Genomic DNA, 55,768 nt, shown 5'->3' with positions numbered 1-55,768 from the left:
CATGTCCTTGGTATGGAAATAGCCCCACGGCCCTTCGGCCCGACAGTCGCGCAGGAAATCCTCACGGGTGGCGGCGTCGCAATCAACAGCATTGAGGCGCGTCGCCGACAGGCCTGCCTTTTGCAGCTCCTGCTCCATCAAACGCGCCCGCCCTGTGGCGCGTTCCAAGCCTATGAGGAAGATTGGGATGGTCATCAGATCGATTGCTTCTTTCGGCCTTGCGCGGCAATGCTTTTCAGCTTGGTTTTAGCCGCGATGGGGCGGGCCCGAGGCCAGCCCCACTTGAACAAGCTTAACCCTTGACCGCTTTCACGATCTTTTCGGCACCGTCTTTCAGGTTGTCCGCCGCGATCACGTCGAGGCCAGAGGTGTTGATGATCTCTTTGCCTTTTTCGACATTCGTGCCTTCCAGACGCACGACCAGCGGAACCTTCAGGCCGACCTCTTTCACCGCGGCCACGACACCCTCGGCGATCACGTCACAGCGCATGATGCCGCCGAAGATGTTGACCAGAATGCCTTTGACCTGCGGGTCCGAGGTGATGATCTTAAACGCTTCGGTCACCTTCTCTTTGGTGGCGCCGCCACCCACGTCGAGGAAGTTGGCAGGCTCGGCACCATAAAGCTTGATGATGTCCATCGTGGCCATGGCCAGACCGGCACCGTTGACCATACAGCCGATCTCACCATCCAGCGCGATGTAGTTCAGGTCGTATTTCGACGCTTCCAGTTCCTTGGGGTCTTCCTCGGTCGTGTCTCGAAGTTCGGCAATATCCGGGTGGCGGTAGACCGCGTTGCCGTCAAAGCCGACCTTGGCGTCCAGCACCTTGAGATCGCCGCTGTCGGAAACGATCAGCGGGTTGATCTCCAGCATCTCCATGTCCTTCTCGACGAAGGCTTGATAGAGCTGGCTCATCAGTTTGACGCATTGCTTGACTTGCGGGCCTTCCAGACCCAGCGAGAAGGCGATGCGGCGACCGTGATACGGCATGTAACCGGTGGCCGGATCGACCGAGAAGGACAGGATTTTCTCGGGCGTTGCGGCGGCCACTTCTTCGATGTCCATGCCGCCCTCGGTCGAACAGACGAAGGAAATGCGGCTGGTTTGGCGATCTACCAACAGGGCCAGGTACAGTTCCCGTTCAATGCCCGAGCCTGCTTCGATATAGATGCGGTTGACTTGCTTGCCTGCCGGACCGGTCTGATGCGTGACCAGTGTACGGCCCAGCATCTTTTTGGCTTCTTCAGCGGCTTCTTCAACCGATTTGGTCAGACGAACACCGCCTTTTTCACCGGCGTCGGCCTCTTTGAACGAACCCTTGCCGCGACCACCCGCGTGGATCTGTGCTTTGACAACCCAGAGCGGGCCGTCCAGCTCACCTGCTGCGGTTTTGGCTTCTTCGGCGCGCAACACGGCGCGACCATCGGACACCGGTGCGCCATAGCTGCGAAGGAGGGCTTTGGCCTGATATTCGTGAATGTTCATCGAAACTGTCCCGTCTGACTGCGTTTAATCGTTATAGGGGTGTCTAGCGGGCAAGTTTAAAGGGTTTTTTGATGCTCGATAGGTTTTTAGCGAAGATTTTCAACATTTGTGATCACGGGATTTTAGGGTGTGATCACAAAATTTCTGATGTGGCAAAACGATTCGAAAAAACTGCGCAGCGTCAGAAAATCACATTCGAAAAAAGGGATTTGCGGCGTTTGCGCCAACATTCGCGACCGGGACATGCGCGGACCAAAAGAAAACCGGCCCTGAAACGGGCCGGTCTGTTATTCGGAGTTCAGGGCTGTTTTACGCCAGCGAGCTGTCGATGCCCTTGCACGCGTCGATCAGACCCTTCACGGCGTTCACCGAGTTGTCGAACCCTGCCTGCTCGTCTTCGTTCAGCTTGATGTCAACGATACGCTCGACGCCGCCTGCGCCGATCACGGTCGGAACACCGACATAGAGCCCGTCTACACCCAGTTCGCCGTTGCAGTAGGCCGCGCAGGGCAGAACGCGCCTCTGGTCTTTCAGATAGGCTTCGGCCATTTCGATCGCCGACGTTGCAGGCGCGTAATAGGCCGAACCGGTTTTCAGCAGGCCAACGATTTCGGCGCCGCCGTCACGGGTGCGCTGCACGATGGCGTCCAGTTTCTCTTGCGTGGTCCAGCCCATCTCGACCAGATCAGGCAGCGGAATGCCGGCAACGGTCGAGTAACGGACCGACGGCACCATGGTGTCGCCGTGGCCGCCCAGAACGAAGGCGGTGACGTCGCGCATCGAGACGTTGAACTCTTCCGACAGGAAGTGTGCAAAGCGCGCCGAGTCAAGCACCCCTGCCATGCCGCAGACCTTGTTGTGCGGCAGGCCCGAGAATTCGCGCAAGGCCCAGACCATCGCGTCCAGCGGGTTGGTGATGCAGATAACGAACGCTTCGGGTGCGTGGGCTGCGATGCCTTCACCAACCGACTTCATGACTTTCAGGTTGATGCCCAGCAGATCATCGCGGCTCATGCCCGGTTTGCGGGCCACGCCTGCGGTCACGATGCAAACATCCGCGCCAGCGATATCGGCATAGTCGCTGGTGCCTTTCATCGAGGCGTCGAACCCTTCCGAAGGGCCGGATTCAGCGATGTCGAGCGCCTTACCCTGAGGCAGCCCGTCTGCGATGTCAAACAGGACAACGTCACCCAGTTCTTTGACAGCTGCGAGATGTGCGAGCGTGCCGCCGATGTTCCCCGCGCCGATCAGCGCAATCTTGGGTCTGGCCATTTGGAATTTCTCCATATCCGGTCGGTATTGAAATCGCGGTTGTGCTAGTCGTTAAAACGTCAATAGGCAAGAGTTCTGCGACGTGGCATACAACCGCATACTGTTTGCAGGCCCTGCTTTGATTGCGCTAAACGGCCTTTGAGACAAGCCAAAACCGGGACTGTCGCATGTTCGAATTGAACTTGATGTTTTTTGCCGTGGCGATCCCTGCCGTGATCTTTGCCGGTATTTCAAAGGGCGGTTTCGGTTCCGGCGTGGCCTTTGCCTCGTCGTCGATTCTGGCCTTGATCCTGACGCCCGGGCAGGCTTTGGCCCTGATGCTGCCGATCTTGATGGTGATCGACGTGGCCACGTTAGGTCCCTATTGGAGGCGGTGGAGCTGGCCGGATTCCCGTCTGCTGATCCTTGGCGCCGTGCCCGGTGTGGCGATGGGTGCGTGGCTTTATCGTGCAACAGATGATGATCTGTTGCGTCTGCTGATTGGTGGCATCTCGGTCGGGTTCGTAATCTGGCACATCGCGCAGTCGAAAGGGTGGGTGCGCGGGTTTGCCAGGCGACTGCCGCCGTCTTCCGGTTTGTTTGCCGGGCTGGTCGCGGGTTTCACAAGTTTCGTCAGCCATGCCGGTGGCCCCCCGGCAGCGGTCTATCTATTGTCGCAACGCCTGACGAAAACGAAATTTCAAGCCAGTACGGTACTGGTTTTCTGGGTGATCAATATCGCGAAATTCATACCTTATGCTTATCTGGGTATGTTCACATGGCAGACGTTATGGGCGGATTTGCTGCTGGCACCCTTTGCGATCCTGGGGGCATGGCTGGGCGTCCGGGCACATTTCATGTTGTCCGAACGCCTGTTCTTCGGGCTTGCCTATGTGCTGCTGACACTCACCGGCAGCAAGCTGATCTGGGACGCGCTTACCTGATCAGGCATTGGGTCGCAGCGCCTCGGCCACCTCTTCAAAAGCCTGACCAGAAGCCACAAGGCAGGTGATCCCGTTGGGCAACGTCACCGTGATCGTCCAGCTGCCGGTTTCGTTCGAGGCAAAAAGCTCCATGACGGCGCCTTTCCGGGCCAGTCCCAAACCCCTGCGCGTTTCGCCATAGGCCTCGTGCAACCGTTCCAGTACAGCTTCTCTGGGCGCACAGTTTTGACCCTGAGCATGCACATGTTGCGCGGCCAGGACCATGATCCCAAGCCCCATCGTCATCTTGAACACCGTCTTTCGCATCCCGTACCCCTTTTTGATTCCAACTGCCGATCAGGGTGGGTGGCAAGGGACGAAATCCGGTTAAGGGAACGCACGTTGCGTCGGGTTTGCTGCGGTGCGGCGATTTTGTGCTTGAACTTTCCTGCAAAAAATGTCCCATTCCGCGCAACTTTATTTCAATAGGAGTGGTCCATGGATCCTCGTCTGCGCCCCTATCGTTCGGTTCTCTACATTCCTGGCTCGAGGGACCGGGCCCTGGACAAGGCCCGTTCTTTGCCTGTGGATGCGATCATCTTCGATCTGGAAGATGCAGTTGCAGCGGACGAAAAAGAAAACGCTCGCGAAACGCTGAAAGGGGCCTTGGCCGCTGGGGGCTATGGTGCGCGGGTCAAGATCGTCCGGATCAATGGGCTGGACACCGAATGGGGGCGTGCCGATGCCGAGGCGGTGCGCGACATGGATGCCGATGTTGTCCTGTTGCCCAAGGTGAATTCGGCGGCTGACGTGGATGCTCTGGCGGCGATCACCGGAGAATTGCCGATCTGGGCCATGATGGAAACGCCGCGCGGAATGCTGAACGCTGCCGAGATCGCCGCGCATCCGCTGATGGCCGGGTTCGTGATGGGCACAAACGATCTGGCCAAAGAGCTGCAAACTCGCTTTCGTCCCGATCGCCTGCCGATGATGACTTCGCTGGGTCTGTGCCTGTTGGCCGCCAAGGCCGAAGGGCTGATCATCATCGATGGCGTGTACAACGCATTCAAGGATGCCGAGGGTCTAACCGCCGAGTGTGCGCAGGGTCGCGACATGGGCTTTGATGGCAAAACACTGATCCATCCGGCCCAGGTCGATGTGGCCAACACAGCATTCGCACCATCAGATGACGAGATCGATCTGGCCCGTCGCCAAATTTCGGCATTCGAAGAGACCGAAGCGCAAGGGCAGGGTGTTGCCGTCGTGGATGGCAAGATCGTTGAAAACCTGCACGTTGCAACGGCCCGTGAAATTCTGGCAAAAGCAGAGGCGATTTCAGCTTTGCAAGCGGGGTAAGCCAGCATGGGCTTTGTTCTTCTGATTTTAGGCGTGGCGCTGTGGTGGGCCGCACATCTGTTCAAACGTGTGGCGCCTGAACGCCGAGCCGCGATGGGCGACGGGGGCAAGGGGGTGGTTGCCCTGGCGCTGGTCGCGTCGATCCTGCTGATGGTGTTCGGCTATCGCATGACCGACTTCATCTATGTCTGGGCACCGCCGACCTTTCTGATTCACGTCAATAATCTGTTGGTTCTGATCGCGATCTTCATGATGAGCCCCGCGGGCACCAAAGGCCGGGTGCTGAACAAGTTTCGCCATCCGATGCTGGGTGGTTTCAAGCTGTGGGCCTTTGCGCATTTGCTGGTGAACGGAGATCTGGCCTCGATCATCCTGTTCGGCGGTCTTCTGGCATGGGCCGTGGTCGAAGTTGTTGTGATCAACAAGGCCGAACCCGACTGGACGCCCGGTGAATCGGGAACCTTTGGCAAGGATGCGATGTTCTTTGTGGCGTCGATCGTGCTGCTGGGGATTATCGGATATATCCACGGCCTGGTCGGTCCGTCTCCGTTTGGCACATGAGGACCTGACCCATGGCGAAACTCTATCGTTTGTTGACCGAAAAAGACACGTCAGCCTTCTGCCACAAGGTGTCAGATGCGCTGGCAAAGGGATGGGAGCTGCACGGCGACCCGTCCTATGCCTTTGACTCAGCCAACAATGTAATGCGGTGTGCGCAGGCTGTGACCAAAGAGGTCGAAGCCGACTATTCCCCCGACATGAAACTGGGACAGCAGTAATGGTAAAAACAAATCCGGGCCGATTTTTCGAGGATTATTCCGTTGGGCAGGTGTTGCAACACGCCGTGCCGCGCACGGTGACCGAGGGCGAACGCGGCTTGTATCACGCGCTTTATCCCGCGCGTCACGCGCTGTATTCCTCGGACGAATTTGCCCGGGATTGCGGTTTACCGGAAAGTCCGCTTGATGATCTGGCGGCGTTTCATCTGGTGTTCGGCAAAACGGTTCCGGATGTCTCTTTGAACGCGGTTGCCAATCTTGGCTATGGCGAAGGCCGCTGGCTGAAACCCGTCTATGCCGGTGATACCCTGCGATCTGTATCCGAGGTTATTGGCGTCAAACAGAATTCCAACGGGAAAACAGGTGTCGTCTGGGTCCGCACCCGTGGTTTGAACCAATTGGACGAAGTCGTCATCGAATATGTCCGTTGGGTGATGGTGCGCAAGGCAGACGTGAATGCGCCAGCGCCCGAAACGGTTGTTCCCGAATTGAAGAAGGCCTTGACGCCCCAGGATCTGATCGTGCCCGAAGGTCTGGATTTCTCGAATTACGATTTCGCTTTGGCCGGTGAAGCGCATCGTTGGGGCGATTATGAAATCGGAGAGAAAATCGACCACGTGGACGGCGTCACCGTGGAAGAGGCCGAACACATGCTGGCCACGCGATTGTGGCAGAACACCGCCAAGGTGCATTTCGACCTGACGTTCCGCCCGGAAGGCAGGTTGATCTATGGCGGGCACGTGATCTCGATGGCGCGGACATTGTCGTTCAATGGGCTTGCGAACGCGCAGATGATTGTCGGCCTGAATGGCGGCGCGCATGCCAACCCGTGTTTCGCGGGCGACACGATCAAGGCCTGGTCCGAAGTTCTGGATAAGGCAGAAACCGGTGTTCCCGGCGTGGGTGCGATCCGCCTGCGTCTGGTGGCGACAAAGGGTGGCGATCCGTTCGTTTTGAAGAATGACGAGGGCCGGTATTTGCCGGATGTGCTTCTGGACCTCGACTATTGGGCGCTCATGCCGCAATAGGCGTGCTGACGGTAATGTGAGCCATTCGCGTGCAAGCCGTGCTAGGCTTGCAACATGCATATTCTGCGCGCGATATTGACCAGCGTTTGTCTGGCGCCGGCGGCTCAGGCCTGCGATCTGGCGCTGGCCCTGGCGGTTGACGTTTCCGGCTCTGTCGACGCCAGCGAGTTTCGTATCCAGATGGACGGGCTGGCCGCTGGTCTGCGTGACCCGATCGTGTCCGAGGCATTGGTTCGTGGTCAGGCGCAGTTGATGCTGGTGCAATGGACCGGGTCGTCGCGCCAGCAGGTCACGATCCCCTGGACCCGAGTTGACAGTTTCGCGGCGCTGGATCGTTTTGCCGATCAGGTTGCCGAAGATCCACGCATCTGGCGGAACTTCTCGACAGCGATTGGCGAGGCGCTGCACACGACGCTGGACGCATTTGAGTCCGTTTCCGATTGCAAACGGCGACTGATCGATCTGTCCGGGGACGGCGTATCCAATGAAGGCGTCGAACCGACGCAAGTTCACGCGGCTTTGCGCAACCGCGGCATTGTCGTCAATGCGTTGGCCATCGAAGAAAGTGAACCGGACCTGACGGCCTATTTCTTTGAGAATGTCATCGTGGGTGAAGGCGCTTTTGTCGTTTCGGCCTCGGGCTTCGCGGACTACCCAGAGCGAATTCGCAAGAAACTGCTGCGCGAAGTGACGCAGCAAACGGCGGGCCTGAAATGACGGTCAGGAGATTCGTGATCACATGCCTTTGGTCTTGAAATCGCTAACATTGATGAAGGGGAATGTTAAATGTGATCACGACAATATTTTGTGTGATCACATACCGGAATAATCCGTCAAATTGCGCTGAATTTAGTGGTTTTTGCACCCGCAGCACGTGACAGTGTCGCAAAAAACAGTAAAACGTTCGGTAGCCAACCGAAAAGGAGCCGCCATGGCCGATGTAAATCGGGGCAACCGCCCACTTTCGCCGCACCTGTCGATCTATCGTCCACAGCTGACGTCGGTCACATCCATCCTGACACGCATCACTGGAAACGCGCTTCTGCTGGCGGCGCTGCTGATCGTCTGGTGGTTTCTGGCCGCAGCAACGTCGCCCGAGGCCTTCGCCGTTGCGAACGGAGTGATTACTTCGGTGCTTGGCGATCTGGTGATGGCTCTGTCCGTATGGGGTCTTTGGTATCACACGCTGGCCGGTGTACGGCACCTGATCTGGGACAATGCGATTGGGCTGGACCTTCCCACAGCGACAAAGCTGGGCTGGGCCGTTGTCATCGGATCGGTCGTGCTGACCCTTCTGACCCTTGTCATCGTCGCGTGATTGGAGGCTTGACATGCGTTATCTGACCGACCGCAAACGCGCCGCTGGCCTCGGCTCGGCGAAATCCGGCACCGCTCATTTCTGGGCGATGAAAGTCAGCTCGGTGGCTCTGCTGATCCTTGTGCCTTTGTTTGTTTTCACCTTCGGCCCGGTTCTGGGTCAGCCGTTTGACGTGGTACTTGAATACTACTCGCGGCCCTTCCCGGCCATCGTGGCAGCACTGACGCTGGCGGTTGGCTTCAAACACTTCGCAGACGGTGCGCAGGTGATGCTTGAGGACTATGTTCACGGCACGCTTGAGAAGGTCCTGATCATTCTGGTGACCTGCCTGTCCTACGGTGCGGCCGCGGCCGGCATCTTCGCCATCGCGCGCATTGCCCTTTAATTCCCGGAGCTGAAAGAAATGGCTGCATACGAATACGAAACGCATGAATATGACGTGGTCGTTGTCGGCGCCGGTGGGGCCGGTCTGCGGGCAACATTGGGTATGGCGGAACAAGGCCTGCGTACGGCCTGCGTGACCAAGGTTTTCCCAACCCGTTCTCATACCGTGGCCGCGCAGGGTGGCATTGCCGCGTCGCTATCGAATATGGGCCCCGACCATTGGCAATGGCACATGTACGATACCGTCAAGGGCTCGGACTGGTTGGGCGATACCGACGCGATGGAGTACCTCGCCCGCGAGGCGCCAAAGGCGGTCTACGAGCTGGAGCACTATGGCGTTCCGTTCAGCCGGACAGAAGAGGGTAAGATCTATCAGCGCCCCTTCGGTGGACACACCACTGAATTCGGAGAAGGTCCTGCGGTACAGCGCACCTGCGCAGCCGCCGACCGGACCGGCCATGCGATCCTGCATACTCTGTACGGGCAGTCGCTGAAGAACAACGCCGAGTTCTATGTCGAGTATTTCGCCATCGACCTGATCATGTCCGAAGACGGTCAGTGTCAGGGTGTCGTCTGCTGGAAGCTGGACGATGGCACCATGCATGTCTTCAACGCCAAGATGGTGGTGCTGGCTACGGGTGGCTACGGCCGTGCCTATTTCAGTGCGACCTCGGCCCATACCTGCACCGGTGATGGCGGCGGCATGGTGGCCCGTGCTGGGCTGGCCTTGCAGGATATGGAATTCGTTCAGTTCCACCCCACCGGCATCTACGGTTCGGGCTGTCTGATCACCGAAGGCGCGCGCGGCGAGGGCGGGTACCTGACAAACTCGGAAGGTGAACGGTTCATGGAGCGCTATGCGCCCCAGTACAAGGACCTCGCACCGCGCGATTACGTTTCGCGCTCGATGACCATGGAAATCCGCGAGGGACGTGGCGTAGGGGCCGAAGGGGATCACATTCACCTGAACCTCAGCCACTTGCCTGCCGAGGCTCTGGCAGAGCGCCTGCCCGGTATCTCGGAAAGCGCCAAGATTTTTGCGGGTGTGGATGTCACCAAGGAACCGATCCCGGTTCTGCCCACCGTGCATTACAACATGGGCGGTATCCCCACGAACTATTGGGGTGAGGTTCTGAACCCGACTGCCGAGGATCCGACTGCGGTCGTTCCCGGTTTGATGGCCGTTGGCGAAGCCGGTTGTGCCTCGGTCCACGGTGCGAACCGACTGGGGTCGAACTCGCTGATTGACCTTGTGGTCTTTGGCAGGGCGGCAGCGATCCGGGCTGGCAAGGTTGTCGACGCCGAATCCCCCAACCCGGTTCTGAACCAGGCGTCGGTCGACAGGGCGTTTGACCGTTTTGATGCGGTGCGTAACGCCAGCGGTTCAATCCCAACCGCCGATCTTCGGCTTGAGATGCAAAAGACCATGCAGGCGGACGCGGCCGTGTTCCGAACCGCCAAGACCATGGCCGAAGGCGTCGAGAAGATGACGGCGATTGCCGCAAAGATGGACGACCTGAAGGTCACAGACCGTTCGTTGGTCTGGAACAGCGATCTGATGGAAACCCTTGAACTGACCAACCTGATGCCAAACGCGCTTGCCACCATCGTCGGCGCCGAGGCCCGCAAGGAATCCCGAGGGGCCCACGCGCATGAGGACTTCAGCGAGCGTGATGACGAAAACTGGCGTGTTCACACGGTCAGCCGGGTTGAGGGCAGCAAGGTTGAGCTCAGCTATCGTCCGGTCATCGTTGATCCGCTGACGACCGAGGACCAAGGCGGTATCAGCTTGCAGAAAATCGCGCCCAAAGCGCGGACGTTCTAAAGGCTGGTCAGGAACAGGGGCGAGATGGCAGAGTTTTCTTCGACCGATTATTGGCAACGCCGATATGAGCGCGGCAAGACCTCGGGAGCGGGGTCTTACGGGCGTCTTGCCGTCTACAAAGCGAATTTCATCAACACGATGGTCGAGATGGAAGGCGTGGACTCGGTTGTAGAATTGGGATCGGGCGACGGAAATCAGGCGCAATTGTTTGATATCCCGAAATATACCGGTCTTGATGTCTCGGACCTCTGCGTTCGTCGCTGCAACGAAGTTTTTCGATCCCGCCCTAATTGGGTGTTCAAAAACGCCGATTCCGAGGTTAAGCCGCATGACGTTTCTCTTTCGCTGGATGTCATTTATCATCTGACCGAAGACAGCGTTTTCGAGAACTACATGCGGCGGTTGTTCGGGCTGGCAAAGCGTTTTGTCGTTATCTATTCGTCTGATTTTGACCAGAACCCTTCCAACCAGCATGTGCGCCATCGCCCGTATTCCCTGTGGGTTGAAGAATTCATGCCCGGCTGGCAGCTCTATTGTGAAGAAGAGAACCCGTTTGCCGTCAAAGGGCATGCGCATGCCTCAAAGAACAGCTTTGCCGCGTTCAAAGTGTTCGAGCGGAGTTGAACGTGTGACTGGCGCAAGCACCATATCGACCTGGGAAGCCAAACAAGCCGCTTTTGATCCTGTCACATGCCGGAAGGGCGTTCAAAAAAGCGCAAGTCATGGTGAAATTCCAGGCGCATCGCGGCAGATGCTTTGCTGGTGCTTGCAATGACGGTCGAGAAACTCCAATCCGGGCAAAGCGATCCCAAGATCATCCTGATCGGCTTGAACCGCTGTGCGACGACCTCGTTTCACAAGCTGTTTCAGAACAGCGGGATTCCTTCGGTGCATTGGGAAGATGAACAGGGTCTAAACCTTGCACATCGCATGGTAACCAATATTGCCATGGGGCGCAGACCGCTGGATGGGTTTGGTGCCGTTCGGGCCTTCACCGATATCGCCTTTGTCAATTCGCGCTTCATGCTGGACGGCGCGCGGTTCTTTCGAGAACTGCACGCGGCTTACCCCGACGCCTATTTCTTGCTGAACACGCGCAATCGCGATGACTGGATCGCATCACGTGCCAACCATTCCGGCGGTAGGTACCTAGAGCGATGCTGCAAGGCCAATGGACAGACGGCCGACGAGATAAAACGGGGCTGGGCGCATATGTATGACGTGCACCATTCCGAGGTCGAAGCTTTCTTTGACGACAACCCGCGCTTTCTGCGCTTTGATATCGACCGGGACGATCCGCAAAGCTTTGCGGATTGGCTTTCGCCGGATTTCGACGTGAACATCGCCCATTGGGGGCATTATAACCGAGGGGCGTCTGAATGCGCCCGGACAGGCTGAAAGGCGGCCTTGTGCTGAATGGAGAATTGACATGGTTCAACTGACCCTGCCCAAGAATTCCCGGATTACCACCGGCAAGACCTGGCCAAAGCCGGACGGCGCCACGAATGTGCGCAAGTTCCAGATCTATCGTTGGAACCCCGATGACGGGCAGAACCCGCGTGTCGACACCTATTTCGTTGATATGGATACGTGCGGTCCGATGGTGCTGGACGCGCTGATCAAGATCAAAAACGAGATCGATCCGACGTTGACGTTTCGCCGGTCTTGCCGCGAAGGCATCTGTGGATCTTGCGCAATGAACATCGACGGGATCAACACGCTGGCCTGTATCTATGGCATGGATGAGATCAAGGGCGATGTGAAAATCTATCCGCTGCCGCATATGCCGGTGGTCAAGGACCTGATCCCTGATCTGACTCATTTCTATGCCCAGCATGCGTCCATCATGCCGTGGCTGGAAACCAAGACTAATCGCCCTGCGAAAGAATGGAAACAGTCCATCGAAGATCGCAAGAAGCTGGACGGTCTTTATGAATGCGTAATGTGCGCCAGCTGCTCGACCTCATGCCCCAGCTACTGGTGGAATGGCGACCGCTATCTTGGCCCCGCGGCTTTGCTGCACGCCTATCGCTGGATCATCGACAGCCGGGATGAAGCCACTGGTGAACGTCTGGATGAGCTGGAAGATCCGTTCAAGCTCTACCGCTGTCACACCATCATGAACTGCGCCAAGACCTGCCCGAAAGGTCTGAACCCGGCCAAGGCGATTGCCGAGATCAAGAAGATGATGGTCGAGCGCGCGGTCTAAACACAGGCCCGATTTGCGATTTTCGCATGTCCATCTTGCATAAATAGGCGATGCAGCCCCGGCTGCATTGCCTTATTTTTTGGGCAGGGAGGAGTGATGAGCTTTAGTCAGGATCACTCCAATGAGCAAAGACACATCCAAACGGAAAACCGACGCCCAAGACGCGCTGGAACTGCTTGAACAGGCATGGGCCTATTACACGCCCGAACCTGCGAAGGCTGACAAGGAACCAGAGCTTTTCGAATACGCAAACGCAGCCTGATACAGGCGGCAAGGCTTGCAAACTGACGGTTTATCGGCAAAGCAGAGGGATGCCTGTTCTTCTGCTTCTTCTGGCGGCCGGCGTGTTTGCCTATTTCCTCTGGCGCTCGCGCCATTCCGGGCTGACACGTGATTGCAGGTGGCGGCAGGACAAGAGCCACGGCATCTGGCGGTGCAGCTTCTGCGGTGCCGAAATAACTGCACTGGACCAACCATTGCGGTGCTTGAAGGCGCGTGACCCCTGAAAGATAGGGCTTTCCGAGGGCTGAATAATGCGCCACTCTGCCCGGCATGACCGTTTCAGAAAACACTCTACAACCGCCCGAAAATGCCGAAGCCCGTCGCGCGGTCGCCCCTGTCATCTGTTACCCGAACGAGGCATTGCCGCGACCGGATGTACCTTGGATGAAGTCCCTTCGCGCACGCGCAAGCAAAACGGGCGAAGTGCTGGTGCCGCCACGCGATGCGCGTTGTTTTGAAGTGCCTGCCGGCCATTTCTTTCGCATCACTTCCGTCGAGGGGCCGCAGGTTGGCGATCTGAACCTCTGGAACCGAAACGACCTTTCGGAACGCTTCTATTCCGGAAAAACCCGGGCGCTGCATGGCACGCATCTGACCACCGGAGAGCGGATGTGGTCCAGTTTTCCTCATCTACGCCCGATGGCCACGATTATTGCGGATACGCTGGAGTGGTACGGGATCGATTCCTATGGGGGGTCGGTTCATGACGTCATCGGTACGCGATGCGATCCGTATACGGGCAACCTTTTGTCCGGTACGCAATACCACCATTGTTGCCATTCCAACCTGACACGCGCGCTTGCGGATCACCTCAATATTCCGCTGGCCGAAGCCGAACCCGCGGTGCACGACGTATTGAACGTCTTCATGTGTACCGGTTTCACCCGCGACACGGGTCAGTACTTCATGAAAGCCTCACCCGTGCGCCCCGGAGATTTTCTGGAATTTTTTGCCGAGATTGATTTGCTGGGCAACCTCAGCGCCTGCCCGGGCGGGGATTGTTCTTCGGAACATTCCTCGGACACGGCTGCATGCCACCCCTTGCTGGTGGAGGTGTTCGCTCCTGCCAGTGGTGATTTGAAGGGGTGGGATAGCCCTGCGAGCAATGGTTATGATCGCTCGCACGGGCGTTAGCAACGGCAGGCGCCCGTTTCCTCGTGCCTGCCCACCATCAGCTGTTGGGGAACGCAGCCTGAAGCGCGATTTCCACCATTTCACCAAAGCTGCTTTCACGTTCTGACGATGGCAGAGCATCTCCGGTCAACAGGTGGTCGGAAACAGTCAGAACGGCCAGAGCGCGGCACTTGTGGCGCGCCGCCAGGATATAGAGTTCGGCCGCTTCCATCTCGACCCCCAGAATGCCGTGACGCACCATCTGTTCATTGAGATCTGGACGCTCGTCATAAAAGACATCTGACGAGTAAATTCCACCAACATGGGTCGGCGTTCCCTTGGCGGCAGCCGCGGTGGCGGCAGCTTGCAGCAGCCCCCAATCGGCGCAGGGTGCAAAGTTGAGCTCTTTCATGATGCCGCGCGACGGCGTGCTCAGCGTGGTTGATGTCATGGCCAGAATAACGTCACGAATTTTGACGCTGTCCTGCATCCCCCCGCAGGATCCGATGCGGATCAGGGTTTTCGCATCGTAATCGCGGATCAACTCGTTTACATAAATGGAAAGAGACGGCATTCCCATGCCGCTTCCCTGAATTGTTACGGGGTTTCCCTTCCAGTTTCCGGTAAAGCCGAGCATTCCCCGAACGTTATTGACCTGTTTGACATCGTCCAAAAACGTTTCGGCCGCCCATTTCGCCCGGTAGGGATCACCGGGCAAAAGAACGGTTTCAGCTATTTCGCCTTTTTCGGCGCCAATATGAATTGTCATTTTCAAAAACGCTCAGATTAGATTTCCAGATCAGAAATATCCACGCCTGCGGTCAGCGCGTCATGCACCCATTGAGGCTTGCGGCCGCGACCGGTCCAAGTTTGATCTGGGTTTTCCGGGTTGCGGTATTTAGCCTTTGTTTTTGTTGGCTTAACGCTGCGCGACGCTTCTCCGGACAGCTCAGACAAAGAGAAGCCGAATTCTGCCGCAGCCTTTTCTGCGGCTTTCAAAGCTTCCTGACGTTCGCGTTTTTCTGCCCTGACCAAAGCTTTTTCAATGTCATTGCGCAAAGCCAAAAGGTCTTTGCGTGGCATATTCTCAAGATTGATCCCCATCATTCTTCTCCATCAGATAATAATTACGGTGCACATGAGCGCGCACCGTAATTCCAAATATCAGCTTATTCCATCCCGAATTTTTCAGAGACGGAAACAGGAGAAAAAGTGCCTTTAAGCTAATTTACTCTGCCGCGAGGTTCCGAGGATCCGCCAGAGTAACGATATCGCCCATTATCGAATTGAGTTCGAAGTTTTTCGGGGTGTAGACCTTGGCCACACCCATGGATTTCAGTTTTTCGGCATCTTCGTCCGGAATAATGCCACCCACCACGACTGGGATATGAGACAACCCCGCCTGCCGCAGACGTTCCATGACGTCTTTGACCAGTGGCAGGTGGCTGCCAGACAGGATCGACAATCCAATGACATGCGCATCATCTTCGCTGGCGGCCGCGACGATTTCTTCTGGTGTCAGGCGAATGCCCTCATAGCTGATGTCCATACCGCAATCGCGGGCACGGAAGGCGATCTGTTCGGCACCGTTGGAATGGCCGTCCAGTCCGGGTTTGCCTACAAGGAACTTCAGACGCCGGCCCAGCTTGTCGCTGACGGCATCAACAGCGGCACGCAGGTCGTCCAGCCCTTCGGTCTTGTTCGAAACAGACCCGGAAACACCGGTTGGGCCGCGATAGGTTCCATAGACTTTGCGCATCTCTTCGGCCCATTCGCCCGTCGTCGCGCCGGCCTTTGCGGCGGCAATGGACGGTTCCATGATGTTTGCCCCGGTCTGAGCCGCTTCGCGCAGCGCGGCCAAGGCCGCGGTTACGGCCGCTTCGTCCCGTTCTGCGCGCCACGTATTTAGGCGGTCGATCTGTTCTTGTTCCACGGCAGGATCAACAACCATGATGCCACCGTCTTCGGTTTGAAGCGGTGATGCCTCGCCTTCGATCCATTTGTTCACACCGACAACAACGGTTTCGTTGCGCTCGATCCGGTTCAGGCGTTCAGCGTTGGAATCTACCAGTCGGGACTTCATGTATTCGATCGAAGCGACCGCGCCGCCCATCGAATCCAGGTTGGCCAGTTCGGCCCGCGCGCCTTCTTTCAGCTCTTCGACCTTGGCATCGACAGCAGGGTTGCCATCGAACAGGTCGTCGTATTCCAGCAGATCGGTTTCGTAGGCCAGGATCTGCTGCATCCGCATCGACCACTGCTGGTCCCACGGGCGCGGCAGACCCAGCGCCTCGTTCCAGGCGGGCAACTGCACCGCTCGGGCTCGGGCATTCTTCGACAGGGTTACGGCCAGCATCTCGATCAGGATGCGATAGACGTTGTTTTCGGGCTGCTGCTCGGTCAGACCCAGAGAGTTCACCTGCACGCCATAGCGGAATCGACGGAATTTCGGATTTTCAACGCCATAGCGTTGTTGCAGGATCTCATCCCAAAGATCCACGAAGGCACGCATTTTGCACATTTCGGTGACAAAGCGGATGCCAGCATTTACAAAGAAGGAAATCCGACCGCAGAGCGCCGGGAAATCCTCGGCAGGTACACGTGGGCGCAATTCGTCCAGCACGGCGATGGCAGTGGCTAGGGCATAGGCCAGTTCCTGCTCTGGCGTCGCACCCGCCTCTTGCAGGTGATACGAGCACACGTTCATCGGGTTCCATTTCGGAACATTGGTATAGCAATACTCGGCTACGTCCGCGATCATCTTGAGCGACGGTTTGGGCGGGCAAACATAAGTGCCGCGGCTCAGGTATTCCTTGATCAGGTCGTTTTGAACCGTGCCCTGTAGTTTGGATACATCCGCGCCTTGCTCTTCCGCGACGGCGATATAAAGCGCCAAAAGCCATGGCGCAGTGGCGTTGATCGTCATCGAGGTGTTCATCTGCTCAAGCGGGATCTGGTCGAACAGAACCCGCATGTCGCCCAGATGACAGACCGGCACACCGACCTTGCCGACTTCACCGCGGGCCAAAGTGTGGTCGCTGTCATAGCCTGTTTGCGTGGGCAGATCGAAGGCCACGGACAGGCCGGTTTGGCCTTTCGCAAGATTCCCCCGATAAAGCGCGTTCGAGGCTTTGGCCGTGGAATGACCGGCATAGGTTCGGATGAGCCAGGGGCGATCTTTCTGCGTCTGCGTCATAGCGGGGCCTCGCGTTTCAGTGGGCAATAAAATTTCGTCTTGAGGTTCTAAAGCGCAATTTTCGGGACATGTCAATTCGCTGCGTTGCGGCATGCCGCAATTGTTCAGATTGTGGGCAGCTGTGATTGGTGGCAATCTGCCGCCATGACGCAAACCGTGGAACTTCCGCTTTGGCTTTTCGTGCTGATCGTGGTCTTTGCCATGGTCACTTTTGCATCGCATTTCCTGTTTCCGTCCGTCCGCTGGTTTTTCCGTCGCAGGTTGGAACGCGCGGTGGCGCGCCTGAACCAGCGCCTTCAACGCCCAATCCAGCCCTTCAAGTTGGCGCGTCGACACGACATGATCCAGCGCTTGATTTATGATCCGCAGGTCGGCCAGGCGGTTCAGCAACATGCCCGTGAAACCGGCATGCCCGAGGCCGTCGCCTCGGAGCAGGCACGTCGTTATGCCCGAGAGATCGTTCCGTCATTTTCGGCCTTCGCCTATTTCAGCTTTGCGATCCGGTTGGCCCGCTTGCTGAGCAACACATTCTACGAGGTACGGCTTAGCTACCAGGACGAAGAATCCGTCAGGAACATTGACCCCGAAGCTACGGTTGTCTTTGTCATGAACCACCGGAGCAACATGGATTACGTTTTGGTCACGTATCTTGCAGCCCGACATTCTGCACTGTCTTATGCTGTAGGAGAGTGGGCCCGGGTCTGGCCGCTCAGCCGATTGATCCGGGCGATGGGGGCGTATTTTATCCGGCGCAAGTCCGGCAGCGAACTCTATCGTCAGGTTCTGTCCACCTATGTGCGCCACGCAACCGAAGCCGGCGTAACTCAAGCCATGTTTCCAGAAGGCGGGCTGAGCCTGACCGGGGCCATTGCGCGCCCCAAGCTTGGACTGCTCAAATACATTATGGATGGAACGTCGCCACAGGGGCGCGATGTGGTGTTTGTCCCGGTTGCCCTGAATTACGACCGTGTGTTGGAAGATACCATCCTGACCCGCGCGGCACTTGGAACAGAGCGGCGGTTTCGCGCGCGGATCGGCGTCATCACGCGCTGGATAGTGAAACAGATCTGGCGTCGTTTGATCGGCCGATACAAGCGGTTCGGTCTGGCGTCCGTCCGATACGGCAGGCCGATCTCTCTGAGAGAATTCCGGGCCAAGGGCAGCGACGACATGATGACGGATTTGGCCCGGGCGCTGATGCAACGTATCCAGCATGCTATTCCGCTTGTGCCGGCACCAGCGGCCTGTTTGCTGGTGCGCGACAAGGGCCCGATGTCCGAAGAAGACGTGCTGTCACAAATCCGACAGATGATGGAGCGCGATGATCCGCAGACCAAGGACAATTCGCAGGCCATATCAAATGCTTTGGATCAACTGGTTGAACGCCGGATTCTGAACCGACAGGGGAACATGCTGTCCGTATCAGGTCAGCGCGGCGATCTTCTGGACTATTACGCCGCATCCGTCCCGGCGGATTCAGGTGACCGAATTTCTGCGTCCGCAAAATAACTTTCTGCAGCCGCTGGGTCATAAAATTACAATATGGCGCCAAAAACGGTTGCAATATTACTCAGCGCCCAATATTCCAGTCTGTGAAGCGCGCGATTCTGCGTCGCGGCAAAGGCACTGAACAGAGGAGGCCGGCATGGCTTTGGACACCGAAAGTGGTATCGCGTCGTACGAGGCACCTGAAAAAGATCTGTATGAAATGGGTGAAATCCCGCCCATGGGATATGTCCCAAAGCAAATGTACGCTTGGGCCATCCGCAAAGAACGTCATGGTGAGCCGAACACCGCCATGCAGCAGGAAGTTGTGGATGTTCCGACCCTGGACAGCAACGAAGTGCTGGTTCTGGTTATGGCCGCAGGGGTCAACTACAACGGCGTCTGGGCCGCTCTGGGGCAGCCGATCAGCCCGTTTGACGGCCACAAAGCACCCTACCACATCGCGGGTTCGGATGCGTCGGGCATCGTTTGGGCCGTTGGCGACAAGGTGAAGCGCTGGAAAGTTGGCGATGAGGTTGTGATCCACTGCAACCAGGACGACGGCGACGACGAGGAATGCAACGGCGGTGATCCGATGTATTCGCCCAGCCAGCGGATCTGGGGCTATGAAACACCGGATGGCTCGTTCAGCCAGTTCACCCGCGTGCAGGCACAGCAGCTTATGCCGCGCCCCAAGCATCTGACATGGGAAGAAGCGGCGTGCTACACCCTGACGCTGGCAACCGCGTACCGGATGCTGTTTGGCCACGAACCGCACGATCTGAAACCGGGTCAGAATGTCCTGGTCTGGGGTGCGTCGGGCGGTCTAGGGTCCTACGCGATCCAATTGATCAACACCGCAGGCGCAAATGCGATCGGTGTGATTTCAGACGAAAGCAAGCGTGATTTCGTTATGGGTCTGGGCGCCAAAGGCGTTCTGAACCGTCGTGACTTCAACTGCTGGGGTCAATTGCCCACGGTCAACACACCGGAATATGCCGAATGGTTCAAAGAGGCCCGCAAATTCGGCAAGGCGATCTGGGACATCACCGGCAAAGGCAACAATGTCGATATGGTGTTCGAACACCCGGGTGAAAGCACTTTCCCAGTGTCGACCTTCGTTGTGAAAAAAGGCGGTATGGTCGTGATTTGCGCCGGAACATCGGGTTTCAACTGTACATTCGATGTGCGCTACATGTGGATGCACCAGAAGCGTTTGCAGGGCTCGCACTTTGCTCATCTCAAGCAGGCGGCAGCCGCGAACAAGCTGATGGTCGAGCGCCGCCTTGACCCCTGCATGTCCGAAGTGTTCACGTGGAATGACCTGCCCGAGGCCCATATGAAAATGCTTCGGAACGAGCACAAGCCGGGCAATATGTCCGTTCTTGTTCAGGCGCCGCGTACGGGTCTGCGTACCCTCGAGGAAGTCCTGGACGCAGGCTAACAACCCGCCAGGGTTGTAGAAAAAAAACGCCCGCGAATCACCTTGCTGGTTCGCGGGTGTTTTGCGTTTTTCGGGCCTCTGACGATCTTTCAAATGCTTGCATTTTTGCCCATCGCTATTTTTGGGGAGTAGAAACCGGCGAATAGGCTGAAAAAGATCATACATGTTATGGTTGTGTTAACCCTTCGTTAACTGTTTCAGAGAGACCCTGATGGCGCAAAATGAGTGGATATTGGACGTATTGTCGGATCTCAATGCTTTCGCCGTTGCGAATGGTTTGAGCGCGCTTGCAGAGCAGCTTGATGACACAAGACTGATCGCGGCTGCCGAGATTGCGTCCTTGAAGAACGAGGTACAGGCGCCCGCGGATGGCAACGAAGGTCGATTTGGGTCAAATCCTTCAGGATTTGGAAAACACCAACACGCTTGAAGAACTCAGCGCCGTAGCTGAGCGTTTGCGGGACGCGTTGAAGGTCGAGCACCTGACGTATCACTGGGTTGACGGTGCCGGAGATCAATACGGCTACACCACCTATTCAGACGCCTGGGATGAGCGCTACAGGGAAAAAAACTATCACCGTATCGACCCTGTGATCTTGGGGTGTTTCCAGCGGTTTCATCCGGTTGACTGGAAGTCGTTGGATTGGTCCGGCAAGGTGGCAAAGGCCTTCCTTCTGGATGCGCAAAACCATGGCGTTGGAAATCAGGGGTATTCCATCCCAATTCGGGGTCCAAATGGTCAGTTCGCACTGTTCACGGTCAACCACAGTTGTGATGATCAAACCTGGAAGAACTTTGTCTCGGCTTACGGGCGTGATTTGATTCTTGTTGCGCATTACATAAATCGCAAGGCGCTGGAGTTTGAAAAAGACAGGCAGCCGGACTGCCCGCGCAGCTTGTCGCCAAGGGAAATCGACGCGATCACACTTTTGGCGTTGGGATACAGCCGCGCCCAAGTGGCCCATTCCCTGACGATTTCCGAGCATACGTTGCGCGTTTACATTGAAAGCGCGCGCTCAAAGCTGGGCGCACATAACACAACCCACGCAATCGCCACGGCACTCAGCCGGGGATTAATAGTGGTTTAAGAGGCGAACGGCCTCCACACGCAAAATTAACCACGACTCTGTACTCCCTTCGTTCCTGCACAGGACGACAAGGGGAACAAGTCATGTTGCGTTATCTATATGCCGATGAGTTACACAGATTTCCGACTCTGGCAGAGGGGATGTTCAAAGATCGTGCGGATCAGTTCAAGACCAGGTTGGGGTGGGATGTCCACGTCAACGAGAAGGGCGAAGAACGGGACGAATACGATGATCTCAATCCGCTTTATGTCATCTGGGAAGAGCCGGATGGCAGCCACGGAGGGTCGATGCGTGTATTGCCTACGACCGGTCGGGTGATGATCAATGAGGTTTTTGGTCATCTGAATGGCGGCAAGCCGATTTGCAGCCCCCTGATCTGGGAAGTCACCCGGTTCTGCCTGTCCCGAACAGCCAGCCCGCATACTGCCGGCGCCATCATGTTGAGCGGCGGTGAAATGATGGAAGGTTTCGGCCTGACGCATATCGCCGGCGTATTCGATGCAAGGATGATCAGAATCTATCGCCTGATCGGGTCCTCGCCCGAGGTTCTGGGAACCCAGGGCAGCGGGCGCGATCAGATTTCAGTCGGATTGTGGCCCTATTCCGCGGACGACTGCAACCGGGTGGCCGAGCGTGCGGGCATCCCGCGCGACCTGTCTCGGATGTGGTTCAAGGCCGCATTCGGGCCGAAGAAACAGCACCGGTTCGCCCTGTCCGCTTAAGTGTCGGAAAACGCTAATCCACATCTGGTGGTGGTCGGCGCGGCCCTGTAGGGTCGCGCCATGTCCTTGCCGAATGTAACGTTCTCAGATGATCAGGCCGCCGCGTATGACAGCATCGCCGAGATGCTGCGGGCAGCAGGTGTTGATCTCGAAGATGATGCCCTTCTGAAACTGCCAGGCGCAGGAAAATCAGGTGTGATGGCCGTGATCGGCAAGGCTGGTTCGGGCAAAACGCTGCTGTTGGCCGAGCTGTACAAGGCACTGGCAGAGACGGGTGTTCAGATCGTGTCCGGCGATTATGAAAGCCGCAAATCGAAAGACAAGCGCAGCCTTGCCATCCTGGCCCCGACGAACAAGGCTGCAAGCGTTCTGCGATTGCGCGGCGTGCCTGCGACCACGATTCACCGCATATTGTACACGCCGGTCTATGATCCGGAATACGAGCGTATCGCGGAATGGCTGGCCGGCAATGACGAACGCCCCGATATCGAAGGTTTGACGGATGAAGCCTTGGATCGTGCAGCTGCTTTTTATCAAAACAACAAATCTATCCCCGGGGCGCTGGCCGCCGCCGGTTTGCGAGGGTCGGATTTCATCACCGGGTGGAAGCGCCGTGACGAACCGCTGGATATCGGGTTCGTCGACGAGGCGTCGATGCTGGATGACCGCCAGTTCGATGATCTCAAAGAGATTTTCCCGACCCTTCTGTTGTTCGGCGATCCGGCTCAGCTGGCACCGGTAAATCAGTCTGGCAGCATGGTGTTCGAGGCATTGCCCGAGCCCAGGAAGCTGACACTTCAGCGCGTGCACCGCCAGGATGCAGACAATCCAATTCTGGATCTTGCGCATGCGCTGGCTGACCCGGCAATGGGCTTCGAGGATTTCGAGCGACTGATCGAAGAAACAGCCCGTCGGGATGATCGGGTTGTCTGGGGCCAGCGAGTTGAGGTCGATCTGATGGCCCGAAGCCCGGTTCTCGTCTGGCGCAACGCCACGCGCATTCGTTTGATACAGGCCTTCAGGCAAGTTCACGGCGCACCGGATACGGAATTGCTGGAAGGTGAACCGCTTATTTGTGATGGGATCGAATTGCCCTTGAAACATCGCAAGAAACGGCTGGACCTTGAGGCGCGCGGGCTGATCAAAGGAGCTCAGGTGGTATATCTGGGGCCGGGACGAAAGCCGGGTTTCTCGCGTCTTCACGTGATGGGGGCCGAAGACCCTCAGGTCAGTGCCGCCTCGATCGTTCAGATCGAAAAACCTGACGAGGAAGAGCCTTTTATTCCCTTCGCTGCCCGCATGGGGGCGACCTTTTTGCACGGGGCGGCCGTTACGATCCACAAGGCGCAAGGGTCACAATGGGATACGGTTCAGGTGTTCGCTCCGGATCTCTATGCCGCCGCTCGCATGGGCCGGACCGAGGCCGGACAGCCATTGTGGAAACGTTTGGCATATGTCGCGATCACGCGGGCGCAAGAGCGTTTGATCTGGGTGGTGCGCAATCGCCTGTCAAAGCCCACGCACCCCCTGCGTGTGGATGACTTGAGGGCGATTCCGGCAGCTTCGCTGACATTGGAGGCGGAAGAGACATGAAATCCATCATCGTAACGGGTGCCAGTTCAGGTATCGGCCGGGCAACGGCCCTGCTGTTCTTGTCCCAAGGGTGGACGGTCGGGCTGTTGGCGCGCAGCAAGGACAAGCTGGAAGCTCTGGCAAAAGAGCATCAGGCAGCCATCGTCCTGCCTGCGGATGTGACCGACCCGAATGCGGTTGAACGGGCTTTTCGGTCTTTTACAGACCGCACCGGGCGGCTGGATGTTCTGTTCAACAACGCCGGAATCTTTGCGCCGGGCGGTACGATCGACGAGATCGCTCTGGACGATTGGTATCAAAGCGTCAACGTGAACTTGAACGGCATGTTCCTCTGCGCGCGCAAAGCCTTCAGAATCATGCGTCACCAAAACCCGCAGGGCGGCCGGATCATAAACAACGGCTCGATAGCGGCACATGTTCCGCGCCCAAATTCGGTACACTATTCGGCCACAAAGCACGCCATTACAGGGCTGACGCGCAGCCTTTCGCTGGATGGGCGTCGCTTTAGAATTGCCTGCGGGCAGATCGATATCGGAAACGCGCGCACGCAGATGGTTCAGGGCCTTGTGGACGCGGCGCAAGCCGCGGGCGAGACACCAGACCCGACGATGGCCGTGGAAGACGCCGCGTGTTCGGTCCTGCATATGGCAAGCCTGCCGTCCGAGGCCAACGTGCAGTTCATGACCGTCATGGCCACGACCATGCCCTATATCGGCCGGGGGTGACGGTTACTTTTCTCGCAACAGCCGGAAGGCTGTCGAGGCGCCCCAGCCTGCCGCAATCGCTATGACCAGCGACATCAGGCCGTACCAGACGGGCTGCTGGCGGGACATATTGTACAAAAAACGCTCCAGACCGACTTTCCGGACATCAATGATCGCTTCATATTGCGAGACGACCTCTCCGCCACGGGTGAGAAAAATCCGGGCGGAATAATCGCCTTCGGTCAGGTCGGCGGGCATATCGATCGAGGTGCGGAACAGGGTCTGTTCGTCCACTGCTACGGTGTTTTCGCGGATCGAATACAGTTGTTCGTGTTCTCGAATTCTTATTACGGCGTCTGCAAAGTCCTGTGCGCCCCGGATATGCATCGCGGCACCGACCGAGCGGATCGCGCGTTCGATCGAAATCCGGAAACGCAGGTCTTCGGTGTCGGACAGGATGTCGTCAAAGGGTCCGCTGGTTGCAACGGCGTAAAAGCTGGGTGCAAGGTCGACAAGAACACTGTCGGTGTTCACCCAGATCCCAAGCTTGCGTTCCTTGCGTCGCACGGTGACAGGCTCGGACGGACCCGCAACCGCGACGATGACTTCGACCGGAGGGCCGGAAGGGATTGGGGTTTCCCGCTTGATAGCCCCAAAAATCAAAAGTTCCGATCCGTCGAATGTCGCGGTGATGGCAACCCGGTCCTGGCTGAGACCAAGAACAACCTGTTCTTCCGCTGCCGAAGCGGGCGTGCAGAACAAGCACAGGGCGGCGATAAGCGAACGCAGCATCCTCAGTGCCCTCCGCCGTTGCCAAGCGAGTAGAGCTCGGCGGGTTCGATAAGCAGATCAAGTGCAAGCTTGCCACATACGGCCAGCACCAGAGCGGCAAGCAGCACGCGCAATTGTTCCGCCGGCATTCGGGCTCCGATCACGGTTCCGATCTGGGCGCCAATGACGCCGCCCACCAGCAACAAGACCGCCAAAACAACATCAACCGTATAGTTGGTGGTGGCGTGCAGCATCGTGGTGAAGGCTGTCACAAAGATGATCTGAAACAGCGACGTGCCGACAACGACCTTGGTCGGCATACCCAGCAAGTAGATCATGGCAGGGACCATGATAAAGCCGCCGCCAACGCCCATGATCGCCGACAAAACTCCAACGCACAGACCGACCAAGGCCGGCGGGATGACCGAGATATACAGGCCCGAGGTGCGAAAACGCATTTTGAAGGGCATGGCATGGACCCAGCCCCGCTGCCGGCGCTTGGCAGGGGCCGCGCCGCCTTTCTTGGCTTTACGCAGTGCCCTCAGGCTTTCGACAAACATCAGGCTGCCAATGACGCCAAGAAAAACAACGTAACAGAGTGTCACCAGCAGATCGACCTGACCCAGGCTTTTGAGATAGTTGAAGACAACCACGCCCAAAGCGGCCCCAACAAGCCCGCCAACCAGCAATACCGTTCCCATTTTGAGGTCCACGGTCTTTCGTCGGAAATGTGCCAGAACTCCGGAAAAAGATGATGCGACGATCTGATTGGCTTCGGTAGCAACAGCCACCGCCGGCGGAATACCGATGAAGAACAGCAGCGGGGTCATCAAAAAGCCGCCACCGACGCCGAACATTCCGGACAGGATGCCAACCATGCCGCCCAACCCCAACAAGAGAAAGGCGTTTACTGAGACTTCGGCGATGGGAAGGTATATCTGCATGGGCTCTTCTAGTCGCACTGAGTTGAGAGGCGCAACGCCATAGCGTCGCATTCGCCTAAATATTTAAAAAATTGAATGTGACTAATCGGCACATACGACCAGACCTGCCTGTTTGCGCTGATCGGGTTGCGGACAACTGCCAGTTTGCAGGAAGGTGCACACTCATACCCTCTTAGAACGGTTGCGGCATGCAAAATCAACTCTGCATGCCGCTCCGCAGCGAACAGGACTGAAGCTCTGTTCGGAACTGGCCTTATCAGCGCTCTTTGACGTAGGGTTCTCCGCCTGCCCGAGGTGGGATGGCTTTGCCGACGAAGCCGGCAAGAATCACCACCGTCAGGATATAGGGCAGGGCGTCCATCACCTGCACGGGAATCACGACGCCACCCAGGTCGATGTTTTGGAACCGCAGCGCGATCGCTTGCAGCAGACCGAACAGCAAGCAGGCCCACATGGCATGCCACGGGCGCCACTTGGCAAAGATCAGGGCGGCCAAGGCGATAAAGCCACGACCGGCGGTCATTTCCTTGACAAACCCTGCCTGCAAGGCCGTAGCCAGATAGGCGCCTGCAATACCGCACAGCACACCACAGATGGCGACAGCGGCGAACCGCAAGCCAACCACCGAGACACCGGCGGTGTCCACTGCGGCCGGGTTCTCACCCACCGCCCGCAGGCGCAGACCGAACCGGGTGCGATACAGAATCCACCAGGTGGCCGGAACCATCAGGAACGCGACATACACCAGGATCGAGTGGCCCGAGAGCAATTCGGAATAGATGGGACCAACAATTGGCACACCGCTGAGGGACTCGGCGAATGGGAAGTTGATCGGTTCGAACCGGCCCCCGCCAAACAGGGACGGTGTACGACCACCTTGCTGAAACCAGCTTTGCGCGACCAGGACGGTCAGGCCCGAGGCCAGAAAGTTGATCGCCACGCCCGATATCAACTGGTTGCCCCGGAAGGTGATCGACGCCAGCCCGTGCAGGCCCGACAGCAACAAAGAGGATGCGATACCAGCCAGCAGGCCCAGCCAAACCGACCCTGTGACAGCTGCGATTGCAGCCGAAAAGAACGCTGACATCAACATTTTGCCTTCGAGGCCGATGTCGAAGATCCCGGCCCGTTCCGAAAACAGACCGGCCAGACAGGCAAGCAGCAGTGGCGTGGACAGGCGAATGGTCGAATCCAGAACCTGAATGAGGGTTACGAAAAATTCCATCACTCAGCCCTCTTCCGCATACCCAGGAAAAGTTTTTCAAGCGGCATTCGCACCATGTTGTCCAATGCGCCGGTGAACAGGATGACCAGGGCCTGAATGACCACGATCAGTTCCCGCGGAATCGAAGCCCACAGCGCCAGCTCGGCACCGCCCTGATACAGAAATCCGAACAAGAGCGCGGCCAGAAACACACCAAACGGATGTGAACGCCCCATCAGAGCCACGGCGATGCCAATGAAACCCGCGCCCTCGGTCGAGTTCATAACAAGTCGCTCGGCTTCGCCCATGACATTGTTGATGGCCATCAGCCCTGCCAGCCCGCCGGAAATCAGCATCGCGACAATCGTGATGCGCACAGGTGAAATACCGGCATAGACAGCGCCGGTCTCGGAATGGCCGTAAGCCCGGATTTCATAACCCAGACGCGTGCGCCAGATCAGCGCCCAGACAACCACGCAGGCAAGCAACGCGATGAAGAAGGTGATGTTCGCAGGGGCGCCGCGGAAAACAACGTTCTCTGCGGTCGAGAACATCTCCTGGAAAGAGGGCAGATGCACGCTTTCAGAGAACCGCGCGGTGGCCGGGTCCTGCGACCCTTGGGGGCGCATGACATTGACCAGCATGTAATTCAGGAAAGCAGCGGCGATGAAGTTGAACATGATCGTGGTGATCACGATATGGCTGCCACGCTTTGCCTGAAGATAGGCCGGAATGGCTGCCCAGAGCGCGCCGAACAGCATCGATGCCGCGCAGGCGGCAAGCAAGGCAATGCTCCAATGCGGCCAGTCGACATACAGACAGACCATGGCCACGCCCAGCCCGCCCAGCATCGCCTGGCCTTCGCCCCCGATGTTGAACATACGGGCATGGAAAGCGACGGCCACCGCAAGACCGGTAAACATGAAGTTGGTCGCGTAATAGAGCGTATAGCCCCAGCCATAGGTCGACCCCAGCGCACCGGTGACCATCAATTTGACGGCTTCGACAGGGTTTTCGCCGATGGCGAGGATGACCAGCGCCGAAAGGATTGCGGCCAGTATCAGACTGATCAGCGGGATCAGAATGACATCGGCCCATTTAGGCATTTTTTCCATGTTACGCGGCCTCTCCCGCAACACCGGCCATCAGAAGGCCCAGTTCTTTTTCATCTGTCTCATGGGGCAGGCGTTCTCCCATGATATGTCCGTCAAACATCACCGCGATCCGGTCCGAGAGCGAGAAGATTTCTTCCAACTCGACCGATACCAGCAGGATTGCCTTGCCCTGATCACGCAGCGCGACAATCTGTTTGTGAATGAACTCGATGGCGCCGATGTCCACGCCCCGCGTGGGTTGCCCGACCAGCAGCAGGTCAGGGTTGCGTTCAATCTCGCGCGCGACAACGATTTTCTGCTGGTTGCCGCCCGAGAAACTCTTGGCTGCCAACCAGGGATTGGGCGGGCGGACGTCGAATTTCTGGATCTTGGCTTCGGTATCGGCGCGCAACGCCGCGTTGTCCATGAAGATGCCGCGTTTGTAGGCCGGGTCGCGGTGATATCCGAAGGCCACGTTTTCCCAGGCGTGGAAGTCCATTATCAGGCCTTCGCGCTGCCGGTCTTCGGGCACGTGGGCGATATGTTGCGCGCGGCGGGCCTGACCATCTGATCCGGCTCCACTCAGTGCCAGCGGTTCGCCGTTCAGCTTGATCGAGCCCTGCCCAGGGCGCATTCCACCAAGAACTTCCAGCAGTTCGGATTGACCATTGCCGGCCACGCCGGCGATGCCGACGATCTCACCTGCGCGCACGGTCAGGTCGATGTTTTTGACCCGTTCAACGCCCGCCGAATCAAAAACGCTGAGATTTTCGATCTCGAGAATGGGTTTGCCGGGCGTCGCGGGCACTTTGTCGACTTGCAGCAGAACCTTGCGGCCGACCATCAGCTCGGCCAGCTCCTCGGGGCTGGTCTCGGATGTTTTGACCGTGGCCGTCATTTGCCCGCGCCGCATAACCGATACCGTGTCGGTGTTTTCCATGATCTCGCGCAGTTTGTGCGTGATCACGATGACTGTTTTGCCCTCGGACCGCAGTCGGTCGAGAATGCGGAACAGCTGATCGGCTTCGGCTGGGGTCAACACGCCGGTCGGTTCGTCCAGAATCAGAATTTCGGCCTTGCGGTACAGCGCCTTCAGGATCTCGACCCGCTGCTGCATCCCCACGCCGATCTCGTCGATACGCTTGTCGGGATCGACGAACAGTTCGTATTCTTCCTCGAGCTCTTTCAGCTCTTTGCGGGCTTTTGCCAGTGATGGCGCCAGCAACCCGCCATCCTCGGCGCCCAGTACGATGTTTTCCAGAACGGTGAAATTTTCCACCAGCTTGAAATGCTGGAACACCATCCCGATGCCCGAGGCGATGGCCGCCTGGCTGTCCGGGATGTCGGTCTTGGTCCCATTGATCCAGATCTCACCTTTGTCGGCTTTGTAAAAGCCGAAGAGAATGCTCATCAACGTGGATTTGCCTGCGCCGTTTTCACCGATAATCCCATGGATCGTACCGGGTGCAACGCTGATCGAGATGTCTTTGTTGGCCTGAACTGGCCCAAAGGCTTTGGATATCCCTTTGAGCTCAATGGCTGGGACGGTCATGTCTTGCCCTCAACTGCCGAGAAACCCATCCGGCTGTCCGCCAGGATGGCGAAGTGGGTGGCGAGGCGGAAGGCACTCTCCCGCCCCGCGCGTTATCAGAACTGCAGTGCCGGGCAGCTGTCGTTCTCGTAATAGCTTACAACATTGATGTCGCCGTTGATGATCGCCTTGCGGGCTTCGTCTACGGCGTCGCTCATGCGAACCGAAACAAGCTCTTTGTTGTTTTCATCCATGGCAACGCCGACCCCATCTTCGGCCAGCCCCATGATGAAAACGCCGGTTTCAACGTTTTCGCCTGCTTTCATCGCTTCATAAACAGCGACGTCCACACGCTTCAGCATCGAAGTCAGAACTTTGCCTGGGTGCAGGTGATTCTGGTTGCTGTCCACACCAATCGACAGGATGCCCTCGTCAGCCGCAGTTTGCAGAACGCCAACGCCGGTTCCGCCGGCCGCAGCGTAAATCACATCAGCGCCCTGGCTGATCTGTGCTTTTGTAAGTTCTGAACCCTTTACGGGATCGTTCCAGGCAGCAGGCGTTGTTCCTGTCATGTTGGCAACAACATTGATGTCTGGGTTCACGGCCTTAGCGCCCTGGGCATAGCCGCATCCGAAATGGCGAATCAACGGGATGTCCATACCTCCGATGAAACCAACGGTGCCGGATTTCGACGCCATGGCGGCCATCATGCCGACCAGGTAGGACCCTTCGTGCTCGGCAAAGCCAATCTGGCGGATGTTTGGAGCGTCCAGCCAAGTCACGTCAACAGCGACGAATTTGGTGTCGGGGTAATCACTTGCAACAGCGGCCAGGGCATCGGCGATTCCGAACCCCATGGTGATGATCGGATTTGCACCGGATTCCGCAAACCGGCGCAAGGCCTGTTCGCGCTGCGGTTCTGCCTGAATTTCGATTTCCAGATACTTGCCGCCGGTTTCATTCGCCCAGCGCTGCGCGCCGTTATAGGCGGCCTCGTTGAAGGACTTGTCGAACTTGCCGCCCAGGTCAAAGATCACCGCCGGTTCGGCCAGAACCGCTCCGGCTGACATTGCGACGGCAGCGGCAGCACCCATCAAGGATTTCATCAGGGTCATTTCAGTCTCCCAATTTTATTTTGTTGGCACAGGGTCAGATTAGCCCCGTTCACCCACTTTTAGCGAGCATAACTGTTGTGATGGCGGGTATTAAGGGGGTTTGCAACCACCATGGTCAACTGAATTCTGACCAAATGGTCTAAAAAACGGGCGATTGCCGTAGGGGCAGGCGGCATTCCATTACGAGTGCATTAGTTTTCTGGCCCGTTTCGCGCGCATAATACGCCTTGCGCAGCCCGCACTGCCGATATCCGCATCGATTGTACAGGGAAATGGCCGCAATGTTGTCGGCCGCGACATCCAGAAAGGCACGCGTTGCCTGCAAATCGATCGCTTGATCATGCCATTCCTGCATGAGTCGAAGTGCCAGGCCTTGCCTTTGAAACGAAGGGTGGGTCGCAATTGTCAGCAACTCGGCTTCGCGCGCAATCACCTGAAACAGTGCAAAGCACCGGGAATCTCCGACGGCATGAGTAAAGCGGTTTTCAAGAAGAGCGGCGAATTCATCTTCTGTCCAGCCGCGCGATTGCGAAAACGCTGCGGCGTGGGTCGATGCCATCTCGTGCGGTGTCATTCGTTCAGCAGAACAGGGGGGGTATCGCTGGACGGAGCCGCGTCGGCGGGCCTTACGTACAAAGGTGCAGGCGGCAAGCTGGTACGATCCCAGCGCCGCGCGGCCAGCCGGGCGATGGCTTGTGCCAGCAAGGCAGGGTCAGAGCAGGAATACAACGGACTGCCAAGTTCCGCTTCGGCCCGAGGCAAGAGACACGGATCGGCACCGGGCATTTTCACATAAACCTGGTCGCGCGGGGCAGGGATCGCCGGTGTCTGCCCGCCTTCAGCCAGCTCACGCAAGGCATCGAAGCCGGAAACTCCGACCGCAGGGATTTCCAGCCCAAGTGCAAGACCCCGCGCGGCCGAAACCGAAATACGGATGCCGGTGAAGTTCCCGGGCCCTATCCCAACGCCGATCGCGTCCAAACCGGCCCAATCACATCCGGTTTCCGCCAGAACGTCTTCCAACAGCGGAATCAATCGTTCGGCTTGTCCGCGTGACATCGCTTCGGCACGGGACGTCACGATTTCGCCGTCGCGCAACAAAGCGGCCGCGCAATGCGCTGCCGATGTGTCAAATGCCAGAATAGTCGGGTTAGACGGCAACAGGGCGAACCTCGGTCACTTCCGGAATGTAATGGCGCAGAAGGTTTTCGATACCCATCTTCAGGGTCAATGTCGAAGACGGGCAACCCGCGCAGGCCCCCTGCATGTGCAGATAGACGACGCCGCGATCAAACCCGTGGAACGTGATATCACCCCCATCCTGAGCCACGGCAGGACGCACACGGCTGTCCAGCAAATCCTTGATCTGATTGACGATATCAGCGTCCTCTCCAGAGTGTTCGGCATGGCCCGAGGCCCCGGCGGAATCTGCGCCCATAACAGGCTGGCCGGATTGATAATGCTCCATCACCGCGCCAAGAATGGCCGGTTTGATGTGGTCCCACTGAACGTCGTCCGATTTGGTAACGGTGACAAAATCGTTGCCAAAAAACACGCCAGTCACACCGTTGACCGCAAATATGCGTTTGGCCAGAGGGGATTTTTCGCCCGCTTCCGCAGTTGGGAAATCCGCTGTTCCAGCTTCCAGCACCGTTTGGCCGGGCAGGAATTTCAACGTGGCCGGATTGGGGGTGGATTCGGTCTGGATGAACATGAGGGCGCTCCGTCTGATGTGCTTCTGATATGCGCGCAGGCGCACGGGAAGTCAAGATTTGGAACGATTCTAAATTGTGGAAGCGTATTCTAGTGCATCATCCAGACGGTCATCGCCCCAGAACAACTCTTCCCCGGCCAGAAAACTTGGTGCACCAAACAGACCAAGCGCGTTGGCGCGGGCAGATTGTTCGAACAGGGCCTGTTTTATGTCGGTGTCCCCTGCACGGTTCATCAGGCTGCTGCGCAGCCCTGCCTCGTCGAGGCAGGAGGCCAGTACGCTGTCCTCGGAGATATTCTGCCCGGCGCCGAATTCGGCGCTGAAGACGGCCCGAACAAACGCCGCCCGTTCCCGATGATCCTCGATGGCCAGAACCAGACGTGCTGCCCTGAGCGAATTCTGCGGAAATGGATCAGGCTTTGCAAAAGGAAGCCCGCGCGCCTTGCACAGACGTTCCATATCGCGCCACATGTACCGCCCTTTGGCCGGATACAGGTTGAAAGGTGAGGTGCGCCATCCTTGATCCGCGAAAATCGGACCCAACAGGAACGGGTGCCATTCAATGTCAACGCCTTTGTCTTGCGCGGCCGCTTCGATCCGCATCGCGCTGAGGTAGGAATAGGTCGAGGCGAATTCGAACCAGAACTGTATCGTCTTCGCCATCGCCGCTCCTCAGGTTATTTCTTCCAGTTTCTCTTTGCTCAGATTGCCCGGAACGATCGTGATCGGAATCGGCAGGCTACCCGAATTCTTCGTCAGTTGAGTCACCAACGGACCAGGACCTTTCTTGTCGGTCCCTGCCCCAAGTACAAGAACACCAATCTCGGGATCGGACTGAACATGTTCGATGATCTGTGCCACGGGATCGCCTTCGCGAATGGCCAGTTCCGGTTCCACGTTCTGCTTGTCCCGCATCCATTTGGCAAACACTTCGAAATGCGCGTGGATACGTTCGCGGGCTTCTTCACGCATGGTTTCGGCCACACCGATCCAGTGATTGAATTCGTCGGGCGGGATGACAGACAGGACCGTCACACCACCTCCGGTATGGGCAGCCCGCATCGCGGCGAACCGCATCGCGTTGAGGCATTCGCGGCTGTCATCCAGAACGACTAGGAACTTACGCATGGGTATCCTCTTTAGGTTTCCGGGATCATGCCCGACCGATCGCACGCTGGCAACTCGGGCAAGCCTGAGGCTTTGCGCTAGCGTTCGCTTGCAGCCCAATCCCAATAGAGCGCGCGGGCACGGCGAGCAACAGGACCCACCTGAAATTGCGTATCCTCCAGTGCAGTTACCGGTGTGACCTTGCTCATGTTGCCGGACATGAAGACCTCGTCGGCCTCGTGGAAATCCTCGAAGCTTAGAACCGTTTCGTGGACCTTTACTCCATCTGCGCGCAGGTTTTTGATATGCCGTGCTCGGGTAATTCCAGCCAGGAAGGTTCCGTTCGGGATCGGTGTAAAGACTTCGCCATCCTTCACCATGAAGATGTTGGCCGTCGCCGTTTCCGCCACATGCCCCATCGCATCGGCCACCAAAGCGTTGGAAAAGCCTTTCGAGCGCGCCTCTTGCAGCATGCGGGCGTTGTTGGGGTAAAGGCACCCGGCCTTGGCGTTTACGACCGCGCTTTCCAGAACCGGGCGGCGGAAGCGCGTGGTCGACAGAGTGACCGACGCGGTTTCGGGGGCCATTGGGATTTCTTCCAGGCAGATGGCAAAACCGGTGCTGTTTTCCTGCGGGACTATTGCCGTGCTGTCACCGTCGATCCCCCAGTACATCGGACGAATGTAAACGGCTGTGTCCGGGCTGTAGGCCTGCAACCCTTCGCGTACCAACTCGACCATCTGTTCGGTCGTCATGGTCGGCGTCAGCATCAAGGCTTCGGCTGACCGGTTCACCCGTGCGCAATGGGCCTCCAAATCCGGGGCCACGCCGTCAAAATATCGCGCGCCGTCAAAGACCGAAGATCCCAGCCAGGCGCCATGATCCGCCGCGCGCATGATGGGTGCGTCCCCCTCATGCCATTGGCCTTGAAAATAGGTCCGGATGTTCGTGCCGGTTGCCATGACGCCCTCCTTTGATTCAGGCAAACCCTAGGAGGGCGTCAGGCGAAGGTCCAGTGCAATCAGCGTGATGCGGCGCCGACCATGCCAACGATCTCGTAAGTCTTTTGCAGGATCGGAGCAGCGATTTCACGTGCGCGCTCGGCGCCGCGGGCGAGAATCCGGTCAATCTCGGCCTGATCCCCCATCAGGCGTGACATTTCGGTCGAGATCGGAGCCAGTTTCGCCACTGCCAGATCGGCCAGCATCGGTTTGAACTCACCGAACTGCTTGCCGCCTACTTCGGACAGAACCTGTTCGATGGTTTGATCGTTCAGGGCCGCGTAGATATTGACCAGGTTACGCGCCTCGGGGCGGTCCTCGAGCCCTTCGGCCTCTGACGGCAGAGCATCAGGGTCGGTCTTGGCTTTGCGGATTTTCCTGGCAATCGCTTCGGCGTCATCCGTCAGGTTGATCCGGCTCATGTCAGAAGGATCGGATTTCGACATCTTCTTTGATCCGTCCCTCAGGCTCATGACCCGTGTGGCCGCACCTTCGATCACCGGCTCGGTGACGGGAAAGAAATCGACGCCGAAATCGTTGTTGAACTTGATGGCGATGTCGCGAGTCAGCTCAAGATGCTGTTTCTGGTCTTCCCCGACCGGTACGTGGGTTGCGTGATAGATTAGAATGTCCGCAGCCATCAGAGCAGGATAGGCAAACAAGCCAAGCGAAGCGTTCTGCTGGTTCTTGCCGGCCTTGTCCTTCCACTGGGTCATGCGCTGCATCCAACCCATACGAGCAACACAGTTAAATATCCAAGCCAGTTGCGCGTGTTCCGGCACTTGGCTTTGATTGAACAAAATCGATTTTTCGGGGTTTAGTCCAGAAGCGATGTAACCGGCACAAAGCTCCCGCGTTGCGTGCTGCAACTCGATTGGATCTTGCCAGACCGTGATTGCATGAAGATCGACCATGCAATAGATGGTTTCAAATTCCTCGCTTTGCATTCTCACCCAGTTCCGAAGCGCACCGAGATAATTGCCGAGGTGCAGGTTACCCGAAGGCTGTGCGCCGGAAAACACGCGGGGCGTGAACTGGGTCTCGGTCATCAAAGGGAACTCCTGTCTGGAAAAATCAGCCCCCGTCGCTTACCCATGAGGCAAAGGGACGTCAACAGCCGCGAAAGGCCAGCCCGATGAGCAGTGAGCATTACACACCCGCCGTAAACCCGTTGCCGCCTGTTGTGGTGGCGCTGGTTCTGTTCATCATCGGCGTCGAACTGGCCTTCACGCTGGGAGCGCGCGGTTTGATCGGAGGGCCGGCGGCAGTGGGCTGGCGTCTGGACGCGATACAGCACTATGCCTTCTCGGCGGATATTTTCGATTGGATGGTGCTGAACGGGCGTTGGCCGTTCGAACATCTGGTCCGGTTCGTGACCTATCCCTTTGTATCCGCCAACTTTACGCAGGCGATTTTTGTCAGTGTCTTCGTTCTGGCGATGGGAAAAATGGTTGGTGAGGTTTTCGGTGGTGTCCCCATGCTGCTGATCTTCGTCGTCTCGGGGATTGGCGGCGCGTTGAGTTATGCCGTTTTGTTGGACCCGCGCTATCCCCTGATCGGAGGGTTTCCACCTGTTTATGGCCTGATCGGAGCATTCACGTGGTTGTTGTGGCGCAAACTGTCGCTTGTGGGGGCAAATCAGGCAAGGGCGTTCCAACTGATCGCCGTTCTGATGGGCATTCAGTTCCTGTTTGGTCTGATCTTCGGCGGAAACGCGGAATGGGTCGCCGATCTGGGCGGGTTTGCCACTGGCTTTGGCATGTCATTTCTGGTGGCGCCGGGGGCCTGGGCCCGGATCGTCGGGCGCATCCGCCGCGATTGATCAGGCCCGGCGCAAGGCGCGTTTGAACTCTGACAATTTGAACGCTCCCAGGACATGACCAAGACAGAAATACGAGACGGCGGCGACCACGATCAGGACCAAAAGCGCAAGATAGCGCCAGCCGGGAATGTCCAGCGTCCAACCCAAGAAGTGGATCAACGCAAACAAAACCGCGCCCATACCGACCGAGGCCAGAACGATCCGGCCCGCACGTGCCCTGAAACGGTCATCGAAACGCGCTTCTTCGCCCATGCGACGTGCCCCGATCGCCAGAAGAACAACCATGGCCCAGCCGGCAGTTGACGCGGCAATCGCAGGGGCGATCCAACCCACCAGCGGGAAAAGGCCAAACGCCAATGCCGCGTTCACGGCCATTGCGACCACCGCATAGCGGAACGGGGAACGCGTATCCTCGCGCGCAAAGAAAAGTGGTTGCAGCAGTTTTTGCAGCATGAATGCAGGCAGACCGATGCCATAAATTGCGACCGCCAGAGCTGTCGCAGCGGTATCCTCGGGGCTGAACTGTCCCCGTTCGAACAGTATCGAAACCAGCGGGTTCGGGATGATCAGGAACGCCACGGTAGAGGGCAGCGTCAACAGCAGCATGAATTCCCCGGCGCGGGAAAACGCGTTGCGGGCCCCTTCCTTGTCGTCGGCGCGCAGGCGGCGGGACAGGTCGGGCAGCAGGACAATGCCAATGGCGATTCCGACGACGCCCAAAGGCAGTTGGTACAGGCGATCTGCGGCGAACAGCCAACTCACGGCCTTTTCGGTCTTTGATGCCACCAGTTGTCCGACCACCAGATTGACCTGGGTGACCCCCATGGCCAAGGCGGCGGGAACCGCGATGCGGACCATCCGGCGCATCTCGGGCGTCAGGTGGGGCAGGCCGGGGCGGATACGGATACCTGCACGTTCGGTCGCCACCCAGACCAGCACCAGTTGTGCGACGCCGGCGACCGGAATGACCGAGATCAGCCATCGTATCACCTCACCGCCAGAGATGGCCCCGGTGATCAGCGCGGTGCAGGCAAAGATGTTCAGCAAAACAGGTGCCGCTGCGGCCGCTGCGAACCTGCCGGTGGCGTTCAATACCCCCGAAAACAACGCCGCCAAGGACATGAAAAGGATATACGGGAACACGATATAGCCATAGTCCACGGCCAGCTCGAAACGTTCATCCCCATGGAACCCTTCGGCCGTCAGCCACACCAGACCCGGCATGAAAACCATGGCCAGCCCGACCAGCGCCAGAACGGCCACGGCCAACAAGTTGAACGCATCCTGCGCGAACCCCTGGGGGTTCTCGTCCGCCTCCAGCCGTTTCGAGAACATGGGCACAAAAGCCGCGTTAAACGCACCTTCGGCGAAAAAGCGGCGGAACATGTTCGGCAGGCGAAAGGCCGCGACGAAAGCATCCATCACCGGCCCGGGGCCGATGAAGGCGGTCAGCAGAATTTCCCGCAGGAACCCCAGTATTCGACTGGCCAGCGTCCAGAAGCCGACCGTGAACAGGCCTGAAAACAAACGGATTTGCTTCATGAGGCCGCACGCTCGGCGCCTTCGGTGATCGCCTTGCGCAGCTTGGCCTCAAGCCCACGTTGCTTGCTTTCCGAATGATATTTCAAGCCGAACATATCCTTGACGTAAAACGTATCGACCACCTGTTCGCCATAGGTCGCGATCACGGCATTGGCGATGTAGACATTCGCTGCAGCGAGGGTCCGGGTCAGATCAAACAACAGACCCGGACGGTCGCGGGTGTCCACTTCGATGATCGTGTATATTTCAGAACCGTCATTGTCGAAGGTGATATGCGTTGGAACGTTGAAGGCACGCTCGCGTTTCTTGATCTTGTCGCGTGATTTCAACGCCTCCTTCGCAACCACTTCGCCGCGCAGCGTCTTGTGGATCATCTGCGTAAGACGTGGCAGGCGCGAGGCTTCAAACGGGTGCCCTTCGGCGTCCTGAATCCAGAATGCATCGGTGACATAGCCGTCTTTGGTCGTATAGCTGCGCGCATCCACGACATTCGCGCCGACCAGGGCCAGCGCGCCGGCAATGCGGGCAAAGATACCGGGGTGGTCGCCCATGGCAAAACAGGCTCGGGTTGCGTCGCGATCCTCGTCCGGTTGCAGGCGGATCTCCATCGCGCCGGGGTCGCCGCTTTGTTCCAGCGCACGCAGCATGTTCGCAAACTCGACATGTGTGGCCAGATTGAGACCCTGCCAATACGGGTCGTAGTGGCGCCCCGTCTCGGATTTGAGGTCGGCCTTGGACCAGGCTGCCAGTTCGGTGCGCAGGGCTTTCTTTGCCTCGGCGCCGCGATTGGCGCGGTTGAGGTCCTCCATCCCGGTTTCCAGCGCGCGCTTGGTTTCAGCGTGAAGGGCACGCAAAAGCGTGGCTTTCCAGTTGTTCCATGTGTTCGGCCCCACGCCGCGAATGTCGCAGACGGTCAGAACGGTCAACAGGTCTAGCCGTTTGACGGTTTGAACTGCCTTGGCGAAATCACGCACTGTGCGGGGGTCTGAAATGTCACGTTTCTGTGCCATGTCGGACATCAGCAGGTGATAGCGCACCAGCCATTCGACCGTTTCCGAATCTGCTTTGTTCAGGCCCAGTCTTGGTGCCACTTTGCGCGCGATCTGTGCCCCAAGGATCGAGTGATCCTCGGGTCGCCCCTTCGCGATATCATGCAGCAACAGGGCAACATACAGCACCTTGCGATTGACCCCACCTTTCAGAATCGAAGAGGCAAGAGGCAGCGATTCGATCAGCTCTCCGCGTTCGATCTGGGCCAGGTTCACGATGCACTGGATGGTATGCTCGTCCACCGTATAGCTGTGGTACATGTTGAACTGCATCATGGCCACGATGGGCTCGAACTCGGGCAGGAAGGCGGACAGTACACCCAGTTCGTTCATCCGCCGCAAGGCTCGCTCTGGGTTGCCGTGTTTTAGCATCAGGTCAAGAAAGATGCGCCGCGCTTCTTTGTCATTGCGCATTTCGTCGTCGATCAGATGCAGATTTGCCGCCACCAGACGCATGGCATCCGGATGGATCAGCATTCCCGTTCGCAAGCCTTCTTCGAACAGGCGCAGAAGGTTTACCTTGTCGGACAGAAATTTGTCAGGGTCCGCTACGTCCAGACGACCGTGAACAACCCGGTATCCCGCTTTGACCCGCCGGCGCCTGCGGAAAATACGCTCCAGCAAAGGTGCGCCTTTCACGTGCAGCGCCTCAAGCTTCGTCAGAAAAATCCGCGTCAACTCGCCCACACGCGTGGCTTCGCGGAAATAGCGTTGCATGAACACCTCGACCGCCCGGCGACCGGCGTGATCCTCATAGCCCATGCGCGCGGCAACCTCGACCTGCATGTCAAAAGTCAGTTGCTCGGTGGCGCGACCCGTCACCAGATGCAAATGCGAACGAACAGCCCAAAGAAATTCTTCGGCCTGAACGAAAGTCTTGAACTCTTCCGGGGTGAACAGACCCAAAGGCACAAGCTCGGCCACGTCCTGAACGCCATAGATGTACTTTGCGATCCAGTAGAGGGATTGGAGGTCGCGCAACCCCCCTTTGCCCTCTTTCACATTGGGTTCGACCTTGTAGCGCTCTCCCTGTTTCAGGTGCCGCTCATCTCGTTCGTTCAGTTTGGCTTCGATGAATTCCCGCTCGGTTCCTTTGAACAGCTCGGTTTTCAGGCGTCGCTCAAGCTCGTCGGCCAACGCCTTGTCGCCCGCCAGATAGCGTTGTTCAAGCATTGCCGTGCGGATCGTGAAATCCTCGGTGCCCAGCCGAAGGCAGTCTTTGATCGTGCGCGAAGAATGCCCGACCTTGAGCCTGAGATCCCAAAGGATATAAAGCATCGATTCGATGACGCTCTCGGCCCAGGCGGTGATTTTGTACGGGGTCAGAAACAGCAGATCGACATCCGAAGACGGCGCCATTTCACCGCGCCCGTATCCGCCAACGGCCAGTACGGCGATCTTTTCACCTTGTGTTGGCGTCGCAAGCGGGTGCAGGCGCGTGCTGGAGACCAGCATCGCGGTTCCGACCAGCTGGTCCGTCAGGTAGGTATAGGACCGGGTCAGCGCGCGCGCGTCGAACGGACGCTCGCTGAAGGCATCGGCAATGGCTTTACGGCCCGCTTTCTGAGCGTCACGCAGGATGCGCACTGTTTCAGAACGCATTTTGCTGTTGTCAGAGCTGGTCTCGAACACCTCGGCCAGCGCATCATTGACGCTGACGCTGTCAAAGATGTTTTCGGCAGGGCAAATTAGCGCGCCATCCGGCGCCATGGTCTCGCCCGATCGCTCAGAAACCGGCACCAGAGAAGCTTTGCGGGGCAGGGTCAATCACAACCACCTGTTTATTCTGAATCGTCGCTACGGCAAGGCCGCGTTCATTGGTGCCGTTCGGGCGGAGGCGGAAGATACCGCCAACACCCTGGAAACCGGCATTTTGGGTCAGGGCAGCACCGGTCAGCGCATTGGATTTGCCCTGGCTGACCAAAGCACCAATCGCCGCTATTCCGTCATAGGCCAGACCGCTGATCGGATGAGGGGCTTCTCCATATGTCGCGTTATAGCGTTGACGATAGGCTTGGGCCTTTGACGGGTCGGGCAGGGCGAACCATCCCCCTTGCACGCCCGGCAGCTCCAGCGTTTGCGGGGGGATATCCCAACGGGTTAGACCGATGAATTGTGTCGTCGCCGGAGAAACGCCGGCCTCAGGCAGCAATTGCGAGAAAAGTGGCAAGGCACCCGCTGTCGTTGCCGTCATGAAAATCGAGTCCGCCCCTGTCGAATCGACGGTGGCCTTGATGGTGGGAACCGAGTTGATGACACCCTGTTGCGACCGGTCGTATCCGACCGTTCCCGCATTGTTGACCCGGCTGTTTGCCAGAGCATTGGCGATGGCAGCTTGCCCCACTTGCCCCGCGGCATCATTGCTGTGCACGATAACCGTGTTCGTTTTGCCTTGCCTGCCCGCATAATTCACCAGCCGGTTGGCGGTGTTTTCAAAGGTCGGTCCAAGTACAAATACATTGCCACCCGCAATGCTGGTGTTGTTCGAGAACGAAAGAACATTCACGTTATTGTTCAGTACGGCCAGTCCGGCAGCGTTTGCCGCCTGGGCGTAAACAGGGCCGACAATGATCTTGGCGCCTTCGGCAACGGCCTGCTGGGCCACCGCTGTCGCCGTGGTCGGGTTTCCTGCCGTATCGTAAACACGCAGGTCGATTTTGACGTTAGGCAGATCGGACATTGCCATACGGGCCGCATTCTCAAGGCTCTGCGCCAGCGCGGCGTCGCCCGAGCGGGGAACCAGCAAAGCAACCGGAACAGGATTCGACGTGTCAATCGAAGGGCCACCCCCAACGCCGCCCGGCTCACAAGCGGCCAGAAATGCTGCGGTCGTCAGGGCAATGGCGGCTTTCGCCAGCTTGCTTACGGGCTTGCAAACGGTAAACATCTAAATGAAAACTCCCTGATCCGGCGGCTGTGAATGCTTCTGTTCTGTTGAGCCGCGATAATAAACGTCACGCTGTGAGGGTCCAGCTTTGAATTTCCAAAAGATCAGATTGGCTGCGGGCCTGTATTTTGTTGCCACTCCGATCGGAACCGCGCGCGATATTACGCTCAGGGCGCTGGATGTTCTGGCCTCGGCCGATGTGATAGCGGCGGAGGACACCCGGAGCCTGCGGCGGTTGATGGAAATCCATGGCATCCCCCTGGAGGGTCGGCATATCCAAGCCTACCATGATCACAGCGGCGCCGGGGCGCGTGTCAGACTTATGGATGCCCTCGCACAGGGACAATCGGTCGCCTATGCATCCGAGGCGGGTATGCCGCTGATCGCTGATCCGGGATATGATCTGGGCAAGCAGGCGGCCGAAGCCGGGCATATGGTGACCTGTGCGCCCGGGGCATCCGCTGCCATAACAGCGCTGACCCTGGCGGGCCTGCCAACGGATTCATTCTTTTTCGCAGGTTTCTTGCCCAATGCATCGGGCGCACGCCGGACCCGGATTGAGGCTTTGAAAAACATACCAGGCACCTTGGTGTTCTATGAATCCCCAAAACGCGTCTCGGCCAGCCTTGCAGATCTTGCGGAATGCCTGGGGGCAGACCGTCAGGCGGCTTTGTGCCGTGAACTGACGAAAAAGTTCGAAGAAATTCGCCGTGGAAGACTGGCCGATCTGGCGGCAGAAATTCAGGAAAAACCGGTCAAGGGTGAGATCGTTCTGCTGGTTGACCGTAGCCATTCGCAAAGTGTTAACGAATCCGACGTAGAAGAGGCTTTGAAGCGAGCTTTGGAAACTCATTCGGTCAGGGACGCAGCGGATCTTGTGTCAGAAATGTATGATCTGCCGCGCCGTCCAATTTACCAGAAAGCTCTGAAACTGGGAAAGGGATGACATGGGGCGGCGTGCAATTCAGGGCTCGGTTTCCTACCAGGCGGGGCAGTCGGCCGAGCTTCGGGTCGCCTCGGACTACGAGCGCCGGGGGTTTGCAATTGCGCATCATCGGTGGCGGGGTGCCGGTGGTGAAATCGATCTGATTGCGCGGGACGGCGATGGGCTAGTGTTCATCGAGGTCAAGAAAAGCTCCAGTTTCGAAAATGCTGCAGCCCGGATCAGCCAAAGACAAATTGACCGAATCTGTGCCTCGGCCGCGCAATACCTGGAAAACGAACCGGGTGGGCAATTGACCAATGTCCGATTTGACGCGGCACTGGTAGATGGTACTGGCGCGGTTCAAGTCATCGAAAACGCCTTCGGTCACGCCTAAGCCCCATTGAACCCTCAGGCCTGCTGGGCCATGTATCTTGCGTGAAACTGAGGGACACGCCATGAAAATCGCCTTTCAAATGGACCCGATCGGGGCCGTGGACATCAACGCCGACAGCTCATTCCGTCTGGCGGAAGAGGCGCAGGCGCGCGGTCATTCGTTGTTTTTCTATGGGCCGGATCAGCTGGCCTATCAGGAAGGTCGTATCACGGCGCGCGGCCATGACATGACCGTGCAGCGGGTCGCCGGCGATCCGGCGGTTCTGAGCCCCGAACGTGAAGTTGACCTGGCCGATTTCGACGTGGTCTGGCTGCGTCAGGATCCACCCTTTGACATGCATTACATCACGTCCACCCATCTGCTGGACCGACTGAAAGGGCAAACGCTGGTGGTCAACGACCCGTTCTGGGTTCGGAACTATCCTGAAAAACTGCTGGTTTTGGATTTCCCTGACCTGACGCCGCCGACAACGATTGCCCGTGACATAAAAACGATCAAGGCGTTCAAGGAAAAGCACGGCGATATCATCCTAAAGCCGCTTTATGGCAACGGCGGTGCGGGCGTGTTCCGACTGGATGCCAATGACCGCAACCTGACCTCTCTGCACGAGCTGTTCACGGGGTTCTCGCGCGAGCCTCTGATCGTGCAAAAATTCCTGCCGGATGTTAGCAATGGCGACAAGCGGGTGATCCTGGTGGACGGTGAACCGGTTGGCGCAATCAACCGGGTGCCGGCCGCGGGCGAAACGCGGTCAAACATGCATGTGGGCGGACGCCCGGAAAAGATCGGGTTGTCAGAGCGTGATCTGGAGATCTGCGCCGCCATCGGACCGTTGCTGAAGGAAAAAGGGCAGATTTTTGTCGGGATCGACATCATTGGCGACTATCTCACCGAGATCAACGTGACCTCGCCCACCGGTATTCAAGAGCTGGAACGGTTCGACGGCGTGAACATTGCCGAAAAGATCTGGCAGGCGATTGAAGCCAAGATCTAAGCCATCACGCGGGCGCTGATGCGAAAGCTCAGCGCCTCTGCGACATGTGGCCTGCGGATGTCGGCTGAGCCGTCCAGGTCGGCGATCGTCCGCGCCACCCTCAGAATGCGATGAAAGGCACGGGCCGATAGGCCGAACCGATCAGCCGCCTTCAGCAAAACTGCTTTTCCTTCTGCATCGGGTGTTGCGATCTGTTCCAGAACTTTGCCTTCGGCGTCGGAATTCTGACGCATCTCTGGCATTCCCCGAAACCGGTCTGCCTGTATGGCGCGGGCGTTTTCAACCCGCGTGGCAACTGTCGCCGAGCTGTCGCCGGAAGGGGGCAGATCAAGATCGGTGAAGCCCACAGGCGGAACTTCGATCCGCAGGTCGAACCTGTCCATCAGGGGCCCCGAGATACGGTTCAGATAATCCTCGCCGCAGCCGGGTGCGCGAGAGCAGGCGCGCGATGGATCCGTCAGGTAGCCGCATTTGCACGGGTTCGCGGCGGCCACCAGCATGAAGCGGCAAGGGTATTTCACATGGGCATTGGCACGCGCCACCATGACTTCTCCGGACTCTATTGGCTGGCGCAGGGTCTCCAGAACCGTACGCGGAAACTCGGGAAACTCATCCATGAACAGCACGCCGTTATGCGCCAATGAGATTTCACCGGGCTTGGCGCCTTTGCCGCCGCCGACAATGGCTGCCATCGACGCCGTATGATGCGGTTCCCGAAAAGGACGGGTGCGGTTGATGCCGCCTTCGTCCAGCAACCCGCACAGGGACTGGATCATCGAAGTTTCCAACGCTTCGACCGCCGTGAGCGGAGGCAAGATGCCCGGAAGCCGTGCAGCCAGCATGGATTTGCCCGATCCCGGCGTACCGATCATGATCAGATGGTGACGTCCGGCTGCCGCGATTTCCAGGGCGCGCTTGGCGCGTTCCTGTCCCTTTACATCGCGCAGATCCCGCACGCTGGGCGTCAGATTCACCTCGCCGGGTTGTGCCGCCGGCAAAGGGCACTGTCCCGAGAAATGGCGGACAACATCACCAAGGGAATCCGCGCCGATAACCTGAGTGGCGTCGACCCATGCCGCTTCGGCGCTGGAGGCTTTGGGACATAGCAACATGCGGCCCTCGGACGCTGCCGTCATGGCTGCGGGCAGGGCGCCGACAACAGGCACCAAAGAGCCATCAAGCGACAACTCTCCCAGTGCAACCGTTCCTTCGGCGGCATCGACCGGGATGATTTCGAGCGCAGACAACAGCGCGACTGCGATGGGCAGGTCGAAGTGGCTGCCTTCCTTGGGCAGATCCGCAGGAGACAGGTTGATCGTAATTCGTTTCGAGGGCAGGGCGATGGCCATCGCACTCAGCGCGCTGCGGACACGGTCGCGGGCTTCGGATACGGCCTTGTCGGGAAGGCCAACGATGGAGAAGGCCGGCAAGCCGGGCGATACGGCACATTGCACCTCGACCGGGCGGGCTTCGACCCCTTGAAAGGCAACAGTGTGGGCGCGGGCAACCATGGCAGTCCTGTTCTTGGTTAACAGGACGTTGCTGCCATGGTTGTGGTTTAAGAGTCGTTAACGGTTGCGCGCAAGGCAGCGAATTTGGGCCACGCGTCGGGATCTGCAACGGTTTTGTCGCGGCAGAACGGATTGCAGAAGCCCCAGCATTTGCCGTCCAACTCCAAAAACTCCACGACGGGTTTGCCGGAATAGGGGCAAACTTGGTTGATTGACGGGCCGGAGACCGGCTTGGCGGTTGAAACCCCTCCGATCGGCCAGGGCTTGGACGGCAAGTCCTGACGATAGGGAAAAGGGTCGTATCTGACGGTCAGGCCCATTGCGCGCCATTGTCTGACGGCGGGGCCTGACAACAGGTCCAGGCAATAGGTCCGGTTGGCCCTTGAAACTGGCAGTCCATATCCAATGATCCGCGCTGCGACAGGTGTGTAAAACACGTCCGCCAGCGAATACGTGCCAAACAACGGGCCTTGTTCCGCACCGGACACTGTGCGCGCATGGTCCCAGAGTGTTTCGATACGCGCCAGATCTGCCAGTGTTTCATCCGATGGGTCGAAACCCTGCCAGACATGCAGCAATTGCATCGGGCATTCGCCTCGTAGGGCACCGAACCCTGCCACCATCTCGGCGCACAGCCAGCGGGCGGTTGCCCGGGCGGCGGGATCTGATGGCCACAACCCGGCATCAGGGTGGCGCTCGGCCAGGGTTTCGGCCATGGCCAGGCTTTCGCCGACCACAGTTCCTTCCGGCAGGCGCAGGGCAGGTACAAGTCGCGCTGGAGCCAGGGAAGCCATATCCTGTGCCATGGTGCCCGAATACAGGCCAATCATGTGGCTTCTATGGGGCAGGTTGAATTTCTCAAGCATCAGCCAGCCACGCATTGACCAGCTGGAGAAGAGGCGGTCGCCGATATACAAATCATACGTCATACGCAGACGATGCCGCAGGTTCACAGCCCGGTAAAACAGTGATTTGTGCGAGGTCTGTTCACGGAAGGTGATTGATTGTACCGACGGACCACCTGCCTGCGTCGATCAGGATATCCGTCACCGACAGGTTGTCGACTCGGTATGAAAAAGTCTGTTGTCCATCCAGATCAAGGGCGCGCTGTACCTGGGTGAGGATAACGCCGAAATGCGCAACGATGACCAGATCGCGGCCTGAATGTGCTGAAACAAGCGTGTCGATCGCTGCGTCGACCCGATTGCGGACCTCGTTCCAGCTTTCACCTTGCGGCGGGCGGACATCGCCAGGGTTGTCCCAATAGGCAAAGGCCAGTTCCGGGTCTTCGGCTTCGATTTCGGCAAATCCGCGCAACTCCCAGCGACCAAAATGGATTTCCCGCAAGCCCGGGTGATGAGGAAGACGTTGACGTTGGCCTTGGATGGCCGTTGCCGTGTCAACTGCCCGTGACAGATCGGACGAGATCACAAGCGCCTCGGGCGGCAAATGGTCGTGCAGCCGGTTCAGTGCGGCTGTATCGCTCAGGTCAGCGGGCAGGTCGGACCAGCCGACCATGGTTTTCGCATGTGTCGGCCCGTGTCGGACAAGGTGAAGACGCGTCACGGCAATTGTCCTTTCAGAACCAAAGGCAACCCGGCGGTGATCTGCACCACCAGATCGGCCTGCGCTGCAAGCGCGATGTTCAGCCGCCCCTGGGCTTCGCGAAACCGCCGGGCCAGGGCGTTGTCCGGGACAATGCCGTAGCCAACTTCGTTCGAGACCATCACGATTTGCGCCGGGCATGCGCGCAATGCTTCAAGCAGGGCGGTTTGTGCGGCTTCCAGATCGGTTTCGGCCAACAGGTGGTTGCTCAGCCACATGGTGGCGCAGTCAATCAGGCAAATCTGATCGGGCGACAACGTGGCCAGAACCGGCCCCGGATCGAAGGGCTCTTCAATCGTGGTCCAACCGTCGCCGCGTTGCGCGAGATGGCGCTCGACCTTCTGGCGCATCTCGTCATCAAACACTTGTGATGTCGCAAGGTAAACTTGGCTTTTCCCCCGAGAAACAACCAGTTCTTCGGCGAAAACCGACTTGCCCGACGCGGCCCCGCCCAGAACCAAGGTTAAATCCGGCGACACAATACTTACCTATAGTTGATCCGATTGGTGCTGTTTTGCGTAAAGGTCATAGGTCGGCAAGGCAAGTCTGACCAGTACCTGCAAACAGGGGAGAGGTTTATGGCACTGGATAATGCGACGGACTTTTCGATGTCCCGGCAAGCAATGAAGGCCGAGTTGCTGGATGCGGAAACTGAACTGAAACTGGCTTATGCCTGGCGTGATGAGCGTGATGAAAAGGCGTTGCACCGTCTGATCACCGCCTACATGCGTCTGGCGATTTCGATGGCGGCCAAGTTCAAGCGCTATGGCGCGCCGATGAATGATCTCATTCAGGAAGCGGGCCTTGGCCTTATGAAGGCCGCGGACAAGTTCGATCCGGATCGCGGCGTGCGTTTTTCGACCTATGCCGTTTGGTGGATCAAGGCAAGCATTCAGGATTACGTGATGCGGAACTGGTCGATGGTTCGGACCGGGTCAACCTCATCTCAGAAATCGCTGTTCTTCAACATGCGCCGTGTTCAGGCCCGGCTGGAACGGGAAGCCGCCACCGAAGGTCAGGAACTGGACCGTCATCAGTTGCATCAGATGATCGCCACGGAAATCGGCGTGCCGCTGCGCGACGTTGAGATGATGGAAGGCCGCCTGTCCGGCTCTGATTTTTCGCTGAATGCGGTTCAGTCCGCTGATGAGGATGGGCGCGAGTGGATCGATGCCCTGGAAGATGACCGCGAACAGGCAGCCGAGGCCGTTGAGCACAGCCATGATACCGAACAATTGCGCAAGTGGTTGTTGACGGCGATGAGTGCCTTGAATGATCGCGAGCGTTTCATTGTGCGCGAGCGCAAGCTGCGAGACCCCGCTCGAACCCTGGAAAGCCTTGGAACAGAGCTGGGCCTGTCCAAAGAACGTGTGCGACAGCTTGAGGCCGCAGCCTTTGCGAAGATGCGCAAGAACCTTGAAGCCCAGTCGCGCGAGGTGCAACACTTCCTCGCATGAAACAGTTTGCGATTCTTGCGTGTGTTCTTGGTCTTACGGTTGCGGCAACGCGACCGGGGCTGGCAGAAAGACTTGTTCCCGCTGATGCAATGTCCGTGATGCGGGATGCTGATGTCGTGATATTGGGAGAAGTTCACGACAACCCGACGCATCATCTGGTGCAGGCCGAAGCTCTCGAGGCTGTTTCACCCTCGGCCGTCGTCTGGGAGATGGTCACCGAAGAGGGCGCGCAAAGGCTCGCGCAGAAAGCTGTGTCCAACCCAGAGGAGCTGAGCCGCATTCTGAAATGGGCTGAAAGTGGCTGGCCTCCGCTCAGCATGTATTATCCGGTGTTCGAGGCGTCAGGCGCGCCGGTTTACGGGGCCATGGTTCCGCGTGCTGCCGCGCGTGCCGCGATGGAACGCGGGGCCGCCACGGCGTTGGGTGCAGACGCGGCGCGTTATGGCCTGACGGTGCCTCTATCGCCCGAAGAACAGGCCGCGCGCGAGGCCGACCAGTTGGCGGCGCATTGCGATGCGCTTCCGGCTGAAATGTTGCCCCAGATGGTGGCGATCCAAAGATTGCGCGATGCTGTGCTGGCCCGTGCCGTGGTCCGTGCGATGGACGAAACCGGGGGTCCGGTTGCCGTGATCACCGGAAACGGTCATGCGCGAAAGGATCGGGGCATACCGACCTATCTTGCGCGCCTCAGACCTGGTTGGAAAGTCGTGGCCGTCGGACAGTCCGAGGATGGAGCGATCGACGGAGAATTCGATATCGTGATTGATAGCCCCACGGCCGAGCGCGAAGACCCCTGTGCGGCATTTCAGGTTCAGAATTAATCGCTGGAACTACCTGCGGGCCTTGCCTAATGTCGGGGCCGACCGGGACGGGAAGGGCTGAACATGCTGTCATCCAAACGCATTCTGCTGATTATCGGTGGCGGAATCGCGGCTTACAAATCGCTGGACCTGATCCGCAGGTTGCGCGAGCGTGGCGCGGACGTGACCCCTGTATTGACGCGCGCTGCGGAAGAGTTTGTGACACCGCTGTCCGTATCGGCTCTGGCAGGTGAAAAAGGCTATCGCGATCTGTTTGACCTCACCGATGAGGCCGAGATGGGGCATATTCAACTGTCCCGCTCTGCGGATCTGATCGTTGTGGCCCCCGCAACGGCGGATCTGATGGGCAAGATGGCCGCAGGGCTGGCCAACGATCTGGCCTCGACCCTTCTGATGGCCACGAACACGCCCGTTCTGTGTGCGCCCGCGATGAATGTGCGCATGTGGACCCACCCGGCAACACAGCGAAACCTGAAGCAGCTGCAAGCGGATGGCGTGCGCTTTGTGGGCCCGAACGAAGGCGACATGGCCTGTGGCGAATACGGCCCCGGGCGCATGTCCGAGCCGCTGGAAATTGTCACGGCGGTTGAGGCTCGGTTGTCTGCGGGGCCCTTGGCGGGCAGGCGGGTGCTGGTGACGTCCGGCCCGACGCATGAGCCGATAGATCCGGTCCGGTATATAGCCAACCGTTCGTCCGGGGCCCAAGGTGCCGCCGTGGCCCGGGCGCTGGCGGAATTGGGGGCCGAGGTGACCTTTGTGACCGGCCCGGCAGACGTGCCGCCCCCGGTGGGTGTGCGGGTCGTACCTGTCGAAACCGCGCAACAGATGTCTGATGCAGTTGATGCAGCTCTGCCCGTCGATGCCGGAATATTCGCGGCTGCGGTCGCGGACTGGCGTGTCGCCAGCGCGTCGGACAAGAAGCTGAAGAAAAGTCGCGATGGCCTGCCGGTACTGGAATTCGCCGAAAACCCGGACATTCTGAAACGTGTTTCCGGGATGGGCGCGAACCGTCCGCCGTTGGTTGTCGGCTTTGCGGCCGAGACGGACAATGTGATTGAACACGCCACGGCCAAGCGTCTGCGCAAAGGCTGCGACTGGATCGTCGCAAACGATGTCAGCCCTGCAACAGGCATTATGGGCGGGTCGGAAAATGCGGTCACCCTGATTTCGGACAACGGGGCCGAGGAATGGCCCCGTATGGGTAAAGACGAAGTTGCCCGGCGTCTGGCGGCGAAAATCGCGGACGCGTTGGCAGGCTGAAGGAAAGGCAAGGGCATGGTTGCAATCCGGGTGATCCGCGAAGACGGGGCAGACCCCGCCGTGGCGCTTCCCTCTTACGAAACCTCGGGGGCGGCCGGCGCGGACGTGCGTGCCAATCTGCCCGGCGGCGCGCCGATTACGCTGGACCCCGGTCAGCGGGCGCTGGTGCCGACCGGCCTGCGCATTGAAATCCCACAAGGGTATGAGGTGCAGGTTCGGCCCCGCTCGGGCCTTGCGTTGAAGCATGGGATTACACTGCCCAACACGCCGGGCACTATCGACAGCGACTATCGTGGGCCTTTGGGCGTGATCGTGATGAATGCGGGACAGGAACGGTTCGAGATCGCCCACGGAGATCGTATCGCGCAGCTTGTGGTCGCGCCGGTGGTGCAGGCAACGTTTGAACTGGCTCAGGCTCTGGGCGAAACCGATCGCGGGGCTGGCGGTTTCGGCTCGACCGGGCGCGGCTGATGCTGTTGGTTTTCATCCTGGCTGCGGGGCTTTGGGGTGTCGGTTATATCGCCGGCACGTCGAAAAAAGCGCGGGTGGTTTCCGTGAGTGTGTTGCTGGCCGGCGTCATACTGTCCCATCTGATCTTGCCGGATGGGCACCCTCTTCGCGAAGCAACGGGTGGGTCTGCGGCGCTTTGGCTAATCCTCGTGGGTTTCGCGGCGCTGGCTTTGCTGTATGGCAGAATACTCAAAGCCTTGCGTAACCGCGCAGTTTCAACTTCGGAACCGGAGCCCGACATGCCCTCGGACCGATTTACCGAGGCCGAGCTGGACCGCTATGCCCGCCATATCGTTTTGCGCGAACTGGGTGGGCCCGGTCAGAAAAAACTTAAAAAAGCCCGCGTACTGGTGATCGGCGCAGGTGGTCTGGGTGCACCTGCGCTGCAATATCTGGCGGCTGCGGGTGTCGGCACGATCGGGATCATCGACGATGACGTTGTCGAGAATGCCAACCTGCAACGACAGGTCATTCACCGGGACGCGGATATTGGAATGCCCAAGGTCTTTTCGGCGCAGCAGGCGATGGAGGCGCAAAACCCGAACGTCGTTGTTCTGCCCTATCACCGCCGCTTGAGCGAGGAAATCGCCACCGACCTGTTTGCAGACTTCGATCTGATTCTTGACGGAACCGACAATTTTGAGACCCGGTATCTGGCAAACCGAACCGCCGTCGCGCTGGGCAAACCGCTGATTTCGGGGGCTTTGTCGCAGTGGGAAGGTCAACTGAGTGTGTTTGACCCGGCCAATGGCAGCCCCTGCTATCAGTGCATCTTCCCAGAGGCCCCGGCCCCCGGTTTGGCCCCGTCCTGTTCCGAGGCCGGCGTGATCGGCCCGCTGCCGGGCGTCGTCGGATCAATGATGGCGGTCGAGGGGATCAAGGTGATAACGGGCGCCGGCATGGCGCTGCGCGGCGAGATGCTGATCTATGACGCGCTGTACGGTGAAAGCCGCAAGATTGTTCTGATCCGCCGGGACGATTGCCCCGTTTGTGGCATGAGAAACGATTAACCTTTCTTCACATGGGATGGCTGTTCTGGACCACCCGGCCATGGCGACATAGCTATGGGATCAAAGGAGATCCGCATGACCAACCCGATCCTGTCCAACTGGACTACACCGTTTGAAATCGCCCCTTTTTCCGATATCTCGGATGATGATTTCTCGCCGGCACTGGAGCAGGCGATGAAAGAGCATTACGCCGAGATTGACGCGATAGCGGCAAATCCGGATACCCCCACATTCGCCAACACGATCGAGGCGCTCGAGGCTGCGGGCGGGCAACTGGACAAGGTTCTGTCGGTCTTCTTCACGATTGCGGGCGCGGACAGCAACCCCAAGCGGGAAGAACTGCAACGCGCGTTTTCCCCCAAGCTTTCGGCGCATTTTTCGGGCATTTCTTCCAACAAGTCGCTGTTCAAGCGTGTGGCCGACCTATGGGCACGGCGCGATGATCTTGACCTGACCGAGGAACAGGCGCGTGTGCTGATGCTGACCCACCGGGGCTTTGTGCGTGCCGGTGCGGCTTTGGAAGGGGACGAAGACGCCCGTATGCAAGAGATCAAGTCGCGCCTCGCGTCGCTGGGCACGTCGTTTACCCAGAACTTGCTGGCGGATGAGCGGGACTGGTACATGGATCTGACCGAAGAGGATCTGAACGGCCTGCCGGATTTCGTCGTGGACGCGGCGCGTGCCGCGGGGCAGGAGAAGAAAGCCAAGGGGCCGGTGGTCACCTTGTCACGGTCGCTGATCGTGCCGTTTCTGCAATTCTCGCCCCGCCGGGACCTGCGTGAAAAAGCCTATCGCGCCTGGGCCGCACGCGGTGCCAATGGGGGCGAGACAGACAACCGAGATATCGCGGCCGAGATACTGGCCTTGCGCCAAGAACGTGCCAAGCTTCTGGGCTATGACACGTTCGCCGACTACAAGCTGGAAACCGAGATGGCGCGCACGCCGGATCGGGTGCGCGAACTGTTGATGCAGGTTTGGGAACCGGCCAAGTCCCGCGCCGACGCCGACGCGGATGTTCTGACGCAGATGATGCAGGAAGACGGCATCAACGGCCCGCTGGAAGCCTGGGATTGGCGGTACTATGCTGAAAAGCGGCGCAAGGCGGAACATGATCTGGATGAGGCCGCGTTGAAACCCTATCTGCAACTGGATCGTATGATCGAGGCTTCGTTTGCCTGCGCCAACCGGCTTTTCGGGCTGGAATTCAAACCGTTGGACGTACCCCTCTATCACCCGGATTGCCGGGCTTGGGACGTTACCCGCGACGGGCAGCATGTTGCCGTATTTATCGGAGACTACTTTGCACGAGGGTCCAAGCGGTCAGGTGCCTGGTGCAGCGCGATGAGGGCGCAGGCCAAATTCCCAAAGAAGCAGACACCGGTTGTCATCAATGTCTGCAACTTTGCCAAGGGGGATCCCGCCCTGCTGTCCTATGATGACGCGCGGACTCTGTTTCATGAATTCGGCCATGCCCTGCACCAGATGCTGTCCAACGTGACATATGAAAGCATCTCGGGCACGTCCGTGGCCCGCGATTTCGTAGAGTTGCCCAGCCAGCTTTACGAACACTGGCTGGAAGTGCCCGAGGTTCTTGCCGAGTTTGCGACCCATGCGGAAACGGGCGAGCCGATGCCGCAGGAAATGCTGCAAAAGGTGCTGAAAGCGGCCAATTTCGATCAGGGATTCCAGACGGTGGAATATGTCGCCTCGGCCCTTGTTGATCTGGCCTTCCACGATGGCGAGGCGCCGGCAGATCCGATGGCGAAACAGTCAGAAGTTTTGGCCGGGTTGGGGATGCCGAAGGCCATTGGAATGCGCCACGCTACTCCGCATTTCGCGCATGTCTTCGCAGGCGATGGCTACAGCTCGGGGTATTACAGCTATATGTGGTCCGAAGTGATGGATGCCGACGCCTTTGCCGCCTTTGAAGAGGCGGGAGGTGCCTTTGACCCCGAACGCGCCAAAGCGTTGGAGGACAACATCCTGTCCACTGGCGGTTCGCGCGAGGCAGAAGACCTGTATCTGGCGTTCCGGGGAAGATTGCCGGGGGTTGACGCCCTGTTGAAAGGCCGCGGTCTGATCGCGGCCTGAAATCAGTAGCCCAAAGCGCGATCCACCAGGTGCACGAAGGGCTCTCCGGCTTCGCCACGCCGGATGTTTTCGCAAATGACCTGCGCGGCCGTGACCGGGCGGGTCTCGGACGCGATATGAGGGGTCACCGTCACGTTCGGATGTGCCCAATACGGATGATCGGGGGGCAGGGGCTCGACCCGGAACACATCCAGCGTCGCGTGACCGACCTGACCCGCGTTCAAGGCATCCAGCAGCGCATCGTCATCGATCAGGGGTCCGCGACCCGGGTTGATGATCCGCGCGCCCTTGGGCAGCAGGGCCAGCGTTTCAGCATTCAACGCGTTTTCGGTGGCAGCGGTGTCAGGCAGTAGCAGAACCAGTATCTCGGCCCGGGAAAGCGCCTCACGCAGACCGTCAGGACCATGCAGGCAGGTTACGCCGGGGATGTCCTTGGCGGTGCGGCTCCAGCCTGTGACCGTGAAATTCAGCGAGGCCAGGGCGCGGGCCGCGGCTTCGCCCAATGCGCCGAGGCCCAGAATGCACACTTTGCGCTCTTGCGCCAAAGGCGGGGCATCCGGGGCCCAGACGCCATCCTGGATGGTGATGTGGCGATCCATTCCCAGATGATAGCGCAGCACATGGCCCACCACCCATTCGGTCATACCCTGCGTCAGCCCGTGATCCACCATTCGCGCCAAGGGGACGGTCAGCGTGTCATTGTCCGCGATCTTTTCAACCCCGGCCCAGAGGCTCAGAACCGCCTTCAGGCGTGTAAAGGGCGAAAAATCCAGTAACCCGCCATTCGGAGCGTAGACAACGTAATCGACCTGATCCGGGTCAAATTCCGTACCGAGCCGCGCCTCAACGCCGGCTTCCGCAAGGTATCGAGTGAGCAGCGGTTCATAGACGGGCCACAGGGCAGGGCGCGCGGAAAACAGAACGTTTACGGGCATCGGGGGCCTTTCAGATCAGCGGGGACGATGGATATGAGCGCTTTGGACGATGCCGAACGCGGCCATCAGCACCAGCATGGCCGATCCGCCATAGCTGACCATTGGCAGAGGGACGCCCACAACCGGTGCCATGCCCATCACCATCGACATGTTGACGGCAAAGAACAAGAAGAAGTTCAGCGCGATGCCCAGAGTAACCAGTGACGAGAACCGATCCTTGGTGGCCAGTGCGGTCGCCATGCAGAACACAAGGATCAGGGCATAGAGAATCAAGAGCGTGATGCCACC

Annotated in this window: 59 protein-coding genes (2 of these 59 cut by a window edge); 30 read left to right on the top strand and 29 right to left on the bottom strand. The window is 58.5% G+C overall.

The genetic code is table 11. The annotated features are described in order from the left end of the window. The 3 genes from GS620_RS15780 to mdh all read right to left on the bottom strand — a co-directional run. On the bottom strand, positions 1–195 hold the 5' end (the start) of the coding sequence (locus GS620_RS15780; RefSeq protein WP_171616826.1) for a glycosyltransferase family 25 protein. Its footprint begins 633 nt before the window's first position; only the first 195 of its 828 coding nucleotides appear in the window; the start codon lies at positions 193–195; its stop codon lies beyond the left edge, outside the window. Positions 196–292: 97 nt separating this feature from the next. Further along, on the bottom strand, positions 293–1,486 hold the full coding sequence (sucC, locus tag GS620_RS15775; protein WP_171616824.1) for an ADP-forming succinate--CoA ligase subunit beta: 1,194 nt from the start codon (positions 1,484–1,486) through the stop codon (positions 293–295). A gap of 309 nt (positions 1,487–1,795) precedes the next feature. Then, positions 1,796–2,758: a malate dehydrogenase gene (gene mdh / locus GS620_RS15770; protein ID WP_171616822.1), complete on the bottom strand. Its 963-nt coding sequence runs from the start codon at positions 2,756–2,758 to the stop codon at positions 1,796–1,798. A 167-nt stretch (positions 2,759–2,925) separates the two neighbouring features. On the opposite strand from mdh, the gene GS620_RS15765 reads away from it, so the two are divergent. Next, entirely contained in the window at positions 2,926–3,681 is a 756-nt protein-coding gene (locus GS620_RS15765; RefSeq protein ID WP_171363565.1) for a sulfite exporter TauE/SafE family protein, read from the top strand. Here the strand turns inward: GS620_RS15765 and GS620_RS15760 are convergent, their stop codons facing one another. After that, entirely contained in the window at positions 3,682–3,987 is a 306-nt protein-coding gene (locus tag GS620_RS15760; RefSeq protein ID WP_171363566.1) for a hypothetical protein, read from the bottom strand. A 171-nt stretch (positions 3,988–4,158) separates the two neighbouring features. Between GS620_RS15760 and GS620_RS15755 the strand changes: the two genes are divergently transcribed. The 13 genes from GS620_RS15755 to GS620_RS15695 all read left to right on the top strand — a co-directional run bounded on the left by GS620_RS15755 (position 4,159) and on the right by GS620_RS15695 (position 13,975). After that, positions 4,159–5,016 (top strand): CoA ester lyase, encoded by an 858-nt coding sequence (locus GS620_RS15755; protein WP_171171159.1) that lies wholly within the window; start codon positions 4,159–4,161, stop codon positions 5,014–5,016. Positions 5,017–5,022: 6 nt separating this feature from the next. Continuing rightward, positions 5,023–5,577, top strand: coding sequence for an NnrU family protein (locus tag GS620_RS15750; protein WP_171616819.1), 555 nt, complete (start codon positions 5,023–5,025; stop codon positions 5,575–5,577). Between the two features lie 11 nt (positions 5,578–5,588). Next, on the top strand, positions 5,589–5,795 hold the full coding sequence (locus tag GS620_RS15745) for a DUF1737 domain-containing protein (RefSeq protein ID WP_171616817.1): 207 nt from the start codon (positions 5,589–5,591) through the stop codon (positions 5,793–5,795). After that, a complete protein-coding gene (locus tag GS620_RS15740) occupies positions 5,795–6,823 on the top strand; it encodes a MaoC family dehydratase (RefSeq protein WP_152456836.1) in 1,029 nt (342 codons plus the stop codon). The genes GS620_RS15745 and GS620_RS15740 overlap by 1 nt, the downstream gene beginning before the upstream one ends. 54 nt (positions 6,824–6,877) lie before the next feature. Then, on the top strand, positions 6,878–7,540 hold the full coding sequence (locus GS620_RS15735; protein ID WP_152456837.1) for a DUF1194 domain-containing protein: 663 nt from the start codon (positions 6,878–6,880) through the stop codon (positions 7,538–7,540). Positions 7,541–7,754: 214 nt separating this feature from the next. After that, a complete protein-coding gene (gene sdhC, locus GS620_RS15730; RefSeq protein WP_152456838.1) occupies positions 7,755–8,141 on the top strand; it encodes a succinate dehydrogenase, cytochrome b556 subunit in 387 nt (128 codons plus the stop codon). Between the two features lie 13 nt (positions 8,142–8,154). Then, positions 8,155–8,526, top strand: coding sequence for a succinate dehydrogenase, hydrophobic membrane anchor protein (sdhD, locus tag GS620_RS15725; RefSeq protein WP_117870336.1), 372 nt, complete (start codon positions 8,155–8,157; stop codon positions 8,524–8,526). A gap of 18 nt (positions 8,527–8,544) precedes the next feature. Beyond that, the gene (gene sdhA / locus GS620_RS15720; protein ID WP_171616815.1) at positions 8,545–10,350 is read left to right on the top strand and encodes a succinate dehydrogenase flavoprotein subunit; all 1,806 of its coding nucleotides are present in this window, start codon (positions 8,545–8,547) and stop codon (positions 10,348–10,350) included. Between the two features lie 24 nt (positions 10,351–10,374). Next, the gene (locus tag GS620_RS15715; protein WP_171616813.1) at positions 10,375–10,974 is read left to right on the top strand and encodes a class I SAM-dependent methyltransferase; all 600 of its coding nucleotides are present in this window, start codon (positions 10,375–10,377) and stop codon (positions 10,972–10,974) included. Positions 10,975–11,121: 147 nt separating this feature from the next. Then, positions 11,122–11,748, top strand: a complete 627-nt coding sequence (locus GS620_RS15710) for a sulfotransferase (protein WP_171616811.1) — start codon at positions 11,122–11,124, stop codon at positions 11,746–11,748. A gap of 31 nt (positions 11,749–11,779) precedes the next feature. Further along, positions 11,780–12,559: a succinate dehydrogenase iron-sulfur subunit gene (locus GS620_RS15705; protein WP_152456842.1), complete on the top strand. Its 780-nt coding sequence runs from the start codon at positions 11,780–11,782 to the stop codon at positions 12,557–12,559. Between the two features lie 121 nt (positions 12,560–12,680). After that, the gene (locus tag GS620_RS15700) at positions 12,681–12,821 is read left to right on the top strand and encodes a hypothetical protein (RefSeq protein ID WP_171119692.1); all 141 of its coding nucleotides are present in this window, start codon (positions 12,681–12,683) and stop codon (positions 12,819–12,821) included. A gap of 290 nt (positions 12,822–13,111) precedes the next feature. After that, positions 13,112–13,975, top strand: coding sequence for a DUF1989 domain-containing protein (locus GS620_RS15695; RefSeq protein ID WP_171616809.1), 864 nt, complete (start codon positions 13,112–13,114; stop codon positions 13,973–13,975). A gap of 37 nt (positions 13,976–14,012) precedes the next feature. On the opposite strand, the gene deoD is transcribed toward GS620_RS15695, so the two are convergent. The 3 genes from deoD to GS620_RS15680 all read right to left on the bottom strand — a co-directional run bounded on the left by deoD (position 14,013) and on the right by GS620_RS15680 (position 17,150). Further along, the gene (deoD, locus tag GS620_RS15690; protein WP_171616807.1) at positions 14,013–14,723 is read right to left on the bottom strand and encodes a purine-nucleoside phosphorylase; all 711 of its coding nucleotides are present in this window, start codon (positions 14,721–14,723) and stop codon (positions 14,013–14,015) included. 17 nt (positions 14,724–14,740) lie between these two features. Next, the gene (locus GS620_RS15685; protein WP_171119689.1) at positions 14,741–15,058 is read right to left on the bottom strand and encodes an H-NS family nucleoid-associated regulatory protein; all 318 of its coding nucleotides are present in this window, start codon (positions 15,056–15,058) and stop codon (positions 14,741–14,743) included. Positions 15,059–15,182: 124 nt separating this feature from the next. After that, on the bottom strand, positions 15,183–17,150 hold the full coding sequence (locus GS620_RS15680; RefSeq protein ID WP_171616805.1) for a protein meaA: 1,968 nt from the start codon (positions 17,148–17,150) through the stop codon (positions 15,183–15,185). Between the two features lie 144 nt (positions 17,151–17,294). Here GS620_RS15680 and GS620_RS15675 point away from each other — a divergent pair, with 144 nt between their 5' ends. From GS620_RS15675 to GS620_RS15650, 6 genes are all read left to right on the top strand, one after another. Further along, positions 17,295–18,659, top strand: coding sequence for a 1-acyl-sn-glycerol-3-phosphate acyltransferase (locus tag GS620_RS15675; RefSeq protein WP_171233100.1), 1,365 nt, complete (start codon positions 17,295–17,297; stop codon positions 18,657–18,659). 136 nt (positions 18,660–18,795) lie between these two features. Further along, positions 18,796–20,079 carry a crotonyl-CoA carboxylase/reductase gene (ccrA, locus tag GS620_RS15670; RefSeq protein WP_170346380.1) on the top strand — a complete coding sequence of 428 codons (1,284 nt, stop codon included), beginning with the start codon at positions 18,796–18,798 and terminating at the stop codon, positions 20,077–20,079. 368 nt (positions 20,080–20,447) lie between these two features. Continuing rightward, a complete protein-coding gene (locus GS620_RS15665) occupies positions 20,448–21,167 on the top strand; it encodes a LuxR family transcriptional regulator (protein ID WP_171363573.1) in 720 nt (239 codons plus the stop codon). Between the two features lie 83 nt (positions 21,168–21,250). Continuing rightward, entirely contained in the window at positions 21,251–21,889 is a 639-nt protein-coding gene (locus GS620_RS15660) for an acyl-homoserine-lactone synthase (RefSeq protein WP_152456852.1), read from the top strand. Between the two features lie 60 nt (positions 21,890–21,949). After that, a complete protein-coding gene (locus tag GS620_RS15655) occupies positions 21,950–23,482 on the top strand; it encodes an ATP-dependent RecD-like DNA helicase (protein ID WP_171616803.1) in 1,533 nt (510 codons plus the stop codon). Continuing rightward, the gene (locus tag GS620_RS15650; RefSeq protein ID WP_171616801.1) at positions 23,479–24,207 is read left to right on the top strand and encodes an SDR family oxidoreductase; all 729 of its coding nucleotides are present in this window, start codon (positions 23,479–23,481) and stop codon (positions 24,205–24,207) included. The genes GS620_RS15655 and GS620_RS15650 overlap by 4 nt, the downstream gene beginning before the upstream one ends. A 3-nt stretch (positions 24,208–24,210) precedes the next feature. Here the strand turns inward: GS620_RS15650 and GS620_RS15645 are convergent, their stop codons facing one another. The 13 genes from GS620_RS15645 to trpS all read right to left on the bottom strand — a co-directional run bounded on the left by GS620_RS15645 (position 24,211) and on the right by trpS (position 35,716). Further along, positions 24,211–24,978: a TIGR02186 family protein gene (locus GS620_RS15645; RefSeq protein WP_171206032.1), complete on the bottom strand. Its 768-nt coding sequence runs from the start codon at positions 24,976–24,978 to the stop codon at positions 24,211–24,213. Between the two features lie 2 nt (positions 24,979–24,980). Then, a complete protein-coding gene (locus GS620_RS15640) occupies positions 24,981–25,901 on the bottom strand; it encodes a sulfite exporter TauE/SafE family protein (protein ID WP_171171123.1) in 921 nt (306 codons plus the stop codon). 256 nt (positions 25,902–26,157) lie between these two features. After that, positions 26,158–27,126 (bottom strand): ABC transporter permease, encoded by a 969-nt coding sequence (locus GS620_RS15635; RefSeq protein WP_171206031.1) that lies wholly within the window; start codon positions 27,124–27,126, stop codon positions 26,158–26,160. After that, complete coding sequence (locus tag GS620_RS15630) at positions 27,126–28,220, bottom strand: ABC transporter permease (protein WP_152456858.1); 1,095 nt, start codon at positions 28,218–28,220, stop codon at positions 27,126–27,128. Before GS620_RS15630 ends, GS620_RS15635 begins: the two co-directional genes overlap by 1 nt. Position 28,221: 1 nt before the next feature. Beyond that, positions 28,222–29,751 carry an ABC transporter ATP-binding protein gene (locus GS620_RS15625; protein ID WP_171616799.1) on the bottom strand — a complete coding sequence of 510 codons (1,530 nt, stop codon included), beginning with the start codon at positions 29,749–29,751 and terminating at the stop codon, positions 28,222–28,224. A gap of 95 nt (positions 29,752–29,846) precedes the next feature. Continuing rightward, on the bottom strand, positions 29,847–30,845 hold the full coding sequence (locus GS620_RS15620; RefSeq protein WP_171119679.1) for a BMP family protein: 999 nt from the start codon (positions 30,843–30,845) through the stop codon (positions 29,847–29,849). A gap of 139 nt (positions 30,846–30,984) precedes the next feature. Continuing rightward, entirely contained in the window at positions 30,985–31,419 is a 435-nt protein-coding gene (locus GS620_RS15615) for an N-acetyltransferase (RefSeq protein WP_171616797.1), read from the bottom strand. Beyond that, the gene (tsaB, locus tag GS620_RS15610; RefSeq protein WP_171616795.1) at positions 31,416–32,006 is read right to left on the bottom strand and encodes a tRNA (adenosine(37)-N6)-threonylcarbamoyltransferase complex dimerization subunit type 1 TsaB; all 591 of its coding nucleotides are present in this window, start codon (positions 32,004–32,006) and stop codon (positions 31,416–31,418) included. The genes GS620_RS15615 and tsaB overlap by 4 nt, the downstream gene beginning before the upstream one ends. Beyond that, positions 31,996–32,559, bottom strand: a complete 564-nt coding sequence (locus GS620_RS15605) for a NifU family protein (protein ID WP_152456863.1) — start codon at positions 32,557–32,559, stop codon at positions 31,996–31,998. The genes tsaB and GS620_RS15605 overlap by 11 nt, the downstream gene beginning before the upstream one ends. A gap of 69 nt (positions 32,560–32,628) precedes the next feature. Further along, positions 32,629–33,222, bottom strand: a complete 594-nt coding sequence (locus GS620_RS15600; protein WP_171616793.1) for a 2-hydroxychromene-2-carboxylate isomerase — start codon at positions 33,220–33,222, stop codon at positions 32,629–32,631. 9 nt (positions 33,223–33,231) lie between these two features. Beyond that, entirely contained in the window at positions 33,232–33,687 is a 456-nt protein-coding gene (locus GS620_RS15595; protein WP_152456865.1) for a universal stress protein, read from the bottom strand. 77 nt (positions 33,688–33,764) lie between these two features. After that, positions 33,765–34,628, bottom strand: a complete 864-nt coding sequence (locus GS620_RS15590) for a branched-chain amino acid aminotransferase (RefSeq protein WP_171616791.1) — start codon at positions 34,626–34,628, stop codon at positions 33,765–33,767. A gap of 59 nt (positions 34,629–34,687) precedes the next feature. Next, the gene (trpS, locus tag GS620_RS15585) at positions 34,688–35,716 is read right to left on the bottom strand and encodes a tryptophan--tRNA ligase (protein ID WP_171119674.1); all 1,029 of its coding nucleotides are present in this window, start codon (positions 35,714–35,716) and stop codon (positions 34,688–34,690) included. An 86-nt stretch (positions 35,717–35,802) separates the two neighbouring features. On the opposite strand from trpS, the gene GS620_RS15580 reads away from it, so the two are divergent. Beyond that, entirely contained in the window at positions 35,803–36,489 is a 687-nt protein-coding gene (locus GS620_RS15580; protein WP_171616789.1) for a rhomboid family intramembrane serine protease, read from the top strand. Here the strand turns inward: GS620_RS15580 and murJ are convergent, their stop codons facing one another. Genes murJ through GS620_RS15565 form a run of 3 tightly spaced genes read right to left on the bottom strand, consistent with a single transcriptional unit; the run spans position 36,490 to position 41,967 of the window. After that, positions 36,490–38,031, bottom strand: a complete 1,542-nt coding sequence (gene murJ / locus GS620_RS15575) for a murein biosynthesis integral membrane protein MurJ (RefSeq protein WP_171616787.1) — start codon at positions 38,029–38,031, stop codon at positions 36,490–36,492. After that, positions 38,028–40,847: a [protein-PII] uridylyltransferase gene (locus GS620_RS15570; protein WP_152456870.1), complete on the bottom strand. Its 2,820-nt coding sequence runs from the start codon at positions 40,845–40,847 to the stop codon at positions 38,028–38,030. Before GS620_RS15570 ends, murJ begins: the two co-directional genes overlap by 4 nt. After that, positions 40,807–41,967 carry a penicillin-binding protein activator gene (locus GS620_RS15565; protein WP_152456871.1) on the bottom strand — a complete coding sequence of 387 codons (1,161 nt, stop codon included), beginning with the start codon at positions 41,965–41,967 and terminating at the stop codon, positions 40,807–40,809. Before GS620_RS15565 ends, GS620_RS15570 begins: the two co-directional genes overlap by 41 nt. An 88-nt stretch (positions 41,968–42,055) precedes the next feature. On the opposite strand from GS620_RS15565, the gene rsmI reads away from it, so the two are divergent. The 3 genes from rsmI to gshB all read left to right on the top strand — a co-directional run bounded on the left by rsmI (position 42,056) and on the right by gshB (position 44,280). After that, entirely contained in the window at positions 42,056–42,913 is an 858-nt protein-coding gene (rsmI, locus tag GS620_RS15560) for a 16S rRNA (cytidine(1402)-2'-O)-methyltransferase (protein WP_171616785.1), read from the top strand. Position 42,914: 1 nt separating this feature from the next. Next, a complete protein-coding gene (locus GS620_RS15555; RefSeq protein ID WP_171616783.1) occupies positions 42,915–43,286 on the top strand; it encodes a YraN family protein in 372 nt (123 codons plus the stop codon). 61 nt (positions 43,287–43,347) lie between these two features. After that, positions 43,348–44,280, top strand: coding sequence for a glutathione synthase (gene gshB, locus GS620_RS15550; RefSeq protein WP_171206023.1), 933 nt, complete (start codon positions 43,348–43,350; stop codon positions 44,278–44,280). On the opposite strand, the gene GS620_RS15545 is transcribed toward gshB, so the two are convergent. The 4 genes from GS620_RS15545 to cobU are packed head-to-tail and all read right to left on the bottom strand — an operon-like array spanning position 44,277 to position 47,875. Further along, positions 44,277–45,791, bottom strand: coding sequence for a YifB family Mg chelatase-like AAA ATPase (locus tag GS620_RS15545; RefSeq protein ID WP_171616780.1), 1,515 nt, complete (start codon positions 45,789–45,791; stop codon positions 44,277–44,279). The genes gshB and GS620_RS15545 overlap by 4 nt on opposite strands. A gap of 47 nt (positions 45,792–45,838) precedes the next feature. After that, a complete protein-coding gene (locus tag GS620_RS15540; RefSeq protein ID WP_171616778.1) occupies positions 45,839–46,720 on the bottom strand; it encodes a glutathione S-transferase in 882 nt (293 codons plus the stop codon). A 58-nt stretch (positions 46,721–46,778) separates the two neighbouring features. Further along, a complete protein-coding gene (locus tag GS620_RS15535; protein WP_171616776.1) occupies positions 46,779–47,357 on the bottom strand; it encodes a histidine phosphatase family protein in 579 nt (192 codons plus the stop codon). Beyond that, on the bottom strand, positions 47,354–47,875 hold the full coding sequence (cobU, locus tag GS620_RS15530; RefSeq protein ID WP_171616775.1) for a bifunctional adenosylcobinamide kinase/adenosylcobinamide-phosphate guanylyltransferase: 522 nt from the start codon (positions 47,873–47,875) through the stop codon (positions 47,354–47,356). Before cobU ends, GS620_RS15535 begins: the two co-directional genes overlap by 4 nt. A gap of 99 nt (positions 47,876–47,974) precedes the next feature. On the opposite strand from cobU, the gene GS620_RS15525 reads away from it, so the two are divergent. From GS620_RS15525 to GS620_RS15500, 6 genes are all read left to right on the top strand, one after another. Beyond that, a complete protein-coding gene (locus GS620_RS15525; protein WP_170346408.1) occupies positions 47,975–48,853 on the top strand; it encodes an RNA polymerase factor sigma-32 in 879 nt (292 codons plus the stop codon). Beyond that, complete coding sequence (locus GS620_RS15520; protein WP_171616772.1) at positions 48,850–49,674, top strand: ChaN family lipoprotein; 825 nt, start codon at positions 48,850–48,852, stop codon at positions 49,672–49,674. Before GS620_RS15525 ends, GS620_RS15520 begins: the two co-directional genes overlap by 4 nt. A gap of 63 nt (positions 49,675–49,737) precedes the next feature. Continuing rightward, complete coding sequence (coaBC, locus tag GS620_RS15515) at positions 49,738–50,934, top strand: bifunctional phosphopantothenoylcysteine decarboxylase/phosphopantothenate--cysteine ligase CoaBC (protein ID WP_171616771.1); 1,197 nt, start codon at positions 49,738–49,740, stop codon at positions 50,932–50,934. A 15-nt stretch (positions 50,935–50,949) separates the two neighbouring features. Further along, positions 50,950–51,405 (top strand): dUTP diphosphatase, encoded by a 456-nt coding sequence (dut, locus tag GS620_RS15510; RefSeq protein ID WP_171119662.1) that lies wholly within the window; start codon positions 50,950–50,952, stop codon positions 51,403–51,405. Continuing rightward, positions 51,405–52,454, top strand: coding sequence for a molybdopterin-synthase adenylyltransferase MoeB (locus GS620_RS15505; protein WP_171616769.1), 1,050 nt, complete (start codon positions 51,405–51,407; stop codon positions 52,452–52,454). The genes dut and GS620_RS15505 overlap by 1 nt, the downstream gene beginning before the upstream one ends. A 75-nt stretch (positions 52,455–52,529) precedes the next feature. After that, positions 52,530–54,545, top strand: a complete 2,016-nt coding sequence (locus GS620_RS15500; protein WP_171616767.1) for a M3 family metallopeptidase — start codon at positions 52,530–52,532, stop codon at positions 54,543–54,545. 2 nt (positions 54,546–54,547) lie between these two features. On the opposite strand, the gene GS620_RS15495 is transcribed toward GS620_RS15500, so the two are convergent. Further along, positions 54,548–55,480: a glyoxylate/hydroxypyruvate reductase A gene (locus GS620_RS15495; protein ID WP_171616765.1), complete on the bottom strand. Its 933-nt coding sequence runs from the start codon at positions 55,478–55,480 to the stop codon at positions 54,548–54,550. Between the two features lie 15 nt (positions 55,481–55,495). Then, a protein-coding gene (gene rodA / locus GS620_RS15490; RefSeq protein WP_171206015.1) for a rod shape-determining protein RodA crosses the window boundary here: on the bottom strand, positions 55,496–55,768 show its final stretch. Its footprint extends 867 nt past the window's final position; the window shows 273 of its 1,140 coding nt (coding positions 868–1,140); its start codon lies off the right edge, out of view; its stop codon occupies positions 55,496–55,498.

The sequence above is a fragment of the Ruegeria sp. HKCCD6428 genome (assembly GCF_013110595.1).
Classification (GTDB): domain Bacteria; phylum Pseudomonadota; class Alphaproteobacteria; order Rhodobacterales; family Rhodobacteraceae; genus Ruegeria.
This window is presented reverse-complemented; position numbering and strand designations above follow the sequence as displayed.

Bases quoted from the DNA above. Each gene is read 5' to 3' on its own strand.
- GS620_RS15645 (WP_171206032.1), bottom strand. From the start codon at position 24,978: ATGCTGCGTTCGCTTATCGCCGCCCTGTGCTTGTTCTGCACGCCCGCT.
- GS620_RS15680 (WP_171616805.1), bottom strand. From the start codon at position 17,150: ATGACGCAGACGCAGAAAGATCGCCCCTGGCTCATCCGAACCTATGCC.
- GS620_RS15590 (WP_171616791.1), bottom strand. From the start codon at position 34,628: ATGGCAACCGGCACGAACATCCGGACCTATTTTCAAGGCCAATGGCAT.
- GS620_RS15640 (WP_171171123.1), bottom strand. From the start codon at position 25,901: ATGCAGATATACCTTCCCATCGCCGAAGTCTCAGTAAACGCCTTTCTC.
- GS620_RS15495 (WP_171616765.1), bottom strand. From the start codon at position 55,480: ATGCCCGTAAACGTTCTGTTTTCCGCGCGCCCTGCCCTGTGGCCCGTC.
- dut (WP_171119662.1), top strand. From the start codon at position 50,950: ATGGTTGCAATCCGGGTGATCCGCGAAGACGGGGCAGACCCCGCCGTG.
- gshB (WP_171206023.1), top strand. From the start codon at position 43,348: ATGAAAATCGCCTTTCAAATGGACCCGATCGGGGCCGTGGACATCAAC.
- GS620_RS15665 (WP_171363573.1), top strand. From the start codon at position 20,448: ATGGCAACGAAGGTCGATTTGGGTCAAATCCTTCAGGATTTGGAAAAC.
- sdhC (WP_152456838.1), top strand. From the start codon at position 7,755: ATGGCCGATGTAAATCGGGGCAACCGCCCACTTTCGCCGCACCTGTCG.
- GS620_RS15740 (WP_152456836.1), top strand. From the start codon at position 5,795: ATGGTAAAAACAAATCCGGGCCGATTTTTCGAGGATTATTCCGTTGGG.
- GS620_RS15755 (WP_171171159.1), top strand. From the start codon at position 4,159: ATGGATCCTCGTCTGCGCCCCTATCGTTCGGTTCTCTACATTCCTGGC.
- GS620_RS15500 (WP_171616767.1), top strand. From the start codon at position 52,530: ATGACCAACCCGATCCTGTCCAACTGGACTACACCGTTTGAAATCGCC.
- GS620_RS15655 (WP_171616803.1), top strand. From the start codon at position 21,950: ATGTCCTTGCCGAATGTAACGTTCTCAGATGATCAGGCCGCCGCGTAT.
- GS620_RS15650 (WP_171616801.1), top strand. From the start codon at position 23,479: ATGAAATCCATCATCGTAACGGGTGCCAGTTCAGGTATCGGCCGGGCA.
- GS620_RS15635 (WP_171206031.1), bottom strand. From the start codon at position 27,126: ATGGAATTTTTCGTAACCCTCATTCAGGTTCTGGATTCGACCATTCGC.
- GS620_RS15735 (WP_152456837.1), top strand. From the start codon at position 6,878: ATGCATATTCTGCGCGCGATATTGACCAGCGTTTGTCTGGCGCCGGCG.
- GS620_RS15595 (WP_152456865.1), bottom strand. From the start codon at position 33,687: ATGCGTAAGTTCCTAGTCGTTCTGGATGACAGCCGCGAATGCCTCAAC.
- GS620_RS15715 (WP_171616813.1), top strand. From the start codon at position 10,375: ATGGCAGAGTTTTCTTCGACCGATTATTGGCAACGCCGATATGAGCGC.
- GS620_RS15525 (WP_170346408.1), top strand. From the start codon at position 47,975: ATGGCACTGGATAATGCGACGGACTTTTCGATGTCCCGGCAAGCAATG.
- GS620_RS15555 (WP_171616783.1), top strand. From the start codon at position 42,915: ATGGGGCGGCGTGCAATTCAGGGCTCGGTTTCCTACCAGGCGGGGCAG.
- trpS (WP_171119674.1), bottom strand. From the start codon at position 35,716: ATGACCGAGACCCAGTTCACGCCCCGCGTGTTTTCCGGCGCACAGCCT.
- ccrA (WP_170346380.1), top strand. From the start codon at position 18,796: ATGGCTTTGGACACCGAAAGTGGTATCGCGTCGTACGAGGCACCTGAA.
- GS620_RS15760 (WP_171363566.1), bottom strand. From the start codon at position 3,987: ATGCGAAAGACGGTGTTCAAGATGACGATGGGGCTTGGGATCATGGTC.
- murJ (WP_171616787.1), bottom strand. From the start codon at position 38,031: ATGAAGCAAATCCGTTTGTTTTCAGGCCTGTTCACGGTCGGCTTCTGG.
- GS620_RS15745 (WP_171616817.1), top strand. From the start codon at position 5,589: ATGGCGAAACTCTATCGTTTGTTGACCGAAAAAGACACGTCAGCCTTC.
- GS620_RS15605 (WP_152456863.1), bottom strand. From the start codon at position 32,559: ATGTTCATCCAGACCGAATCCACCCCCAATCCGGCCACGTTGAAATTC.
- GS620_RS15565 (WP_152456871.1), bottom strand. From the start codon at position 41,967: ATGTTTACCGTTTGCAAGCCCGTAAGCAAGCTGGCGAAAGCCGCCATT.
- sdhD (WP_117870336.1), top strand. From the start codon at position 8,155: ATGCGTTATCTGACCGACCGCAAACGCGCCGCTGGCCTCGGCTCGGCG.
- deoD (WP_171616807.1), bottom strand. From the start codon at position 14,723: ATGACAATTCATATTGGCGCCGAAAAAGGCGAAATAGCTGAAACCGTT.
- GS620_RS15615 (WP_171616797.1), bottom strand. From the start codon at position 31,419: ATGACACCGCACGAGATGGCATCGACCCACGCCGCAGCGTTTTCGCAA.
- GS620_RS15750 (WP_171616819.1), top strand. From the start codon at position 5,023: ATGGGCTTTGTTCTTCTGATTTTAGGCGTGGCGCTGTGGTGGGCCGCA.
- GS620_RS15705 (WP_152456842.1), top strand. From the start codon at position 11,780: ATGGTTCAACTGACCCTGCCCAAGAATTCCCGGATTACCACCGGCAAG.
- GS620_RS15545 (WP_171616780.1), bottom strand. From the start codon at position 45,791: ATGGTTGCCCGCGCCCACACTGTTGCCTTTCAAGGGGTCGAAGCCCGC.
- GS620_RS15710 (WP_171616811.1), top strand. From the start codon at position 11,122: ATGACGGTCGAGAAACTCCAATCCGGGCAAAGCGATCCCAAGATCATC.
- GS620_RS15620 (WP_171119679.1), bottom strand. From the start codon at position 30,845: ATGACCCTGATGAAATCCTTGATGGGTGCTGCCGCTGCCGTCGCAATG.
- GS620_RS15700 (WP_171119692.1), top strand. From the start codon at position 12,681: ATGAGCAAAGACACATCCAAACGGAAAACCGACGCCCAAGACGCGCTG.
- sucC (WP_171616824.1), bottom strand. From the start codon at position 1,486: ATGAACATTCACGAATATCAGGCCAAAGCCCTCCTTCGCAGCTATGGC.
- GS620_RS15675 (WP_171233100.1), top strand. From the start codon at position 17,295: ATGACGCAAACCGTGGAACTTCCGCTTTGGCTTTTCGTGCTGATCGTG.
- mdh (WP_171616822.1), bottom strand. From the start codon at position 2,758: ATGGCCAGACCCAAGATTGCGCTGATCGGCGCGGGGAACATCGGCGGC.
- GS620_RS15765 (WP_171363565.1), top strand. From the start codon at position 2,926: ATGTTCGAATTGAACTTGATGTTTTTTGCCGTGGCGATCCCTGCCGTG.
- GS620_RS15695 (WP_171616809.1), top strand. From the start codon at position 13,112: ATGACCGTTTCAGAAAACACTCTACAACCGCCCGAAAATGCCGAAGCC.
- GS620_RS15660 (WP_152456852.1), top strand. From the start codon at position 21,251: ATGTTGCGTTATCTATATGCCGATGAGTTACACAGATTTCCGACTCTG.
- GS620_RS15625 (WP_171616799.1), bottom strand. From the start codon at position 29,751: ATGACCGTCCCAGCCATTGAGCTCAAAGGGATATCCAAAGCCTTTGGG.
- sdhA (WP_171616815.1), top strand. From the start codon at position 8,545: ATGGCTGCATACGAATACGAAACGCATGAATATGACGTGGTCGTTGTC.
- GS620_RS15630 (WP_152456858.1), bottom strand. From the start codon at position 28,220: ATGGAAAAAATGCCTAAATGGGCCGATGTCATTCTGATCCCGCTGATC.
- GS620_RS15685 (WP_171119689.1), bottom strand. From the start codon at position 15,058: ATGGGGATCAATCTTGAGAATATGCCACGCAAAGACCTTTTGGCTTTG.
- GS620_RS15580 (WP_171616789.1), top strand. From the start codon at position 35,803: ATGAGCAGTGAGCATTACACACCCGCCGTAAACCCGTTGCCGCCTGTT.
- GS620_RS15540 (WP_171616778.1), bottom strand. From the start codon at position 46,720: ATGACGTATGATTTGTATATCGGCGACCGCCTCTTCTCCAGCTGGTCA.
- coaBC (WP_171616771.1), top strand. From the start codon at position 49,738: ATGCTGTCATCCAAACGCATTCTGCTGATTATCGGTGGCGGAATCGCG.
- GS620_RS15520 (WP_171616772.1), top strand. From the start codon at position 48,850: ATGAAACAGTTTGCGATTCTTGCGTGTGTTCTTGGTCTTACGGTTGCG.
- GS620_RS15505 (WP_171616769.1), top strand. From the start codon at position 51,405: ATGCTGTTGGTTTTCATCCTGGCTGCGGGGCTTTGGGGTGTCGGTTAT.
- GS620_RS15600 (WP_171616793.1), bottom strand. From the start codon at position 33,222: ATGGCGAAGACGATACAGTTCTGGTTCGAATTCGCCTCGACCTATTCC.